Consider the following 54,861-nt stretch of genomic DNA (forward strand, 5'->3'; position numbering starts at 1 on the left):
GCGGGGACGGGGGAGCCGGTGGCGCCGGCGACGTTGACGGTCAGGGAGGCGCCGGGGGCCAGGGCGGTCTTGGTGGGGTTGGCCGTGGTGCCGGTCCTGGTGTCGAGGAGCCGCCTGGGGGTCACCGGGACGAGGTGGGCGAAGGCCCGTGGCGCCACGGGCGCTGATGCCAGCGAGGTCGGTCCGGTCCCCACGGCGTTGGTGGCTGTGACGGTGAAGGTGTAGGCCGTGTCGTTGGTCAGGCCGGTCACCGTCGCCGAGGTCGCGGACCCCGCCACCGTGGCTGTCACGCCGCCCGGCGAGGCGGTGACCGTGTAGCCGGTGACCGGGCTGCCGTTGGCGGTGGCCGCGGTCCAGCTCACGGTGGCCCGTCCGTCGTCGGGGACCGCGGTCACCGATGTGGGGGCCGAGGGCGGCGTGGCGACGGGCGTGAACCGCATGGCGTCGACCCCGACCTGCGCGGTGGTGGGACTCGCGCTGTTGTCGCTGGCGTGGACCTTCACCGGGGCGCCGGCCTGGGCACTGACGGTGCCGAGAGGTGTCCAGCCGGAGAGGAGCGACTGGTCGAGCGTCTTGGTCGTCGTGCCGCGGGCGTCGGTGACGGCATACGTCACCGTGGCCGTGGCATGCGTCTCCGGCACGTACGCCTCGACGGCGTAGAACCCGGTCGCGAGGCTCGGCGACCAGGTGGCGCCGTTCTCCTCGCCCCGGCCCGCGGTCGAGTAGGTGTAGTAGGCGCGTTTCTGCAGACCGGAGCCCTCGTTGGGCTTCCAGTAGTACATGTCGCCGGTGAAGACGAAGCTGGTGCTGCCGGGGCCGTAGGTGCCGGTTCCGTAGCTGACCGCGACCGGGTTGCCGGTCACCCGGCCGCCCACCCAGTTGGCGTCGATGTCGAGCTTGACGCCGCCCCACGTCTCGCTGCCGGTGCTGTACTGGTGCACCCGCTGGCCCTTGCTCCAGTAGGTGTCCTTGAATTCCGGGTAGTTGTCTGAGTCGGACACGGTCTGCAGGCCGTTCCAGTTCGCGAACCACACGTTGTCGGGCGCCGTGAAGCCGGTCGTGCCCATGGCCTTGGACAGGTCGACCATGAGCGAGGACGAGCTGCCGTAGGCGCCGGAGGTGTAGCCGCGGGCGTGCAGCTCCTGGCTCCACGCCGTCAGGAAGGTCATGACGGTGGCGGTGCACCCCGCGACGGTGTTGTCGTAGCCCTCCATGTCGTAGTAGACCGGCGTGCCGGCGCCGAGGGCGAAGTAGGCGGCGCGGCCGGCCGCGTCGGCGGCCGCGGCCTTGCCCTGCGCGGCGGCCTGCTTCGGGTCGATGGTGGCAAGACCCGTCTGGTTGACGCAGGGCGCCTGGACGCCGACGTAGATCGGGATCAGGCCCCAGCCCATCGAGCTGACCTGGCTCACCCAGCTCGCCGAGAGGTTCCCGTCACCGCAGGCTCGCATGGACCCGCCGATGTAGATGCCCGTCGCGCGGTAGGGGGAGCCCAGCCACTTCTGCATGGTCGTCGTGCTCGGGGCCGCGCAGGTGTCGAAGCCCATGCCGGTGAACGTCTTCGGGCCGGAGGCCGCCGTGGCGGTCGTGAGGGCGGTCGTGAGGGCGGCCGGGCTCGCGACCGCTGCGGCGCCGGTGGCGCTGTAGGTGCCGGAGGTGGTCGACGTGCCCGAGAAGGTGGCGGGAGCGACGGTGCTGGACGGGCCGGACGCGGCGGGTGCTGCCTTCGCGGTCGCGAGGACCTCGTCGACCTGCGCCTCGCTGTCGCCCCAGGCGGCGTCGACCTGCACGTCCCTGGTGGTGAAGCGGGCGGCCTTGGTGCGTTCGCTCGGGCTCCTCCCGGTGTGGGCCACGAGCGAACCCACCGTCGAGGTGCTCGGGGTCATCGGCGTCGTGTCGCGGTCTGCGGCGGGGTGCAGCCAGACGGTCGCGGCGCGCCCGACCTTGTGCGCCGGGCAGTCCTGCTGGCTGCCCGGCCTGCCGACGTAGACCGCCTTGACGTCGAGTCGCACGCAGCGGGACGGGTCCGCGTCGAGGTCCACGACCGACCAGTCCGCGGGGACGGTGAGCTGGACCCCGCGGTAGTCCACCGATCGCGGCTTCGACGGTGCCGTGGGCTTGATCGGGGCGGCCGGGCTCGGCCCGGCCGGCTGGGCGGTCGCAGTGGCGCCGGTGGTCGGCCCGGGGCCGGGCCCTGCCGTCGCTGCCCCTCCGGCGGTGACGGTCAGCGCCGCAGCGCCGACCAGGACCGTGAACCGGCGCCATGAACGGGACATCGTGAACCTCTCGAGCCGACTGCAACGGGTGGGCCGTGCCAGCCGGACCACCAGCCTCTCGACACAAAACGCGCATAACGTCGCCCGGCGTCGACGGTACCTCCAACTCCAGCCCCATGGGCCCCGACCGCCACATCGGTGTCGTCTCCTGGACCGGGCCGCGGGGGTGATCAGTCCACGAGGAGGTATGCCGGGTGCTGCGGGAGGGTGCCGGCGTCCCGGAGGTGCCGGCCGAGGTGCACGGCCCCGTCGAGCGCTCCGCCGGCGGCCGGGCTCCGCCGCTCGCCGGCCGCCTCGAGGCCCGCGTCGAGGGCGTCGGAGATCACGGGGGAGGCCAGCAGGCCGCCGGTGGCGCTGAGGACCGGCTGGTCCAGGCCGTCGGCCGCGCGGAGGAGCGAGGTGGCCAGCTGGGTGCCCGCCCGCACGCACAGCTTCCTGGCGACGGCATCCGTCTCGGCGGCCCCCGTGACGAGAGGAGCCACCGACGCGAGGCGCTCAGGGGCGTCGGGGGCGGCCATGACGAGCCGAGGCCAGGTCTCGGGCGGGCCGAGCAGCTCGGTGGCCGCGCGCAGGAGGGCCCGCGAACCGTCGGCGAGGCCGTCGTGGGCTCGCAGCGCCGACCGCAGCCCTGCCATGCCGAGCGCGGCGGCCGACCCGGCGTCGCCGAGCACGTGGCCCCACCCGTCGACGCGGCGCCACTGCGCGTCGAAGTCGGTGCCGAACGCCACGGCCCCGGTGCCTGCTGCCACGACGGCGCCCGCACCGATGCGGCCGGTCGCGCCGACGAGGTTGGCGACGGCGTCGCTGACGACGACGGTGCGTCGGGCGTCGAGTCCCGCCACCACGGCGGCGAGCACCGCGGCCCGGTCGGCGAGGAAGAGCAGGCCGCGCATCGACCACACGACGACCTCCGGGGCGGTGGTCGCACCAGAACACCCGTCAGGTGCCGGGTCGTCACGGGCCGGCCGTGCGGCGGTGTGGGCCAGCAGCGACCGGGCGTCCGCCACGAGGGCCGCCACGTCGATGCCGGCGGCCCCGACCCGCGCGCCCGGTGCCGTGACCACCGGGCCCGGCCCGGCGGCATACGTCTGCAGGCGAAGGCCGGAACCGCCGACGTCGACGGCGACGACGGTGCCCGGACGGCCCGTCATCGGGCCACCCGGGCGTGCGGGCCGGTCACTTCGCCATGCCGGCGGTCAGGCCCGCCACGATCTGCTTGGTCGCGACGAGGAACAGCACGATCAGCGGGATGGTCGTGATGACGAGCCCGGCGAAGACGGCCGAGTAGTTCGTGGCGTTCTCACCGAAGAAGTTGGTGAGGCCGACCGGCAGGGTGTACTTGTCCTCGCGGCGCAGGAGCACCAGCGGGAAGAGGAAGTCGTTCCAGATCGGCACGAAGCGGAAGACTGCCACGGTCGCGACGGCCGGACGCACCATCGGCACCATGATCCGCCAGAAGGTCTGCCAGCTGCTGGCGCCGTCGAGCGACGCAGCCTCCTCGAGCTCCTCGGGGAGCTGCCGGAAGAAGGTCGTCAGCACGAAGATCGAGAACGGGATGCCGGACGAGGCGTACATCAGCGTCAGGCCGAGGCGGGAGTCGATCAGGCCGAGGCCGTCGAAGAGGTAGAAGATCGGCAGGATCGCAAGGTGGATCGGCAGCATCAGGCCCGAGAGGAACAGTGACTCGAGCCAGCGGAAGATGCGCGACCGGCCACGGGCGAGGGCGTAGGCCGCCATCGTCGCGACCGTCGTCGAGAGGGCCACGGCACCGACGGTGACGACCAGGGAGTTGCCGAAGTACGTCGCGAAGTTGCCGGTCGTCCAGGCCTCGACGTAGCTGGCGGTCGTCGGCGGGCTCGGCAGGCCGAGCGGGTCGGAGATGAGGTCGCCGTTGGTGCGGAAGCTGTTGGTGACCATGAGCAGCAGCGGCACGAGCGCCAGGGCGGCATACGCCCAGAGCAGGATGCTGGCACCCGCGCCGCCGACGGGCCTCGTCGCCCGCGGCGGGGGTCGCCGGCCCTCGCGGGCGGGCCGCGCCGCGTCGAGGTCCTGGGGCACCTCGGTGGAGGCGACAGCCGTGGTCATGCGGTGATCCTCCGCTCGTGGCGGCGCAGCACGGCCGTGGCCGCGTACGCCCCGCCGAAGATGATGAGGAAGAGCAGCGTCGCCAGGGCCGACGAGCTGCCGATGGCGTCGGTGGCGCCGGAGTCGAACGCCGTGCGGTAGAAGAGCAGCGACACGAAGTCCGTTGCGCCCGCGGGGTTTCCGGTGGACCCGCCGAACGCGTACGGCAGGGCGAACGCCTCCATGGCGAAGATGAACGTCAGCACCGACACCGTGCCGATGGCGGGCACGAGGAGCGGCAGGGTGATCCGGAAGAACGCCTGCCGGTTGGTCGCGCCGTCGACGCGGGCGGCCTCGGTCAGCTCCTCCGGGACCCCGCCGAGCGCCGCCCCGTAGAGCAGGACCGGGAAGCCGATCCACTGCCACACGCTGACGAGGATGACGACCCAGGGGGCGGTCTTCGGGTCACCGAGCCACGGCAGCGCCCACGAGTCGAGCCCGAGCTTCGTCAACAGCGTGTTGACCGGTCCGAACGTCGGCGAGAGCAGCAGGGTCCAGAGGTAGCCGATGACGATCGGGCTCACGAGGTAGGGCATGGCGTAGAGCGTCTGGAGCACCCGCCGGCTCCGCGGCCGGCTGTAGAGCAGGTACGCGATCGCGAGACCGAACGTGTTCTGGACCAGCATCGTGCCGAGGAAGAACAGCACGTTGTGCAGCAGCGCCTGCGGCAGGTCCGTCGTGAACGGCGCCTTCGTGAAGAGGGTGACGAAGTTCGTGACCCCCGCGAACGCCCCGCGGGTCGTGCCCTGCCACGAGAAGAAGGCGTACGAGAACGCCGTCACCATCGGGTAGAGCACGAACACCGCGAAGAGCGCGAGTGCCGGGGCGACGAAGACCAGGCCGGTGCGGCGCCTCATGCCATGCCTTTCGGGTCGAGCGTCACGCGCTGGGCTTGAACCAGGTCTTGACGCCGGTGTCGAGGTCCTGGCTCACCGCGGAGGCGTCCTTGCTGCCGAGCAGCAGCTCCTGCAGGCCCTTGCCCATCAGCTCGCCACCCGAGGGGGTGCCGTAGCGGAAGTCGGTGAGCAGCAGGTAGGGCGAGCCGGAGTTCTTGTAGTTGTCGCTCATCTGCTTGAGCAGCGGGTCGCTCGGCTCGACACCGGGAACGGCGGAGATCTGCTTGATCTCCTCGCCCACCATCTGGCCGAACTCCTTGGAGGTCATCCACTTGACGAGCTCCGTGGCCTCGGCGGGGTGCTTCGACTTGGCGGAGACGCCGAAGTTGCCATCGGCCCATCCTGCCGTCGTCGCGGGCGAGCCGCTCGGCGAACCGGGGGCCGGCGGCACCTGGAAGATGCCGATCTTCATGTTCGGGTTGGCCTTCTGGAAGACCGACAGGTCGAAGCTGCCGCCGGGGATCATCGCGGCCTTCTCGGCGGAGAAGAGCGTCTGCGCATCGGTCTGCGCGACACCGGTGACGTTCTTGGGCATGTACTTCTCGAGGTCGCCGACGACCTTGACGGACGCCACCCAGTCGGGGTCGGTGAAGGTCTTCTTGCCCGAGACGACTGCGTCGCGGAAGGCCTTGCCGCCGAAGCGGGCCCCGGCCACGACCTCGTGCACGATCGGCAGCGTCCAGTCGTCCTTGGCCCCGACGGCGATCGGGGTCACGCCTGCTGCCTGGAGCTTGTCGTTCGCGGCGATGAACTCGGCCCACGTGGTGGGGGCCTTGAGGCCGTTCTCCTCGAAGAGGCCCTGGTTGTAGAACATCTGGACGGTCTGGCGCGCGAACGGCACGGAGTAGGTCTTGCCGTCCTCCTTGCCCTTGGCGCTGGCGACGATGTTCTCGTCCCAGCCGGAGAGGTCGACCTTGCCGTCGAGCGGCAGCAGCGACTTGGAGGCCACCGTGGTCTGCAGCTGGCCGTAGGAGCGGACCTGCGGCACGTCCGGGCCGTTCGAGCCGGCAAGACCGGTTGCGAGGATCTTGTTGTACTCCGTGGCCTTGAATGCCTTGAAGTCCACGTGCACGTTCGGGTGCGACTTCTCGTAGGCGGCGAAGATCTTCTTGTATGCCGCCTCGTCCTCCACGCGCCACGACCAGACCGTGAGGTCGACGTTGCCGTCACCGCCGGCACCGGTCGAGCCCGACGAACCACCGGCCGACGGGGAGCAGGCGGTCACGAGGAGCGCTCCGGAGAGCGCGGCGAGCGTGACGAGCGTGCGGCGTGCGCGCCGCGTCGAGCCGGGAAGGCGTGAGGCGAACGTCATGGTGGTGCTCCTGTCGGGTTCTGCAGGGTGCCGGGGGGTGGCACGGGGGTGGGCGGGGAAGAGGTTTCAGCGTTCGGGAGTGGGTGTGGCAGCGGCCGGTGTGACGGCGCCCATCGCGCTCAGCGCCCGGGCGACCGAGCCGCCGTTGGCGGCGATCGCGTCGCGGGCCGTCGCCACGCCGACGCCGGCGAGCATGGCGAGCAGCGCCGGCTTCAGCTCGCCGTCCGCCTCGTCGAGGGCGGCCCGGGCCTCCTCGGAGCCGGCTCCGGTGGCCTCCTGCAGGATGCGCACGACGCGGCCGCGCAGCTTCGCGTTGGTGGCCACGACGTCGACCATGAGGTTGCTCCACGTGTGGCCGAGCCGGATCATGACGGCGGTCGAGAACGAGTTGAGGACGAGCTTCTGGGCCGTGCCGGCCTTCAGGCGCGTCGAGCCGGTCAGGGCTTCGGGGCCGGTGCGCACGGCGAGGAGGATGTCGGCGTGGACGGCCGCCTCCGCGTGGGGGTTGGCGGTCACGAGGGCCGTGACGGCGCCGAGCTCACGGGCACGCGCCAGCGCGCCGGCCACGAACGGCGTACGCCCCGAGGCGGTGAGCCCGACCGCGATGTCGCCGGCACGCAGCACGTCGGCCTCTGAGCGGCCGAGGTCGGCGTCGTCCTCGACGTTCTCGACGGCGTGGACCAGGGCACGCGTCCCACCGGCGTGGTGGGCGACGAAGAGGCCCTCGGGGGCGTTGAAGGTGGGGAGCAGCTCGGCGGCGTCGAGCACCGCGAGCCGGCCCGAGGTGCCGGCGCCGAAGTAGTGGACGGCCCCGCCGGCGGTGAGCGAGTCGACGGCGCAGTCCACGAGGCGGGCGAGGTCGGGCAGCACCTCGTTGACGGCGACCGCGACCTTGGCGTCCTCGGTGTTGAGGGCCCGGAGGATGCCGAGGGAGGTGTGCGTGTCGATGGACGTCGTCCCGGGGTGGCGCTCCTCGGTGGGGGCGTCCACGGTCACCTCGCTCTTCACCCGTCGGAGGTTACTTTCCTACGGTGACACCGTCAATGCCGTAAATGAGTAACGTTCCGGTCACGGGCCCGGCCCGTGGGTTCAGTCGGTGACGTGGTGGCCGGCGACGGCCTCACGGGTGTCGACGACCGCCTTGCGGGCGCGCCGCAGGTTGCGCTGGGCCACGGCGATGTAGAGGCAGTCGACGACCGTCAGGGCCGCGATGCGGCTGGCCGTCGCCCCCGAGCGCAGGCTCGTCTCGCGGGCTGCGGTCGTGAGCAGGAAGTCGACTCCCGAGGCGAGCCGCGAGAGGGGGAAGTTGGTGATGGCGAGGGTGTGCGCGCCGGTGGAGCGCGCTGCGGCCAGCGCCTCGATCGTCTCGGTCGTCGTGCCGGAGTGGGAGATGCCGACGGCGACGTCGCCCGGGCCCAGCAGGGTGGCACTCGTCAGGGCGATGTGCGGGTCGTTCCAGGCGAAGGCGATGACGCCGATGCGGTGCAGCTTCTGCTGCAGGTCGGTGCCGACGATGGCACTCGCGCCGATGCCGTAGATGTCGACGCGGCCGGCGCGGGCGATGGCAGCAGCCGCTGCCGCCAGGGCGTCACGGTCGAGCTGCTGGGCGGTCTCCTCGACGGCGCTCGCGTCGGTGAAGGCCACCTTGGCGATGATGTCGTCGATCGTGTCCTTGGCGCTGATGTCGGTGCCGCTGCGCCGCAGCGTGCGCGGCTGTGCGGACTCCTCGGCGAGCGCGAGGCGCAGCTGCGGGTAGCCGGGCAGACCCAGCCGGCGGCAGAAGCGCAGCACCGTCGTCTCGGACGTGCGCGCAGCAGTGGCGAGCTCGCTGATGGTCAGGCCCGCTGCTCGCCGGGCGTCCGCGAGGACGATGTCGGCGACGCGGTCCTCGGCGGGTGACAGGGAGGGCCGGATCCCCCGCAGGTGGATGAGCAGCGACGCGCTCGCAGCACCTGCGGGGGAGGCAGCCCCGTCCTCGGTCCTTGGCATGGGCCTACGCTACGGCGTCGCGGCCGGCCAGCCGCCACCCTTGGGGGGTGAGGGTGTCGGGCGCCTTCTCCCCGTCGAGCAGGATCCCGCCCGGGCCTTGCACGCGGATGTCGTCGACCGCCACGCCACGGCCGAGGTAGCCGCCGTCGGTGGTGTGCCGCCAGCGCAGCTGCTGGGACCCGGCCGGCAGGTCGGCCCGGACCTGGACCCACCTGCGCGTGCCGGAGCCGGAGATGACCCCGTCGGCGGTCTCGGTCTGGCCGCGGTCCCTGAGCTCGAGGGGCAGTGCCGTCCAGGTCGCCCCACCGTCGGTGGAGCGCTCGAGGTGGAGCAGGTCGGTCTCCTCCGTGTCGAGGAAGAGGTCGAAGCCGAGTCGGGCACCACTCGTTCCGACGGCAAGGGTGGGCGTCGTCAGCGTGGTGGTCGCCGCGTTGTCGGAGCCCGTGACCCAGGCCGTGTCGCCGTGGCGGGGCCGGATGCCCATCGCCGCCGCGAGACCGTGCGCCCACTCGCGCCGTGCCCCGTTGACCGAGCCCCAGTTGCGCGACGGGTGCACGCGGTTGGTGAGCAGGATCGCGAACGAGCGCGACGTGAAGTCGATGACGATCGAGGTGCCGGTGTAGCCGGTGTGTCCGGCGGTGCGCGGTCCGGAGAGGGCGTCCATGTACCACCGCTGGTCGAGCTCGAAGCCGAGGCCGTGGTCGTCGCCCGGGAACGCCTCGTTGAAGTTGGTGATGAGGGCCTCGACGCTCTTGCGGCTGAGGATGCGCTCTCCCCGGTAGGCGCCGCCGTTGAGCAGGGCCTGCGACAGGACGGCCAGGTCGTCGACGGTGGAGAAGACGCCCGCGTGCCCGGCGACGCCGCCCAGCGACCAGGCGTTCTCGTCGTGCACCTCGCCGCGCACCATGCCGCGGGGCGGGGCGCTCTGGTACTCGGTGGCGGCCGTCCGGGCCTTGTCGGCGGGGTTGTAGCCGGTGTCCTTCATCCCCAGCGGTGCGGTGATGCGGTCGCGGACGACGACGTCGAGCGCCTGGCCGCGCAGGCGCTCGACGAGGACACCCAGGGTGATGAGGTTGAGGTCGCTGTAGAGGTATGTCGTGCCCGGCGGGTTGGTGAGCGGCTGGTCCATCACGGCCTTGATGCGCGAGGCCTTGTCGGGCCACTTGCTCCAGAGCGGCAGCCACGACGTGAAGCCGGAGGTGTGCGTCAGCAGCTGCCGCACCGTGACGGACTCCTTGCCGTTCGCCGCGAACTCGGGGAGGTATGCCGCCACCGGGCTCTCGAGGGAGACCTTGCCCTCCTCGACGAGCTGGACCACGGCGATCGAGGTGAACAGCTTGGACATCGAGGCGAGGTCGAAGACGGTGTCGGTGCGCATCGGCTCCCACTGGTCGCGCGGGAGCTCGGTGGTGGCGTCGGCGTAGCGCAGCGCCCAGCCGCTCGCGTCTCGCTCGACGATGCGTCCCTCGTGGCCCATGATCCCGACGGCGCCGGCGAAGAGCGGGTGGCCGCCGGGCGGGCTCTGCTCGTGGGCGTGGATCTGCGCGACCGACTCCGCGATGGGCGCAGGGTCGAGGCCCAGGGAGGCCGGGCCGGCGTCGGACAGGACGGTGTTGGGCGGGGCGAAGCCGCGGTCCGGCTTGCTGAAGTCGTCGGCGGCGGCCGGACCGGCGGTCACGAGGCTCCCCACCACGGCGAGGCTGCCGAGGGCGGCCGGGACGAGTCTGCGCAGGCGCATGTCACTCCTGGATTGTCGGTGGTCGAGCGCTGCGCGGTCAGTTCGCCGGGCCGCGGTAGAGGAGGTACTGCTTGCGGCGGGCGTCGAAGCCGGCGAGCTCGTCACGCCAGGCGCCGACGACCTCGTCAGCGGAGGCGCCGGCCGAGATCTGCCTGCGCAGCCGCTGTGAGCCGGTGAGCTTGTCGATCCAGTAGGGCCGCGCCGGGTCGTAGGAGTCGTAACGCCAGTCGAAGTCGGGGTAGAGCGCCTTGGCGGCGACGAGCATCTCGACGGCGGCACGCATGGGGTCGAACGTCGACGGGTCGGTGACGTGCAGCTGCACGCCACCGCAGACCTTGCCGGTGTGCTTGCTGAAGGTCGGTGAGAAGTACGCCTCGCGGAAGCCCACGCCCGGAAGGCCCAGTCCTGCAAGGCGTTCGGCCCACTTGTAGTCAACGAACGGCGCGCCGACCAGCTCGAACGGCCGCGTGGTGCCGCGCCCCTCGGAGAGGTTCGTGCCCTCGAACATGCCCGTGCCCGGGTAGACGAGCGCGGTGCCGGGAGTCGGCATGTTGGGACTCGGCATGACCCATGGGAGCCCGGTGACGGCATACGGCACGTCGCGGCGCCAGCCCCTGACCTCGATGACGGACAGCTCGTCGAGCCGGCTGCCCGCGTCGGCGGCCAGGAACTCGCCGTCGAAGTAGCGGGCGAGCTCGCCGACGGTCATGCCGTGGGCCTGGACGATCTCCTTGGCGCCGACGCCGGAGGTCCACGGTGTCGTCATCATCGGGCCGATCGCCTTGCCGCCGATGGGGTTCGGTCGGTCGAGGACGACGAAGCGGGCGCCGACGGCGACGGCCGCCTGCATGGCGGTGTACATGGTCCAGATGTAGGTGTAGAAGCGCGCGCCGACGTCCTGGATGTCGAAGACGACGGTCTCTACCCCGGCCGTGCGGAACATCGAGGTCATCCTCGCGACGTTCGCGCCGTAGGCGTCGTAGACAGTGAGGCCGGTGCGCGGGTCGGGGTGGGTGCCCTCGGAGTCGCCGGCCTGCGCGGTGCCGCGGAAGCCGTGCTCGGGCCCGAAGACGCCGACGATGTCGACGGCCCCGGACTCGTGCATGTCGTCGACGATGGTGCGCAGGTCGGTGAGGATGCCGGTCGGGTTGGTGATGACCCCGACCTTCTGGCCCTCGAGCGTCGACCAGTGCGACGCCGCCGCGCTCTGGGCGCCGGTCGTCACGGGGTTGTTCGGGTAGCTGCTGCCGTATGCCGTCGGGGTGCCCTGCGCTGCCCGTGAGCCCGCGGCGGTCGCCGGGATGGCGACGGCGCCGAGCGCTCCGGCGGTGAGCAGCTGCCTGCGGTTGAGGTTGGTCATGTGAGGAGCTCCGTTCGCGTGCCGGCCGGGCCGGCGTCAGTAGGTGAGGCCGTGGCCGAAGGGGTACAGCACGGTGTCGGGGTCGCCGGCGACGGGGATGTCGACGGGCAGTGAGGCGGTGGGGGCGACGTCGCCCACGATGACGCGCGCCGCCGCCTCGATCGCGACGGGGCTGTAGGAGTAGGTCGCGACGTAGGTGGGCGCGTCGGTGAAGTAGGCGATGTCGTAGGGGTCCCGCACGGCGACGACGACGACCGTCCTGCCGGTGGCGAGCAGCTGCTTGACGAGCTTCTGCTGGCCGCCGCGCTTGTCGGTGACGCTGGTGTCCCAGGCCTTCATCGTCGTCACGACGACGACGTCCTTGTCGGCCGCCGCCGCCACGGCGGAGGCGACCTGCGCGTCGGTGGGCGACGTGCCGGTCTGGAGGGTCTGGACGGTGGCGCCCTTGCCGGTCAGCGCCGCCGCCAGGGTGGCGGTGGTCCCGACGCCGTAGCCGGTGACCAGGACCTTCTTGCCCTTCGGGGCCAGCGGGAGCGCCTTGGCGTCGTTCTTCACGAGCGTCGTCGTGCGGTCGGTGATGGAGTTCGCAGCGGCCAGGTGGGCCGGCGTGCCGACGACCGAGGACATCGCAGCCGGGTCGGCGTACGGGCGGGCCACGATGCCGCGGCGGTACTTCAGACCGAGCACGCGGCGGACCTTCGCGTCGAGCTCGTCCTCGGTGATGCGGCCGCTGCGGACGGCGTCGAGGACGGCGGCGAAGGCATCGTCCATCGCGGGCGTCATGAGCAGCTGGTCGACACCGGCGAGGAGGGCTCGAACGGCCACCTCCGCGTCGCCGTAGAGGTCGCGGACGCCCTGCATCGCAAGGGAGTCGGTGACGATGACGCCCTTGTAGCCGAGCTGGCCGCGCAGGAGGTCCGTCATGATCGGCTTGCTCAGCGTTGCCGGGTTGCCCGAGTCGTCGAGGGCCGGGAACGACAGGTGGGCGGTCATGATCATGTCGATCTGCTCGTTGATCGCGGCCTTGAAGGGCGGCGCGTCGATGGCCTCCCACTGCTCGCGCGTGTGCGTGATGATCGGGAACGCGACGTGGCTGTCCGTCGCCGTGTCGCCGTGGCCCGGGAAGTGCTTGGCGGACGATGCGACACCCCCGTCGCGCTGGTAGCCGGCGACCTGGGCGGCCGCGAGCTGCGCGGCGAGCTCGGGCCGCGACGAGAACGACCGCGTGCCGATGACGGGGTTGAGCGGGTTGACGTTGACGTCGCAGTCGGGCGCGAAGTTCGTGTTGACGCCCATGGCCAACAGCTCCATGCCGGTGATCGCGGCGGCGGTGCGGGCGTCGGGGGCGCTGCGGCCGGCGCCGAGGGCCATCGAGCCGGGGAACTGGGTGGCCGGCGGTCCGATGCGGGTGACGACGCCCTGCTCCTGGTCGGTCGCGATCTGCAGCGGGATGCGCACCTTGCTGGCCTGCGTCAGTGCCGCCTTCTGCAGCCCGTTGGAGAGGCCCACGATCTGGTCGGGGTTCTGCACGCTGTCGGTCCAGGCGAAGTAGATGATGCCGCCGAGGTGGTACTTCTGCACGACCTCGGCGGGGCTGGCGACACCGTAGAGGGGCAGGTTGCGGGCGTCCGGCGTCGTCGCGTCGCTGCCGTAGACGTTCTGGATGAAGAGCTGGCCGACCTTCTCCTCCAGCGTCATCCGCGCCATCGTCGAGGTCACCCAGCCGTTCTCGGCGGCCGGGGGGTTGACCGGGTTGCCGGCCGCACGCGCGCTGCTGGCGGCTGCACCCGCGGCTGCGGCGGCGAGCCCGCCTGCGATGACCGAGCGCCGCGAGAGGTTGGACATGGACATGGGAGCCTCCGGAAGATGTGAAGAAGTGACGCATTCCGCCCTTCCTCCGGAACTTACCTACGCCTTCGGAGGTCGGCAACAGATAGCGCGATCCCGTCGGGCTGACAGGGCCGGCAGGACAACGGGACGGGCGTGTTCACGTCGCGCGGGTCGAGGCGGGGCGGGCTCACCAGCCGGCGAGGGACCTCACGGTCTGCACGGTGTCGATCTCGGAGACCGGCTTGTCGTCGCGGTAGCGGATGACCCGTGCGAAGCGCAGCGCCATGCCGCCCGGATAGCGGCTCGAGCGCTGCACCCCGTCGAACGCGATCTCGACCACCTGCTCGGGCCGCACAGTCACGACCCAGCCGCTCTCCTCGGCCGGGTCGACGGCGAGCTCGCGGAAGCGCTCGGTCTGCCAGGTGAGCATCTCGTCGGTCATGCCCTTGAAGGTCTTGCCGAGCATGACGAGCTCGCCCGTCTCGGCGTCGCGCGCCCCGAGGTGGATGTTGGAGAGCCATCCCTTGCGCCGCCCACTGCCCCATTCGACCGCCAGGACGACGAGGTCCAAGGTGTGCCGGGGCTTGACCTTGACCCACCCGGGACCGCGCCGGCCCGCGGCATACGGCAGGTCGGGGTCCTTGACGACGACGCCCTCGTGACCGGCGGCGACGAGGTCGGTGAAGAACTGCTGCGCGCGCTCCGGGTCGTCGGTGAGCTCGCGGGGCACCATCCACGACGGGGGCACGGTGTGGGCCAGGTGCGACCAGCGGGTGGCCGCCGGCTCGTCGAGCAGGTCCTTGCCGTCGAGGTGCAGCAGGTCGAAGAAGTAGGGCGTCAGCGGCACCTCCGCACGCAGGCGCTCGACGTCGGCGCTGCTGGCGGTGCGCGCGCCGGTCACCTGGAAGGGCTGCGGGCGCCCGTCCTCGGCGAGCGCAATCACCTCGCCGTCGAGCACGAGCGTCTCGACGTCGAGCCCGGCGAGGGCCTCGGTGATCTCGGGCATGCGCTCGGTCACCTCGTCGAGGGTGCGCGTGAAGAGCCGCACGGTGCCGGGGCTCATGCGGTTGTCGACGTGCGCCTGCAGGCGTATGCCGTCCAGCTTGGTCTCGACGACGACCTGGCCGCCCAGCGTGGCCAGGGCCGACGCGACGTCGGGCGCCGCACCGGCGAGCATGGGCCGTAGCGGTCGTCCCACCTCGAGCGTGAGGGCGTCGAGGGCCTCGGCGCCGCCGGTCAGGGCCGCGCGGGCGACCGGTCCGGCGAAGCCGGCGACCATGACGGCCCGGCGGACGGCGGCGTCGGGGACCTCGCCCGCCTTGGCGATCGCCTGGAGCACGACGCCGTCGCCGGCGCCCTGGCGCGTCTCACCGGTGATGAGGCCGCGCAGCCAGGACTGCTCGTCGGCGGTGGCCCGGGCGAACAGGTCGCGGACGGCCGCGGCGCGGGCCGCTGCCGAACCCGAGCCGCCGATGCCGGCGATCGCGGTGGCGGCCGCGTCGACCTCCTCGGCGGTCAGGCTCGACTCGTCGGCCGGCTCGGGCAGGTCCTGCAGGCCGCGCCAGCTGACGCCGATGCGCCGCTGCGGCAGCACGCCGGACAGGTGCGCCGTGACCACCTCGACGACCTCGGGGCCGTCCTGCGCCGCCCGCCGCAGGCAGGCTGCGAGGGCCTCGACCTTCGCGGTGCGCGAGGCGGTGGCGGCGACGGTCCGTGAGGTGGCGACGACGTCGGAGAGCTGCATGACCTGATCTTGCCCGGCGCCGCCGACACCCAACCCTCAGGTCGGGGTCCCGGCTACATTTCGAGCATGGGTGACACAGCCGGTCGGTCCCGCGGTCTCCTCCGGACGCTCGCCCTCGGCGTGACCGCCACGGCCGGCACCCTGGCCCTCCTCGAGCGGGTGACCCCGTGGCCGTCGGCGTTGCTGGTCCGCCCCGCGTTCGAGCGCGTTGCCGCGCGCACCAGCTCTGAGCTGCGGAAGCACGTCCCCGGCGATCTCGTCGAGACGGTCGACGAGGCATACGACATCAGCTCTCCCGACGGGCGGCTCGACGTCTTCCGTCCCGCCCGGGAGGAACCGCTCCCGACCGTCGTCTGGGTGCACGGCGGCGCGTTCCTCTCCGGAGGCAAGGGCGACGTCGCCAACTACCTGCGTGTGCTGGCCGGCCGAGGTTTCACGACCGTGGGCGTCGACTACTCCATCGCGCCGGGCTCGCGTTACCCGACTCCCGTCCGGCAGGTGGCGGCCGCTGTCGCGCACCTCGTCGACCACGCAGACCGGCTCGGCATCGACCCCGGGCGGATCGTCCTCGCCGGTGACTCCGCGGGTGCCCAGCTTGCGGCGCAGGTCGCCCTGCTCGTCACCGACCCGGCGTATGCCACTGAGGTCGGGATCGACGTCGCGCTGGAGCCCGCGTCGCTGCGGGGCCTCGTGCTCTTCTGCGGGGCCTACGACTTCAGGCTCGCCCGCGGCTCGAGTCGCCTGGGCAACTGGTTCATCGACACCGCGATCCGGTCGTATCTCGGCCCATCTCGCCACGACGAGCGGACCACGCGCCACGGCACGGTCCCGCTGCACGTCTCCCCGTCGTTCCCGGCCACGTTCCTGTCGGCCGGCAACGGGGACCCGCTGCTGCCGCACACGCTGGGTCTCGTCGAGGTTCTCGAGCAGCAGCAGGTCGACCACGAGGTCCTGCTGTTCCCCGAGGACCACGACCCCCGCCTCGGCCACGAGTACCAGTTCGACCTCGACAGCCTGGAAGGACGCGAGGCCCTGGATCGCGCGGTCGCCTTCGTCGACCGCGTCACCGGCTGAGGGTGGGCGGCCTGCGCAGACCGTGGCCTCTCGACGGTGGCGATGCGGCCGTTCGTGGCCTCTCGACGGTGGCGGGGTGAGGGTCACTTGACGGAAGGGGCCCCTTGTCGACAAGGTAAGCAAGCGCTTAGTCCATCGCGAGGAGCAGCATGCCCGACACTGCAGTCGTCACCGGGGCCGCCCGGGGCATCGGGCGCGCCATCGCGTCCCGCCTGGCGCGCGAGGGCTGGCGGCTCGTCGTCGCGGACCTCGACGCAGCCGCGCTCGCAGAGGTCGCCGAGGAGCTCGGTGCACTCGCCGTTCCCGGCGACACGTCGACCGACGCAGGCGTGCGCCACCTGCTCGAGACGGCATACGCCCAGCTGGGGCGCGTCGACGTGTTCTTCGCCAACGCGGGCATCGGCACGCTGGCGGGCCTGGACGCCTCGGACGCCGACTGGGCCCGCGCGCTCGACACGAACGTCTTGGCGCACGTGCGTGCCGCGCGACTGCTCGTGCCGCGCTGGCTCGAGGCGGGCGGTGGCCGCCTGGTCGTGACCGCCTCCGCGGCCGGGCTGCTCACGATGCTCGGCGACGCTCCCTACTCGGTCAGCAAGCACGCCGCCGTCGCCTTCGCCGAGTGGCTGAGTGCCACCTACCGCCACCGCGGCATCGTCGTCCAGGCCATCTGCCCCCAGGGCGTGCAGACCCGGATGCTCGAGGAGTCGGGCCCCCTCCAGGAGCTGCTGACGCGCGACAGGGCCGTCAGCCCGGACGAGGTCGCCGAGGCGGCCTGGCAGGCGCTCGCCGGCGACGAGTTCTACGTGCTGCCGCACCCCGAGGTCCGCGACTACTCCGCGCAGCGCGCCGCCCATCCCGACGCCTGGCTCGCCGGCATGAACCGGCTCCAGCAGAAGCTCGACCAGACCCGCACCCCCAACGAGGAGAACGCATGACCGAGCAGCCCCCCACCCAGCGCACCGCCATCGTCACCGGAGCCGCGCGCGGCATCGGCGCCGCCGTCGCCAAGCGCCTGGCCTCCGACGGGTATGCCGTCGCCGTCCTCGACCTCGACGAGTCGGCTTGCGCGGCAGTGGTCTCCGAGATCGAGGCAGCAGGTGGCAAGGGCCTGGCCGTGGGCGTCGACGTCTCCGAGGAGGGCGGCGTACAGGCGGCCGTGGAGCGCGTCGCCTCCGAGCTCGGGGCTCCGACGGTGCTCGTCAACAACGCCGGCATCATCCGCGACAACATGCTCTTCAAGATGACGACCGACGACTGGGACGCCGTCATGAACGTCCACCTCCGCGGCTCGTTCCTCATGACGCGTGCCACCCAGAAGCACATGATCGACGCGAAGTTCGGCCGCATCGTCAACCTCAGCTCCACCTCCGCCCTCGGCAACCGCGGCCAGGCCAACTACTCCGCTGCCAAGGCCGGCCTGCAGGGGTTCACGAAGACCCTGGCCATCGAGCTCGGCAAGTTCGGCGTGACGGCCAACGCCATCGCCCCGGGCTTCATCGCCACGGACATGACGCGCCAGACCGCCGAGCGCATGGGCATCACCTTCGAGCAGTTCCTGGAGGGCGCGGCTAAGGAGATCCCCGTCGCCCGCGTCGGCCAGCCCGAGGACATCGCGGCCACGGCCTCCTTCCTCGTCAGCGAGGAGGCCGGGTTCGTCTCCGGCCAGGTCATCTACGTCGCCGGCGGGCCGAAGGACTGACGTGCCGGACGCCGACCGCACCGACCCGCCGGGACTGCCGCTCGACGCGCTCCGGGGCTTCCTCGACCGTGAGGCCCACGGCCTGCTCGACGGGCCGCTGACCGGACGGGTCGTGGCGGGCGGCAAGTCCAACCTCACCTACGAGGTGGGCGACGGCGCGAGCATCGTCATCGTGCGCCGCCCGCCTCTCGGCCACGTGCTCGCCACCGCGCACGACATGGTGCGCGAGCACCGCGTCATCACCGCCCTGCGCGACACCGCCGTCCCCGTCCCGACGACGTATGCCGTGTGCGACGACCCCGACGTCATCGGCGCGCCCTTCTACGTCATGGAGCGTGTCGCCGGCACGCCCTTCCGCTTCGAGGCCCAGCTCCAGCCGCTGGGGCACGAGCGGGTGCGGTCCATCAGCGAGCGCATGGTCGACACGCTCGTCGCGCTCCACGCGGTCGACCCGGCGGAGGTGGGCCTGGCGGACTTCGGTCGTCCCGAGGGCTTCCTCGAGCGGCAGGTCCGGCGCTGGAAGCAGCAGCTCGACGCCTCGCGCAGCCGGGACCTGCCCGGCATCGACGAGCTCCACGCGCGGCTCGCGGAAACCGTTCCGGCACAGAGCGACACGACGATCGTGCACGGCGACTTCCGCCTCGACAACCTCCTCGTCACGGCCGACGACGAGGTGTCGGCGGTGCTCGACTGGGAGATGGCGACGCTCGGTGACCCGCTGACCGACGTGGCCCTGCTCGAGGCCTACCAGCGACTCCCGCTCCTCATGGACTCCGTCACCGTCTCGGACGTCTCGCGGGCCCCGGGCTTCATCAGCGGGCCGGAGCTGCGCCAGAGGTATGCCGCTGCGAGCGGACGTGACCTCGGGCACCTCGCCTTCCACCTCGGGCTCGCCTACTTCAAGCTCGCGGTGATCCTCGAGGGCATCCACTACCGCTACACCCGGGGCCAGACGGTCGGGAGCGGCTTCGCCGGCATCGGCGAGGCCACCGTCCCGCTCGTCCGAGCCGGCCTCGCCGCCGTCAAGGAGAGCTGACATGGACTTCGGATTCGACGCCCGCACCGAGGAGCTGCGCTCGTCGCTGCTCCGCTTCATGGACGAGCGGATCGTCCCTTCACTGCCCGTCTTCGACGAGCAGGTGGCCACGCTGCCGGACCGCTGGGCGTGGAGCACGGTGCCCGTGCTGCAGGAGCTGCGCCAGGAGGCGCGCGACCTCGGCCTGTGGAACGTCTTCCTCCCCGGCGAGCACGGAGCCGGCCTGACGAACCTGCAGTACGCCCCGCTCGCCGAGATCACCGGCCGGTGCATCCGTCTCGCGCCGGCGGTGCTCAACTCCGCCGCGCCCGACACCGGCAACATGGAGGTGCTGGCCCAGTTCGGCACCTCCGAGCAGCAGGAGCGGTGGCTGAAACCGTTGCTGCGTGGCGAGATCCGCTCGGCGTTCGCCATGACCGAGCCTGACGTCGCCAGCAGCGACGCCACCAACATCGAGCTGTCGATCCGGCGGGACGGCGACGACTACGTCATCAACGGGCGCAAGTGGTGGATCACCGGGGCGATGAACCCCGAGTGCGAGGTCTTCATCGTCATGGGCAAGACCGACCCCGACGCCGACCGGCACCGCCAGCAGTCGATGGTCCTCGTCCCGCGCGACACCCCCGGCGTCGAGATGGTCCGCGGCATGGAGGTCTTCGGCTACGACGACCACGACCACGGCGGCCACGCCGAGCTGCGCTTCACCGACGTCCGCGTCCCGGCGAGCAACCTCATCGGCGCGGAGGGCACCGGTTTCGCCATCGCCCAGGCACGCCTCGGCCCCGGACGGATCCACCACTGCATGCGGTCGATCGGCCTCGCCGAGGTCGCCGTCGAGGCGATGTGCCGCCGCGCGTCCGAGCGCGTCGCCTTCGGCCGTCCGATCGCCGAGCAGGGCGTCGTCCGTGACTGGATCGCCGAGTCCCGCGTGCGCATCGAGCAGCTGCGCCTGCTGGTGCTCAAGACGGCCTGGCTCATGGACACCGTCGGCAACAGGGGCGCGCACACGGAGATCCAGGCCATCAAGATCGCCACCCCCAAGACCGTCGAGTGGATCCTCGACAAGGCCATCCAGGCGCACGGCGCAGCCGGCCTCAGCCAGGACACCGAGCTCGCGGGCGCCTTCGCCGGCATCCGCACCCTGCGCTTCGCCGACGGCCCCGACGAGGTGCACAAGAACGCCCTCGCCAAGGCCGAGCTGCGCAGGTATGCCGCCCGCTGACGGCCCGCACCCCGGCACCCGCCGCGCCACCCGGCATACGCCCCCGACGACCTGACCGCCCGCCCGCACGACCGCACGAAGGGACCGACGATGGACTTCGACCTCAGCGCCGAGGAGCGCGAGATCCGCGACTGGGTGCGCACCTTCGTGCGCAAGGAGATCGTGCCGCTCGAGCCGCAGGTGCTCGAGCGCGAGCGACGGAACGAACGGGGACTGACGGGCGAGGAGCTGAAAAGCCTTCAGGACAAGGCTCGCGCGTCGGGCTTCTTCGGCATCCAGACGCCGGAGAGCCACGGCGGCATGGGTCAGGGCGCCGTCGTCGCGGCACTCATCGAGATCGAGCTCGGCCGCTCCTTCGTGCCGTTCCGCTTCGCCGGCGAGGCCGACAACATCCTCTTCTCGGCCACCGAGGAGCAGCAGGACACCTACCTCCGTCCGACCATCGAGGGCACCCGAAAGTCCTGCTTCGCCATCACCGAGCCCGGCGCCGGGTCCGACGCGCGGGCCATTCGCACGAGCGCCCGACGCGAGGGCGACGAGTGGGTCATCAACGGGGAGAAGACCTTCATCACCGGCGGCAACGAGGCCGACTTCGTCATGGTCTTCGCCGTGACGGACAAGGAGAAGGGCGCCGACGGCGGCGTCACCTGCTTCCTCGTCGACCGCGACCGGGGGTGGACGAGCACCCCGATCGACACGATGGGCGAGTGGGGACCGGCCGCCCTCGTCTTCGACGACGTACGGGTGCCGCACTCGGCCATCCTCGGCGAGGAGGGCAAGGGCTTCGAGCTGGCCATGCGCTGGATCGGCAAGGGACGCTACATGCTCCCGGCCCGCGCGCTCGGCTCGTGCGAGCGGCTCGTCGAGATGGGCATGGAGTGGGCCCGCAACCGCGTCACCTTCGGGCAGCCCATCGCCGAGCGGCAGGCGATCCAGTGGATGGTCGCCGACTCCGCGGTCGAGATCGAGGCGCTGCGCTGGCTCGTCCTGACGGCCGCCTGGCAGGTGGACCGTGGCCTCGACTCGAGGCAGTCACAGTCGATGGCCAAGCTCTACGGCGGCGTCAAGGCCAACGAGATCGTCGACCGTGTGCTCCAGATGCACGGCGGCATGGGCTACACCCGCGAGCTGCCCGTCGAGCGGTGGTACCGCGAGCTGCGCCTGCTGCGGATCTACGAGGGCACCGACGAGATCCAGCGCCGCACGATCGCCCGCAACCTGCTCAAGCGGCACGCCTCGGTGCGCGGCCACCTGGGCTGAATCGGCGAGGACGGCCGGACCGCCGAGGACACTGGAGCGATGGCAGGTGCACCTGCAGCCGCGAAGCAGTTCAACAAGCTCGCCATCCACCTGGCGGGGCGCCGGTTCCTGCCGGTGTGGGCGGTGCTGCACCACCGGGGGCGCTCGACCGGCAGGGAGTACGCGACGCCCGTCGCGGTCCTCGCCACACCGACCACGTTCGTCATCGGCCTGCCGTGGGGCCGCCGCACCGACTGGGTGCGCAACGTACGCGCCGCCGAGGGCTGCACCATCCGGTGGAAGGGTCGCGACTTCAGGTGCACCGCACCGACGTTCGTCGACAGGAGTGTCGCCCTCGCGGCGTCGACCGGCCTGGCAAGGCGGGTCATCGAGCGACGTGGCATGGCGGGTGGCTACCTCCAGCTCGCGCGAAGTCCCGCTCCAGAGGGGTAGTGGCGCCGGACCGCGGGTCCACCTCCACCGCCTCGCCTCCGGATATCGCATACTGCGCCAGGACACCCGAGCGGGCACTGCGGACATATCGTGAGCATCGGGACAGCTCCACCGACGGCAGTCCCGTCCGGGGTGGTCGCGGGATAGGGGACAGGGTGCGCAAGGGCGAGACGTGGGAGGTGCTGGCGCTACGCCGGCTCACCGAGCTGATGAACCGCGTCAGCGCCCAGGACGACCTCTCGGTCCTCTTCGACATGGTGGTCGACGGCGCCGCCGACGTCGTGGGTTTCAAGGTGGCCGCGATCAGCATCGTCGTCCCCTCGGGCGATGTGGAGGTCGTCGCCGTCGCGGGCGACGAGGACGCCCGCTCGGAGCTGCTCGGCCGGCGCACCGCCCGGGAGACCCTGGAGGCCGAGTTCGCCGTGGCCGAACGGTGGGGCAGCCTGCGCTTCGTCCCGGCCGGACAGCTGCCGGCCGGGTCGGCGGACGGGTGGGTCTCCTCCGACTGGCCGGCCCCGACGCCCGAGGACGACCCGGACGCGTGGAACCCGCAGGACACGTTGATCGCGCCGTTCTTCGACGCGGTCGGGGAGCTGCTCGGCATCCTGTCCGTGGACCTGCCGCTCAGCGGCCGGCGCCCCGACGCGACCCGACGAGCGGTGCTCGAGCTCTTCGCCAACCAGACAGGCATCGCGGTCTCGGCAGCCCGCCAGCGGCATACCCTCTCGGAACGGGTTCGTCTGGCCGAGGCGGTCCAGACGGTCGCCCGCATCGCCCAGGAGGACCTCGACCCGGCGAAGGTCGTCGACGTCGCCGCCGCGCCCATCTCGGCGGGCCTCGCGGCCGCCGGACTGTGGCTGCGGGCGTTCGGCGCAGAGGACGACGACGAGCGCGAGAGCGTCTCGGCGCGCAGCGGTGCCCCCGTGCATGCCCCCGTCTCGCTCGTCGACACCGCGCGGCGGGCAGCCATCAGTGGCTGGCGCGCCGGTGTGGTCGCCGTCGTCGGCAGCGGGCAGGCCTCGCCCGCGTCCTTCTGGTGTGCGGACGACGTCGAGCGAGCCGAGTCCTTCCTCGCGTCCGCCGGGGCGCGCTCGTTGCTCATCGCGCCGATGGGCTCGGGGTCGAGCTGCTTCGGCTACATCGCCTGCACCCGGGGTCCGTCGGACCCGGACTGGACCGATGCCGAGGCCGAGGCGGCCCTGGAGATGGGTCGTGACCTCGGCCGCGCCATCCGGAACGCACGGTTGTATGCCGTCGAGCGGCGCGTGGCTGCCGAGCTGCGCGAGGCGGACCGGGGCAAGACGCAGCTCTTCTCGACGGTGTCGCACGAGCTGAAGAACCCGCTCGCCTCGATCGTGGGCCACGTCGAGCTGCTCCGGCAGGAGCCGGACGGCAACCGTGACTGGTCGCTCGGCGTCATCGAGCGCAACACGGAGCGGCTCCAGCGCCTCGTCGACGACCTCCTGACCCTCTCCAGGGTGAGCGACCCCGACCGGGCGCTGCCCGAGGCGGACGTCGACCTCGGAGAGGTGTCGCGCGAGGTGGTCGACATGTTCCGCCCCCGCGCCGACACGCAGCAGGTCAGGCTCACCTTCGAGCGGCAGGACGAGCTCCCGCTCGTGCGCGGCAGCGCCGGGGACCTGGAGCGGGTCGTGCAGAACCTCGTGAGCAACGCGGTGAAGTTCACTTTGCCCGGCGGCAGCGTGGCCGTGTCGGTGGCCAACCGGCGCAACCGGGTGGTCCTCGAGTGCGTCGACGACGGAGTGGGCATATCGGCCGAGGACCAGGCGGGGCTGTTCACGGAGTTCTTCCGCGGCACCAACCCCGCGAGCCTCCGGGTCCCCGGCACCGGTCTGGGCCTGAGCATCGCGCAGCGTGTGGTGGTCAAGCACGGGGGCCGCATCGTCGTGGAGTCCGAGCCGGGCCGCGGCACCAGCGTCCGGCTCCTGCTCCCGGCCCGCTGACGGACCCGCCCTGCAACCGCCGGCCGTCGAACAGCGACGTCAAGGGCCTGTCAACGAAGCCCAGCGGCGGGTAAAGTCGCAATGCGAGACATCGGGGACTCGCGGACCGCACCACCGGCTCGCCGTTGGTTCGCTCCGGGAGCGTCTCGCTGAGTCCTGACCCCTCAGGCCCCCGAAAGGGGTGAGCGATGACAGACAACTCCTCCGCCGACTCCCGAGCCCTGCTGGTCGACCTCCTGCTTCGCAAGGTCGCCGCAGACACCTATCCGTCGAACACGATGATGGACTACCTCGAGGAGCTGCTGCTCCCCGACGAGGTGCCGGCGTACGTCGCCGTTCTCGCGCAGAAGGTGCGCGACGACACCTATCCCAGCATCTCCATGCTGCGCCGCCTCGTCGACCTCTCGAGACCCGCGTAGCAAGACGAACCGGTCATTCGGGGACGAAGCCGACAGGCAGTCGTCTCCGCGGTTTCGTCTGTGTCTGATACGTCGCACTTCTAGCGAAATGCCTTGTGGCACAAGGGCTTTCGTCAGGCCACTTCGTTACCTGTGCTTTCTCAGCGGGTAACCATGAAATCGAAGGAGGTGGGCCGCGACCTGCAGTCCGGACGGGCAGCATCGCGGCTTGGGTCTATGTCTGTACCGACCAGGATCGTTGTGGGTGTCGCGGGTGGGTACCTGCTCGGGCGCACCAAGAAGCTCCGCCTCGCTCTCGCGTTGGGCGGCCTGTTGGCGGGCCGGAAGCTGGCGTCCCAGGGCCAAGGCGTGCAGGGCCTGCTGGGTCAGGGCTCGAAGCTGCTCGAGAGCAACCCCCAGCTGAAGGAGCTGCAGAACCAGGTGACGGGTCACCTGCTCGAGGCCGCGCGTGAGGCGGCGCTGGTGGCGGCGGCCTCCCGCATCGAGGCGCTGACCAAGTCCCTGCAGGGGCGCCAGGAGAGTGGCGAGGACCAGGGTGGCGGGCAGCAGGGCGCTGAGGCTGCCCTCGAGTCCGCGGTCGGGGGAGTCACGGGCTCGCTCGGTCTCAAGAAGCGCTCCGGCAAGGGCAAGAAGGAGGCCCCGTCCGACGAGGAGCAGCAGGACCAGGCCGGAGGCCAGGAGTCGGACGAGGAGCCCGAGGACGAGGGCTCCGAGGAGCAACCGCAGGACCGGGTCGGTGAGGGCGACGAGGACGAGTCCGAGGAGGAGGGGGCCGACGAAGAGAGCTCCGAGGAGCAGCCGCAGGACCGTGCCGCTGAGGAAGACGAGGAGTCGGACGACGAGGGGGCCGACGAAGAGGGCTCCGAGGAGCCCCAGGACCGGGCCGGCGGCGCCGGCGATGAGCAATCGGGTGAGGACTCCGATCAAGATGGAGCAGGCGCGCAGTCGGGCCAGCGGGAACGACTCCGCGGGCGCCTGCGTCGTCGGCGTCCTGACGGAAGCAAGGGGGGCTCCAGCGGTTCCGGAGGTTCCGCCGCCTCCGAGGACGAGGCCACACCGCGCGACGTAGCCAAGAAGGTCTCCGCCAAGAAGGCCAGCAAGCGCGTGGCCGAGAAGGGCCGGTGACCACCATGAGCGAGAGCATGGGTCGATCCCGCCTCAAGGACGCCTCGAGTGGTCTCCTGCAGACCCTTGGCCAGAAGGTCGTCGGCTCGGTCGGTAACCGGGTCAGCGGGCTGACGGAGCGGCTGGAAGGGGTCGCCAGCGGCAGCCCTTCGACCAAGGCGCTTGTCGGTTCCGGGACGTCCGTCGTCAAGGGCGAGAGCCCTGTCAAGGGCGCCGTCAAGGGCATGGCCTCAGGCATCAAGGACAAGGTCACCAACGCCATTCCGGGCCTCGGCGGAGGCAAGGGTGGCGGCGGCTCGAAGTCGCCGAAGGCGACCAAGGCCACCAACTTCCAGGAGATCATCGACGTCGGTGTGCCCATCAGGGTCGCCTACAACCAGTGGACCGAGTTCGGCAGCTTCCCGAGCTTCATGAAGAAGGTCAAGAACGTCGACACCCCCGAGGACACCAAGACCGCCTGGAAGGCGCAGGTGTTCTGGTCGAGCCGGACGTGGGAGTCCACGATCCTCAAGCAGGTGCCGGACGAGCGCATCGTGTGGCGGTCGAAGGGGCAGAAGGGCCACGTCGACGGGACGGTGACCTTCCACGAGCTGAGCCCGAGCCTGACGCGCATCATCGTCGTCCTCGAGTACTACCCGCAGGGTCTCTTCGAGCGGACCGGAAACCTGTGGAGGGCCCAGGGGCGCCGGGCCCGGCTGGAGGTCAAGCACTTCCAGCGCCACGTCATGACCCGCACGATCCTCGACCCCGACAGCGTCGAGGGCTGGCGAGGAACGATCGAGGACAGCGAGGTCGTGACGACGCACGAGGACGCCCTCGAGCAGGAGGCCCAGCAGCGCGAGGCCGAGGAGCAGGAAGGTCCTGACGGCGAAGAGGGCGCCGAGGGCGCTGAGGAGCAGGGAGGTCCTGAGGGCGAAGAGGGCGAAGAGGGCGCCGAGGAGCAGGGCTCCGAGTCCGAGGAACAGGGCCCCGAGTCCCCGGAGGAGGGCTCCGAGGAGGAAGAAGGCCCTGAGGGCGAAGAGGGCGCCGAGGACGATGAGGGCGCCGAGCGCGAGGAGGGCGCGGAGGACGAGGAGGGCGCCGAGGACGAGTACGACGAGGACGAGTACGAAGACTCCGAGGAGGGCGACGAGGACGACGAAGAAGGCGAGGGCGACGAAGAGTCCGCCGAAGACGAGTACGACGAGGACGAGGGCGACGAAGAGGACGACGAGGACGAGGACGACGAAGAGGACGACGAAGAAGGCGAGGACGACGAGTACGAAGAGGACGAGCCGCCCGTCAGGCGGTCCGCGCAGCACGGATCGGCGAGGTGACCCCATGAGCTCGGCGCCCGTTCCTGACCCAGGAGGTGCAGCATGACCGTGCAGACCCATCGTCGAGGCGGCGGAGGAGGCTACCTGTCGCGTCCCGCGCCCAGCGGCCTCGCCGACGTCATCGACATCATCCTCGACAAGGGGATCGTCATCGACGCGTACGTCCGCGTCTCGTTGGTCGGCATCGAGCTGCTGACCATCGATGCCCGGATCGTCATCGCCAGCGTGGACACCTACCTGCGCTTCGCGGAGGCGACCAACCGGCTCGACCTCTACGAGAAGGGCGGGAAGGACCTCCCGGAGCTGGTCCACGACATGCAGCACAGTGGCGCCTCCGGCAAGACCTCCGGGGCAGTCGAAGGCGTGAAACGCGCACTCACCCGAGGCGGCGACGACGAGAAGAACCAGGAGCGTCGCCCCGCCAAGAAGTCCACCTCGTCCGCAGGCTGAGCAGCGAAGGTTCGCGATGACACCCACCGGCTCCGCCCGACCACCCCTCGACAGCGGCCCCGAGGACGAGCTGTTCGTCTACGGCATCCTGCCCGTGCAGGACCTCGATACCGGCGAACAGGCCCTGGTGGGGCTGCAGGGGTTGGACGCCGGACCGGTGGAGTTCGTCCGGTTCGGCGGCCTGGCCACCGCGGTGTCGCACGTCGACGTCGACCGGCGACCGGGCCGCCGGGCCGACCTGCTCGCGTACCAGTCCGTCCTCGACGGTCTGGCGCAGGTCGGACCGGTGGCTCCCGTGCGCTTCGGGTCGGTGATGCCCGACGCGGACACCGTGGTCGCCGAGCTGATGGCGCCGGATGCCGCACACTTCGTCGCCCTGCTCGAGCGGCTGCGCGGGCGGCGGCAGTTCAACCTCAGGGTCACGCCGGTCGAGGAGGCGGCCATCGGCGAGCTCGTGGCCGGCGACCCGGAGATCCGACGGCTGCGCGAGCGCACGCGCAACGTACCCGAGGACGCCTCCTACCGCGACCGGGTGCGGCTCGGCGAGCTCGTGGCGCACGGTCTGGAGCAGCACAACGCGCAGGACGCCGACATGGTCCTGGACGTGGTGGAGCCCCTGGCCGACGAGCACCTCGTGCGGACGCCACCGTCGGCCACGGAGGTCCTCGACGTCGCGCTGCTGGTCGACGACACCCGCAGCGGGGAGCTGGTGGATGCCCTCGAGGACTGCGCGGAGGCCTGGCACGAGCGGCTGCGCCTGCGGCTGGTCGGCCCACTGGCCCCCTACGACTTCGTCGGGGAGCGCTCATGGGCCTGATCGGCGGGATCTTCCTGCTGCCGCTGGCGCCGCTGCGTGGCCTCACGGCGGTGGCCGAGCAGATCCTGCAGCAGGCGGAGGACATCTACTACGACCCGGCGACCATCCGGAGCGAGCTCGAGGCCCTCGACCGCCTTCGCGAGGACGGCGAGATCGACGAGGCCACAGCCATCGCACGCGAGGACGAGCTCATCGAGCGGCTCATGGAGGCGCAGGAGAGGGGGCGCCATGGCTGACACGGGGGACACCGCCGAAAACGTCAGCGACCACGCCGGCGAGGACGCCGGCGAGGACGAGCGACAGCGAACGAGCAGGGGCGAGCGCCGTCCCCCCTCGGGCGACGGTGCACCCCGAGCAGCCAGGCGCCCGATGGACAAGCGCCCGAAGCGCCCGAAGCCCCGGATGAACGGGCGCACGGCCGCCAGGGAGGCGGCGCTCTCCCTCACCGACCTCACCGGCAAGGAGTTCGAGGGCATCGTCGGCATCCGGAAGTCCGGCGACGACTGGTCGATCGAGGTGGAGGTGCTCGAGATGCGGCGCATCCCCAGCACCACCGATGTCCTCGCCGTCTACGAGGTGACGATCGACGAGTCGGGGGAGCTCGTCGGCTACGAGCGCAAGGCGAGGTATGTCCGCGGCGACGCGCGGGAGGAGCGCGAATGACGGAGCGCTCCACGCCGCCACCTGCGGGCCCCGAAGCAGCGGTCCCGGCCACGTCCGGAGCCGGGACCGCGCCACGGCAGTACTACTCGTCCCAGCGCGGGCCGGCTGGGCCGACCGGCGGCTCCCAGCCGGCAAGCCTGGCCGACATCCTCGAGCGGGTGCTCGACAAGGGCATCATCATCGCGGGCGACATCCGGATCAACCTGCTCGACATCGAGCTGCTCACCATCAAGCTGCGCCTGCTCGTCGTCTCGGTGGACAAGGCCTACGAGATGGGCATCGACTGGTGGCGCCACGATCCCATGCTGACCGTGCGTGAGCGCGGGCTCGACGAGGAGAACCGGCTGCTGCGCGAGAGGATCGCCGAGCTCGAGGGCCACGACGGAGCCTCCCGACCGGCCGCCTCCTCGGACGGGACCCCCCCGGACGAGACCGCCGCAGACGAGACCGCCCCCGACGAGACAGCCGCCGACGATGCCGAGGCCCAGTCGGGTGGGGCCTCCTCGTCGACGCCGAGGTGAGAGCCGTGGGGACATCGCGCGACGCCTCCCAGGTGTCGACGGCCGGGGCCGGCGCCCCGCCCCCGGGCACCGCGAGGTACCTGTATGCCGTGTGCCGGGGGCTGCCCGAAGGCGCCCTCTCGCAGGTGCGCGGCATCCACGACAGCCTCGTCGAGCTCGTGCCGTACCAGGACATCGTCGCCGTGGTCAGCACCGTGCCGATGGACTCCTTCGGCGAGGAGGCGCTGCGCCGCCACCTCGAGGACCTGGCGTGGCTCGAGTCCACGGTGCGGGCCCATGACGCGGTGATCCAGGCCGTGGCAGCCCGGGCGCCCACGGCTCCGCTGCGGTTCGCCACCGTCTGCTTCGACGACGACGCGGTACGCGCCCGGCTCGAGGAGCGGTACGTCCCGCTCACCCGCGCCCTCGACCGGGTGCAGGGCTGTGGCGAGTGGAGCGTGAAGGTCCTTGCCCCGGCCCCGGCCCCGGCGCTCGGCGCCGCGGCGAGACCGGCGGGGCTGACCGGTGCGGAGTACCTGCGACTGAGGAAGGAGCAGTCCCAGCGGCGGACCGACGCGGACGAGCAGGCGGCCGCCACCGCGCTGGTGATCCACGAGGACCTGGTCGCGCGCTCCCGGGCCAGCCGTCGGCTCCCGGCGCAGGACCCGCGCCTGTCCGGCCACTCGGGCACCATGCTGCTCAACGCGGCATACCTCGTGCCCGACGACGACGCGGACGCCTTCGAGGCGGCGATCTCGGGGCTGCGCAGCGACCACGGCGACGTGGTGGTGGACGGGCGTGGCCCCTGGCCGCCCTACTCCTTCGCGATGCTGGACGAGCAGTGAACGCGACGCCTTCGCAGGCAGCACCGGTGGCGGCGGCAGACCAGCGCCGGGCGCCGGGCAAGCCGGCGCGCGACCTCGCTCCTATCGCCCTCGTGGACCTGCTCGACCGGCTCCTCGGGTCGGGCGTCGTCGTCGCCGGCGACGTGGTCGTGTCGCTGGCCGGTGTCGACCTCGTGGAGATCCGGCTGCAGCTGATGATCAGCGCGGTGCGCGCCGAGATGGCCCGGGATCGCCGAGGGGAGGCGCGATGAGCGAGTGGGCCTGGGACGACCTGGTCGGGGCGGGCACGCCGGACGAGCCTAGCCCGCGGCCGCCGGAGCTCGCACTGCCTCGGGCCCTGCTGCCTCAGCGGCTCGAGACCGACGCCGATGCCGTGGCCCGCGACCTCCTCAAGCTGGTCCTCACGATCATCGAGCTCGTCCGTCAGCTCATGGAGAAGCAGGCCCTGCGACGGGTGGAGGAGGGTGACCTCACCGACGAGCAGGTCGAGGGGCTGGGCCAGGGGCTGATGCACCTGGAGGAGGCCATGGACGAGCTCAAGGAGCGCTACGGGCTGACGGCCGACGACCTCAACCTCGACCTCGGCCCCCTCGGCACGCTGTTGTAGGCGCGCCCAGGGGCACGACCCGCGTACGCGTCTCCCTCGAACGCTCGTACGCGTCTGCTGCTCGCCGCTCGCCGGCTCGCCGGTGCCCGCCGCCTCAGTAGACCCGCGGCATGGCGCGGTTGCGGCCCGCCGTCCGCAGCTGCACGAGCCCGGTGAGGTCCTGGCGCTCCAGTGCTGCCTGCAGCTCGCCGGTGACGGTATCGGCTGCGTCGGCCACCGTGCGCAGGTCGGCGCCCCGCTCGATGGTGGCGTCGAAGTGGGCCACGATGCGACCTCGGTCGTGGTTCACGCGCCCTCGGGCCGAGCGCACCCCGGGCGTCCGGGCCAACGCGTCGGCCGCCGCATCGATGACGGGCCCGGCAGCCACCAGGAGCCTGCCCTCCGGATCCGAACCGGGAAGCGAGAGGACGCTGATGCCGCGGCGCGGCAGGTGCGCGAGGAGCCAGCGGAGCCCGAGGAGGGCCAGGATGACCCCGCCGACGCCGAGTGCCCACGGCCACCACTGCTGCCGGGGCCACCAGCGGATGCCGCTGAGGTCCACGTGGTCGGGAACGGAACCGAGCCGGCCCGCCCACCAGAGGATGCCGAGCACGCCGAGCGCGACGAGCACCAGGCCCGCGAGGGCGGTCATGACCCGGTCGAGGGCCAACGTTCCACGGCTCATCGCTGCCGCCTCTCCGTGGTGACCCGCACCGTGGGTTGGGAGGCGAGCGGCTCCAGGCGCTGGGTGACCGCGTCGCGGACCCGCTGCGGCACGTCGGCATCACCGGTCGAACGGATGGTGACCGCCACCCGACGCGGCGTCGCGGAGGCGCGCACCCCCAGCACCCCGTCGACTCCCTCGGCAGCCGTCTCCACGAGGCGGGTGACGTCCCGTGGACGCAGGAAGACGCCGGTGCCGGCGGTCACCGCCGCGACCTTCGGCCCGGACCGGAGCAGCGCCTTGACGAGGAGGGCCAGGCCGAGGAGGCCGAGGAGGGCCCCGACCACGACCGTCCAGACCTCGGGTCGCACTCCCTGCACCACCGTCGCCAGCTGGTGCAGGAGCGGCTTGCCGCTGATCAGCCGGGCGTAGAGGAGTGCATCGCGCACCGCCAGCACCCCGATGGCGGTCAGGAGGGCGGCGAGCAGGATGCCGAGTGCGCCGGTGCTGACGGTCCGCCTGGGTGTCTTGGCCGGCGGCATCGCCGGCGTCGACGCCGGCGGCATGGCCGGCGACGTGGCGGGGCTGTGGCCCTGGTCGAGATGCGTCTGGCTCACTGGACCCTCCGGTGCTCGCTCGTGGCCGGCGCCACCGTCGCGACGGTCACGTCGACGGCGTCGACGACCAGGCCCACCAAGGTCGTGAGCCGGTCCCGGACGTGGCCGCGCACCTGCGCTGCGGTGCTGGCGAGGGGGACGGGCCAGTCGACGGCGATGTCCAGCTGGACTCGCACGTGCCCACCTGCGATGTGTGCCTTCACCTTGGGATACTGCCGTCCGACGACTCCCCCGAGGCCGGAACCGACGGAGCGCACCCCACTCACCTCGCACGCCGCGATGCCGGCCACGCGTTCGACGACGCGGTCGGCGACGTCGAGCCGTCCCCGTTCGGCAGGATCGGGGAGGCCGCCGGCCGACCCACGGCTGCTCGCCGCGGGCTGGGGCGGCGAAGCGGTGACGACCTCAGTCACGGCGACGGCCACCCATCAGCCGGGAGAGGTCGAGGCTCCCGTCGAGCTGGCCGCCGACGAGGAAGCCGACGGCACCGAGGACGAGGGCGAGCAGGAAGCCGGTGAAGCCGCCGGTTGCAGCGGCCACTCCGAGCAGCAGGCCGGCGATGAGGCCGATGGATGAGCTGGGCATTGCAGTCTCCTTTGACAGAAGTGCCGTCCGGTGAAGCAGCCGAGGCGGGTTCAGCGCTGCGTGTTCAGATGTCGGTGGTGCGCCGGGCCCCGGGAAACGACCGGGGGAGCCGGCCCCGGACCCTGCTGGCGGCGTGTCGGGTGCGCCGCGCCAGGCGCATCCGAGTGCCACGCCAGGTGCGGATGACGACCACGTCCACCGCTCCGACCTCCTGAGAGGCCGCTGGAGTCGATGCGTCGGTCGGCGAGGCCGCCTGGCCCGGCACCGCGAACGCCCGATCGATCGCGGCCATGGCCGAGAGGTACGCGTCGACGTCCCCGCCCCGGTCCGGGTGGTGCACCGCGGCGGCTCGTCGCCGCAGCCGCGCCCACTCGGTGCGCGCGGCCGGGTCGACGGGTCCGCCCCTGGTCATCAGGACTCCCGTGCCTTCGCCGTCCCACCGGGGGTGGCCACGTCGGCGACCACCACGTCGACCGGTCCGTGCGTGAGGCCGGCGACCGCCTCCCTGACCTGCTCAGCGGTGGTCTGGGCCGGCGCTCCCCACTCGAGGACCACGTGCACCGTCGTGCTCCCGGTCCGAAGCTGGACCCCTCTGACCGTGCGGCCCGGCAGGTGGGTCGCGGCCTCCCCGAAGGCCCCCGGGTGCAGGCCGGCGACGCCGGGCACGAGGAGCACCACCGCCGCGACGGCGTCTGCCATCTCGGTGGACGTGCTCTCGGGCGGTGCGAGGTTGCCGCCCGCCCCCGGCTCTCCGGTCACTGGACGCGCGGCTCGGCCTGCTGGTCCTGCTGGTCCTGGTCGTCACTCTCGAGGAAGACGTCCTGGACGTCGATGTTGACCTCCGTGACCTCGAGGCTGGTCATGCGCTCGATCGAGCTGATGACGTTGCGGCGGATGCCCTGGGCCAGGTCTGCGATGGACACGCCGTACTCGGCCACCAGCTGGAGGTCGACCGCGGCCTGTCGTTCGCCGACCTCGACGGAGACCCCCAGGGACTGGTTGGTGCGCCCACCCGGGATGCGTTCCCGGATGGCGCCGACGGCCCGGGCCGCCCCTCCACCGAGGGCGTGCACGCCCGAGACCTCGCGGGCCGCGATGCCCGCGATCTTGGCGACCACGGTGTCGGCGATGGTCGTGCGCCCCTGGTCGGTGACCAGCGGGGAGAGCACGCCACCTGCGCTGCCGGCGGAGGTGGCGCTCGTGCTCGATGACCTGCTCTGGATGTCGCTCTGCGCGTCGCTCATCACGGGCTCCTTCGAAGAGAGTCGAATTCAGCCGGTGGCAGTCGGGGCCAGGCGGGGCCGGGAAGACCACCTACCTGGGTATGTACCCGTAAGCGGCAGGCTCGCATCATTCGGGGGTGCACAGGGGGTGAGCCGGACGTGACCGCGGGGGCGTGGGGCGCCCGCGGCATCGATGGACGGAGGCACGATGAAACCACTGCGCTGGCTGCTCGCGGGTCTGGTCTGGCTCGTCGCGGGACTGCTGGGACTGGTGGGGGCGCTGCTGTGCGTCACCGTCATCCTGCTGCCTCTCGGCATACCGCTGCTGATGCTCACCCGTCGGCTCTTCTCGTGGGCGGCCGCACTCGTGCTGCCCCGGGCTGCACGCCATCCCGTCCAGGAGGCGGCGGACGCGCTCGCGCGCGGGACGAAGGACGCGGGCAAGAGCATGAAGGGTGCGAGGAAGCAGATGTCACGCCGCTCGAGGCGGGCGAGGAAGACGGCGGCCCGCACCGTCGAGGCAGCGAACCCGACCTCCTGATGGCGGGGTATCGCAGGTCCGTGGGGGCCGGCAGCGATGACTGACCGAGCCGTCACGCGCGACCGTGGGGGTGGCTACCTCTCGCGCCCAGCGCCGAGCGGGCTCGCCGACGTCATCGAGATCGTCCTCGGCAAGGGCATCGTCATCGACGCCTACCTGCGTGTCTCCCTGCTCGGCATCGAGCTGCTCACCGTGGACGCACGGGTGGTCGTCGCCAGCGTCGACACCTATCTGCGCTTCGCCGAGAGCACCAACCGGCTCGACCTGGAGGCCCAGGGTCCGCCCAGCCTGGTGGACGTGGCCATCGAGGGAGCGGGCAGCGCGATCGAGTCCGTCGCGGCCGACGTGGTGGAGGGAAAGGTCGAGGACGTCGTCGAGAAGGTGGAGGACACCGTGGAGAAGGCGAAGGACGTTGCGCAGAGCGTCGCCGGCACGGTCGTGGAGAAGACCCGCGAGGTGGTCGAGAAGCTGACCCCCGACGACGATGACGAGGACACCCGCGGCTGAGGGGCGCCCGCACGGCGGCCCGACGGCCCGGCGTGCGGCCTGTCAGGTCAGCGACAGCTCCACGCGCAGGGCCTGGTGGTCGGAGACGGGCAGCCGCAACGCCTCGCCGGCGCTTGCGCTCACCCGGCCGCGCAGCAGCACGTGGTCGATCTGCTGGGCGGGGGAGTCGACGGGGAAGGTGGGCAGGGACACGCCCGCCCGCATACCGGTGAGCCTCCCCGCGGGCTCGGGCCCCATGTTGAGGTCGCCGACGAGCACGAGCGGGCCCTCCTCCTCGCAGACGCTCGCGACGAGGTGGCGCAGCTGCCGGCGGTTCCACCAGTCGATGAACGACAGGTGGGTGTTCACGACGGTCACCGGCCCCTCGGGGGAGTCGATGTCGGCGACCACGGCCACCCTCGGCTCGTCCCGCACGAGCACCGGCCAGCGCTGGCCCTTGAAACGCATGGGCACCCGCGTCGGGACTGGAGCCAAGCGGACGACCCGCCAGCCGCGCACGGGGTACCTCGACAGCAGGGCGATGCCGTATGCCGCCGCGTCGGGCTGCTCGTCCCCCGTGGCCGCCACCCACGTGGCGCCGGGGCTGCCGGACAGGGCTGCGACGAAGCGGTGGTCGGGGGCGTCCATGACCTCGGCCGCGATGGCGGTGAGGTCGGCGTTGTCCGACCGGTGCTGGTTGTGGTCGACCTCCTGCATGGCGAGGACGTCGCAGTCGAGCCGCCGGACCGCCTCCCGGAAGCCCGCGAGGTCGACGTGCTGGTCGGTCGGCACGCGACCGTTGAGGATGTTGAAGGTCGCGAGTCTCATGCGTCTCGCCTACCCGCCGGGCGCCGGCGGTCACCCGCGGTCACCGGCCGTTGCGTGCGGCATACGGGCTCGGGCGGGTAGGCGGAGGTCATGGAAGCCGAGAACACCTCCGACCTGCGGGAGGCGCTGAAGACGGTCGCCGTGGCGCTGAAGACGACGGGCCTGCCGTTCGCGCTCATGGGTGGCTATGCCGCATGGGCCCGGGGTGGGCCCGAGCCAGACCACGACGTCGACTTCCTCGTCGCCGACGAGGACGCGGTGGAGGTCGCCGCACGTCTGGCCGACCAGGACCTCGACGTCGTGCAGCCGCCCGAGGACTGGCTCTTCAAGGTCTACACGCACGGCGCCATGGTCGACGTCATCCACCGCCCGGTCGGTGGCCCGGTGCACCGCGAGGAGGTGCTGCGGGCGACGCCGATGGAGGTGCTCTCGGTGGAGATGCCGGTGCAGGACGCGACGGACCTCGTGGTGCACAAGCTCGCGTCGCTGGACGAGCACTACTGCGACCTCTCAGCCGTGCTGCCCACCCTCCGCGCGCTGCGCGAGCAGGTGGACTGGGTCCGGGTCGCGAAGGAGACGTCCGAGAACGACTTCGCCGCAGCGGTGCTCTACCTCCTCCGGCGCCTGCACATCGTGGCGGACAAGGGCGAGGAGGAGGGCGAGGAGGAGGGCGAGGAGGAGGGCGAGGAGGAGGGCGAGCTCAGCCCATGACGAGGCCCTCGATGTCGTGCTTCTGGGAGATGGGCGCCAGCTCGTCGACGACCGGGCACGACAGGTGCTCGCGCACCCGCTCGGGCAGCTGCTCCCAGTAGGCCTTGGTGACCGCCAGGTCGTGGTGGGCGTCGTTGCCGGCGCCCGGGGCGTCGACGCCGAGGACGAGCACCGGTCGCGCCACCGACGAGGCGTTCGGCGTGCCGCGGTGGATCGTCAGGGCGGAGCGGGCCGAGATGTCGCCGACCTTCGGGTACTTGCGCTCGGCGCGAGCCTCGTAGCGCGGGTACATCGACTCCGGCGGGAACATCTCGTGGTCGAAGTCGTCGCCGCGGTCCCACTGGGTGCCCGGCGCGACCTCGAACGGCCCCATCTCGTCGGTCGTGTCGACGGTCGTGAGGTTGAACGCGAGCGAGGTCAGGCGGTGCTCGTCGGTGGTCTCGGACGGGCTCGGGAAGTCCCGGTGCCACGGCTGGACCTTCGCCCCGGGGAAGGGGGTGTCGAAGCCGACCTCCACGATCGTGTAGTCGCGCCCGAGCACCGTCTCGCACACGGTGCGCACCCACGGGTGGTCCACCAGGTCGACGAACCCGCGCAGCGCCTCGGGGTGGATCTCGACGTACCAGCGGTTGGGGCCGCGGCCCACGGCGCCGCCCTCGCGGGAGCGCGCCTCCTCGAAGGCGACGTCGATGTCCTCACGCAGCTGCCGGACCCACTCGGCCGAGAAGGCGCCCTTCAGGGCGATGATGCCGTCGGTGTCGAGCCCATGCCGGATGGCGGCGACGTCGAAAGGCTGGTCGAACTGGTCTGATCCGGTCACCTCGGTCCTCATGGTCCGACGGTACGCGCCGACGGGTGCGTCGCGGCCGATCGCGGTCCAGAACGGCCACATCGCTCTTGACACGACATTCGGCGCACTCCACACTGCCGAATGGCTTGGTGGCCCTGTGGCCTAGCCAATCCTTCTGACAACGAGGTCATCGGGCGGCGGGAGCGCCGGCTGACCGACCTCACCCGGCCGCGACGCCGAGCGCGACCCCGACCCGCCCCGAGAGAAGCCCCATGTCGCACACGTCTGACCTCGTCCTCGACGAGGAGCAGAAGGTCCGCGCCGACCGTCCCGGTCCGCTGCACCGCTTCACCGACCTGTCCGTCCGCTACGTCGAGAAGTGGATGCCGGACCCCTACCTCTTCGCCGTCATCCTGACGATCGTCGTGGTGGCCCTGATCTTCGCCTTCGTGCCGGGCGCGAGCCTCGGCGGCGTCGTGGACGGCTGGTACAAGGGGGTCTGGGGCGAGGGCAACATCTTCACCTTCGCCATGCAGATGATCCTGATCCTCGTCGGTGGCTACACGCTGGCCGAGGCCCCGCTCGTCAAGCGCGGCCTGCAGTGGCTGGCGAGCAAGCCGAGGAACCAGGCCCAGGGCGGCCTGCTCTGCTTCGGCGTCGCGGCGCTGGCGTGCGTGGTCAACTGGGGTCTCGGCCTGGTCGTGGGCGCCCTGCTGGCACGTCAGGTCTTCGGGCGGCTGCGCACGGTCAACTTCGCCTACCTCGTGGCCGCCGGCTACATGGGCTACATGGTGTGGACCTCCGGCCTGTCGAGCTCGATCGCCCTGGCCAACACCGACAAGACGAGCAAGCTCAACATCATCTGGTCGCAGACCCACCAGCTCGTGCCGCTCAGCGACACGATCTTCCGGCCCTACAGCTTCGTGCCGATGCTCGTGCTCGCCGTGGCGATCGGCCTGCTCGTCCACCGCATGTCGCCGCGTCCCCAGGAGACCACCGAGCAGGCGGACGTCGACCGCGAGGCGCTGCTCGCGCTCGACCAGCAGCCCCAGGACACGCGGCCGGCCGGCCCGCGCACCCTCGCCGAGAAGCTCGAGAACCTGTGGGTCCTCAACGTGCTCGTCTTCGTCGCCGGCATCGCCTACTTCGTGCGCAGCGGCTTCGCGCTCAACATCGGCTCGATGGTGATGCTCTTCTTCATCCTCGGCGCGCTCTTCCACTGGACGCCGATGCGCTTCATCCGCGCCTTCACCGAGGCGGCCAAGACCTCTGGTCCCCTGCTGCTGCAGTACCCGCTCTACGGCGGCATCATCGGCCTGCTCGGCTACACCCCGCACGCGGGCGTCCACCCCCTCCAGACGGTCATCGCCTCGGCGATCGTCTCGCACGCGACGTACTACACGCTGCCGTTCCTCAACTACGTCGCGTCGGTCGTCATCTCGCTCTTCGTCCCGTCCGGCGGAGGCCACTGGGGCGTCCAGGGTCCCGTCGCCGTCGACGCGGCCGTGCAGCTCGGCCAGACGTCGCCCGCCTACCTCGGCAAGATCTCGATGTCGGTGGCCAACGGCGAGGCGGTTGCCAACATGATCCAGCCGTTCTGGCTGCTGCCGGTCCTGGCGATCGCCAAGCTCAACATCCGCCGGGTGATGGGCTTCACCGTGGTCGCCTTCGTCGTCGGGTTCGTCGTCCTCGGCGTCGGCAGCCTGCTGATGCCGCTCCTGCCGTGACCGCGGGCTCGGGATGGGCGACGATGGCTCCGTGGACGTGAGCGCACCGACGGCAGAGCAGGCTTCCCTCGTCGAGCACTCGGCGGTCGAGCTCTCCGGGCTGATCCACCAGCGTGAGGTCTCCTGTGTCGAGGTGATGGCTGCCCACCTCGCGCAGATCGAGCGCCACAACCCCGAGCTCAACGCCATCGTGGCCCTGCGCGACCCCGAGGTGCTGCTCGCCGAGGCGCGGGAGCGTGACGAGGAGCTGGCCGCCGGTCGCAGCCGCGGCTGGATGCACGGCTTCCCGCACGCCGTGAAGGACCTCGCGGCCGCGAAGGGCCTGCCGCACACGTCCGGCTCGCGGATCTTCGCGGGCCGGGTCGCCGAGGCCGACGACGTGCCGGTCGCCCGCATCCGCGCCGCCGGGGCGATTGTCATCGGCAAGACCAACACCCCGGAGTTCGGGCTCGGCTCGCAGAGCTACAACGAGGTGTGGGGCACGACCGCGAACCCCTGGGACACCTCCCGCACGGCCGGGGGCAGCAGCGGCGGCGGCGCCGCGGCGCTGGCCGCCCGGATGGTCCCCGTCGCGGACGGCTCGGACAACATGGGCTCGCTGCGCAACCCGCCTGCCTTCAACCACGTCGTCGGCCTGCGACCGTCGTGGGGTCGGGTGCCCGAACCGGGCTTCGTGCCGTACGGCAGCGTCAACGGGCCGATGGGTCGCACCACGGCCGACGTCGCGCGCCTGCTTGCGACGATGGCGGGCCCGGACGCCGGCGCGCCGCTGTCGCTGGACGACGACCCGGCGGTCTTCGCCGCCATCCTCGAGCGCGACTTCAGCGGTGCACGGATCGCCTGGGTGGGGGACTGGGACGGTTACCTCGCGACCGAGCCCGGTGTGCTCGACCTGTGCGAGTCGGCCCTCACCACGTTCGAGAGCCTCGGCTGCGTCGTGGAACCCGCCCTGCCGGCATACGCCCCCGAGGAGATCTGGCGCTCCTACCTGGCGTGGCGCGCGTGGGGCAACCTGCGCTACGCCGACCTCTACGACGACCCGGCGACGCGCGAGCTGATGAAGCCGGAGCTGGTCTGGGAGATCGAGTACGGCCTGCGCCTGAGCGCCCGCGACCTCACGCAGGCCGCCGCCGCCAGGGACGGGTGGTATGCCGCGCTGGCCGACCTGCTCCAGCGCTACGACTACGTCGTGGCGCCCAGCGCTCAGGTCTTCCCCTTCGACAAGACGGTGCACTGGCCGGAGGAGATCGCCGGCCGGCCGATGGACACCTACCACCGCTGGATGGAGACCGTCGTCCCGTGGACGATGTCGACGCACCCGGTCGCGGCGGTGCCCGCCGGCTTCGACGCGCGCGGGCTGCCGACCGGCGTCCAGCTCGTCGGGAGGCGCCACGACGACCGCGGCGTCCTGCAGCTGGCCCACGCGTACGAGGCGGTGAGCCCCGTCATGGACGGCTCACTCCCGCCGCTGCTGACCCGCGCCACCCCCGCGTGACGCGTCCCGGCCCGCGGGCCTCTCGGCTCCGCGGACCGGGGGGTCGGCGCACCGGTCAGCGCACGTGCTCGTGCTCCTGGCCCGGCGCCTCCGCGGCTGTGTCGGCTGGGTCGTCCCGGTGGGCTCGATCTGCCCGGTGGGCTCGGTGGGCCTCTCGGCCGTGGTCGGACGCCCGCGCCTCGAGCGCCTCGAAGAGGGCGTGGCTGTAGGTCTGGAAGCCGAGCATCGCCTCGACCCACTCGCGATCGCGCTCCACCGACCCGTTGCGCGCGTCGCCCAGCTCGTTCACCACGGCGAGGCGCCGGTGCAGCTCGTCCGTCAGCACCGCCCCGAGGAACGTCGTCAGGTCCTCGGGTGAACCCGTCTCTATGGCCTCCTCGGCCAGGGGGATCACGGGGCCGACGTCGATGCCGGCGGGCCCCAGGCCGGTGAACGGTGCGCCCTCGGCCTCGCGGTGCAGCCGGACGACCGTCTCGAAGAAGAGGCGCTCGGCCACGACCCGGGCGCCGTGGCCCAGGGCGCGCACGGGCAGCACGGAGTCGAAGCTCGCCCTCACCTCGTCCTCGGCGCTCGTGGGGACGTAGGGCAGGACGAGCGTCACCTCGCCCGCTTCGAGGGCGTTTCGGGCCGCCCGGACGACGGGACCGTCGAGGGAGTCGCAGTGCGAGGGCATGGTGTCCTCCTCGTGGAGAGACGTGGCGAGACCCTCCTGTCCCTCGACGGTAGACAGCGGGGTGGCGGTGCGGCAGGGTCCAAGGTCCCGGCGCCGCGATGTCCCCGCACGGAGCAGCGCCCGGCCACGGTGCGAAGGGGGAGCACACCGCCGTCGGGTATGCCGCCCAGCGACTCCCGCACGACGCCCACACCCGGGACACCTGGCTCACCCGCATCCGCCCCTGGGAGCGCGGCGGGCGCACCTGGGAGGCCGTCGGCATCCGCCGCTGGAAGGACCGGCTGCCGGACTTCGGCGCCGCGCTGGGCGGCTCGTCCAAGCGCCACCTTCCGGGGCCGGGCGCCGCCGGCCGTGTTCAACCTTCGTGGACAGACCACCCCACCGTGGCTAGTTTGGGCAGATCGTCGGGGCGGCATCACCCGCCTCGGACCGATCGAGAGGGATGTTCCCATGTCTCGTCACCTCCACCTGTGCCCTCCCTCCACCGCAGACCGGGAGGCATGACCGTGTCCGGTTCCGGCCCTGAGCTCAAGAGGGCGCTCAACCAGCGACAGCTGACGATGATCGCCATGGGCGGCGTCATCGGCGCGGGCCTGTTCGTCGGATCGGGAACCGTCATCAAGGCCACCGGACCGGCCGCGTTCCTGACGTACGCCATCTGCGGGGTCCTCATCATCATGGTGATGCGGATGCTGGCCGAGATGGCCGTGGCCAACCCTTCCACCGGCTCGTTCGCCGACTACTCCCGCAAGGCGCTCGGCAACTGGGCGGGCTTCTCCGTCGGCTGGCTCTACTGGTACTTCTGGGTCATCGTCGTGGGCTTCGAGGCCGTGGCCGGCGCCAAGGTCATCAACTTCTGGCTCCCCGGCGTGCCCACCTGGGCGCTGAGCCTGCTCCTCATGCTCCTCATGACGGGCACCAACCTCATCTCGGTCTCCTCGTTCGGGGAGTTCGAGTTCTGGTTCGCGGGCATCAAGGTCGGCGCGATCATCGTCTTCATCGTGTGCGGTTCGCTGTTCGTCCTCGGCATCTGGCCGAACGCCGATCTGAACTTCAGCAACCTGACCGCCTACGGGGGCTTCTTCCCCAACGGGGGACTGGCAGTCACCGCGGGAGTCGTGACGGTGATCTTCTCGATGGTGGGCGCCGAGATCGCCACCATCGCGGCGGCCGAGTCGGACAACCCGGAGCGGGCCGTCTCCAAGGCCGCCAACTCGGTGATCACCCGCATCGCGATCTTCTTCGTCGGCTCGATCTTCCTGCTCGCGGTCATCCTGCCCTGGAACTCCTCCACGCTCGAGGCCTCGCCGTACGTCGCGGCGTTCCAGAAGATGGGGATTCCCTATGCCGACCACGTGATGAACGCCGTCGTGCTGACCGCCGTGCTGTCGTGTCTCAACTCCGGCCTCTACACGGCGTCGCGGATGCTCTTCGTCCTCGCGGCGCGCCGAGAGGCTCCCGCGTCGATGGTGTCGGTCAACTCGCGAGGCGTGCCGGTGGTCGCCATCCTGGCCTCGTCGGTCGTGGGCTTCCTCGCCGTCATCATGGCGGCCGTCTCGCCCGACACCGTCTTCTCCTTCCTGCTCAACTCCTCCGGCGCCGTCATCCTCTTCGTCTACCTGCTCATCGCCGTCTCGCAGATCATCCTTCGCTACCGGGCCGACCCCGCCACGCTGAAAGTGAAGATGTGGTGGTTCCCGGCCCTGTCGGTGATCACCGCGCTGGGCATCGTCGTGGTGCTGGTGCAGATGGGGCTGACCGAGGACGTGCGGATCCAGCTCGTGCTGAGCCTCGCGTCGTTCGGCGTGGTCCTCATCCTCTTCTTCATCAACCGGGCCCGCATCGCGCGACTGCCCGAACGCGTCGTGCCCGAGCACACCGGTGCCGCCCGACGCGTGCTGGTCCTGGCCAACCAGACCCTCGAGGCCGACGAGCTGATGACCGAGCTGCAGCGCATCGACGCCCAGGGGGAGGCGACCTACCACGTCTGTGTCCCGGCCAGCGCGGTCGAGACGGGCACCGCCTCCACGCACGGCGCGGTGTCGGTGCGCGACGCGACGATGGAGGCCGCCGAGGGTCGGTTGCAACGCACGCTCGAGGCGCTCGCGGCACACCGGCTCGAGGCCACCGGCGGTCTCGGCGACTACCGGCCGCTGCGGGCCCTCCGGACGGCGGTCCGGCAGTTCCAGCCCGACCAGATCGTCATCGTGACACTGCCCGCCTCGGAGTCCGTGTGGCAACGGTTCGAAGTCGTGGACCGGGCAGCCGAGCTGGCCATACCTGTGACCCACGTCGAGGCCGCCTCGCTGGTTGCCAAGGTCTGATGCATGACGATCGTCGTCGCATACACCGCGCAGGACAGCGGCACCTCGGCCCTCGAGCTGGCGAGCGTGCTGTCACGATCCACGGGTGAGCCCCTCGCCGTCACGGTGGTGGTGACGACGCCACACGCGGCGGGAGCACCCGAGTTCATAGACGGCGACTACCTCGGGCCCCTCGCCGCCTGGGGCGAGTCCGTCCTCGAGAAGGCGCAGACGAGTCTGCCGAGCGACGTCGCGGCGACCTTCGCGGTGCGTGAGGCATCCTCGATCCCCGGCGGGCTGCTCGGGCTCGCCGCGGACGTCCACGCCTCCGCCATCGTGCTCGGCTCGTCCACCAAGGGTCCCCTGGGACGGATCTCGCTCGGCAGCGTCACCGACCGGCTCCTCCACTCGGCCCCGCTGCCGGTGCTCCTGGCCCCACGCGGCTACCGTCCCGGGCCCGCTGCGCACCTCCGCCGGGTCAACCTCGGCTACGGGGGATCGGCCGACGGGGCGCACGTGGCCGTCGTGGGCGCGCGCCTCGCCCAGAGGGTCGATGCCGACCTGCGGGTCGTGACGTTCGCCGTCCGGCCGCCGAAGCGGTTCTACGGGAGTGTCGAGGAGTCGGCGGACGAGCTGGTCGTCGACAGGTGGGTGGCCCGGACCAAGGAGTCTCTGCGTACCAAGGTGGGCCGGACGGATCCGGCTCTCGGCGAGCGGCTCGCGCGGTCGCTCGTGCTCGGTGAGGGCGTCTCCTGGGGCAAGGCCATCTCCGACGTCCACTGGAGCGACGGCGACCTGCTGGTCGTCGGCCCGTCCTCGTCAGCCCCTGCCGCGCGCCTCTTCCTCGGCTCCCGGGCCTCCAAGATCGTGCGCTCGTCGCCCGTCCCGGTCTTCATGGTGCCGGCGCCGCGCGACGGCTGACTCTCCCGGGCCAGGACGTGCCGGGAGAGTCGGATCCCGCCCAGACCGGCGCCGCAGCATCCCACTCATCCGCGCTCGTTGCGCCGGGTCTCGAACTCTGAGTGCCCGTTCGGACACTTCGGGATGCGGTCACCTTGGGTGACATGGACCTTCTCGTCACAGGAGGCGCAGTAGAAGTCACCGGTCTTCTCGGCCTTCTCGCCCGCGTGTGCAGCCATGGGTCTCCTCCTTGGAACAGGTACTGGTATCGCATGCCTACCCGCCGCGCCTGCAGGTCATTCCTGTCATCGGGTGGAGGGGTGGCCCAGCCGGCGTCGGCCATTCGCAGGAACGACGAAACCGCAGGCCACGACGAGGTGACCTGCGGTTCCGGAGGTTGTGGCCAGGGGCGGGGTCGAACCGCCGACCTCCCGATTTCAGGGAGACGCATAGGTGCATGTCAGCGGCCCGCCTGGCCGCGTCGTGCGATCCGGCGTGCGATACGCCGTCAGATCGTGCAGGCCACGTACCCGCGTCGACGGTCACCCTGGTGGGGCGCCTCGGGGTGCTGGGGCGTTCAGGTCGTAGCGGATGCCGATGAGGCGGATGGCGAAGCAGACGCTCGCGCCGACGAGGGCGCCCGGCAGTGTGGCAACGCCGAGCTCGTGGGCGGTGACGATGATGGCTGCGCCGACCAGGGCTGGGATCGCGTAGAGGCCGCTGCTGAGCACGCTGGGCACGCGACCGATGATGGCGTCCCTCAGGGTGCCGCCGCCGACGCCGGTGATGGTTCCCAGCAGCACCGCCGGCAGTGGGCTCATGCCGCGGTCGAGGGCCTTGAGGGCGCCGGTGACGGCGAAGAGGCTCAGTCCCATGGCGTCGAGGACGTTGATGGAGAAGGACCGGTGGTCGAGTCTGGTGCCGAAGAGGAAGGCCAGGAGCGCGCCGCCGGCGGCAACAAGAAGGTAGCGCCAGTCGCTGAAGGTGGCAGGTGGGAGGGAGCCGAGCAGGACGTCGCGGACGATCCCGCCGCCCATGGCGGTGAACATGCCGAGGACGAGGACTCCGACGATGTCGAGGCGCTCGGCTCGGATGGCGGTCAGGGCGCCGTTGAGGGCGAAGACGAACGTGCCGGCGAGGTCGAGGACGAGCAGGGCAATGTGCGGGGTGGGCACCGGGCGGCCTCAGTGGCCCAACCACGCCAGGGCTGCGACCACGAGGGCGGAGGTGCCGGTGTCGAGGGTGGGCTGGATGACGGGAGCGAAGTAGGGGGAGTGGTTGACGGGGATGTCCGTGTCGATGCTCCCCACTGCGACGGCGGCGCGATACGTGTCCGGGTCCGTCCCACCGATCCCCCAGTAGGTGTAGGGCACGCCGAGGGCGGTGGGCACGTCGGAGAAGTCCTCGCTGGCGCTCTGCAGCGGCAGCTCGGTCAGGTTCTCGCCGAAGTGCTCGGCGAAGGCGGCGTGGACCCGGGCGGTGGCCTCGCCGTCGTTGACGGTCGGCGGGAAGCGGTCATAGAGCTCGAACTCGGGGTCTGACGGCGACCTGGACGCCTGGCACTCCGCGACGGCGACGCGGCGGATCGCGTCCAGGACGGTGGAGCGGGTCTGCTCGTCGTAGGTCCGCACATTGAGCTCGAGCACCGCGTGGTCGCCGATCACGTTGCTCTTGGTCCCGGCGTGGATGCTGCCGACGGTCAACACCGCCGGTGTGGTCGGGGCGACCTCGCGGGAGATGACCGTCTGCAGGCGGATGACGATCATCGCGGCCAGGACCACAGGGTCCACCGCCGCCTGGGGCATGGAGCCGTGTGCGCCGCGGCCGTGGACGGTGACGCGCATGCTGTCGGCCGCGGACAGGACCGCCCCGGCACGTGTTCCGACCGTGCCGGCGACTCCAGGTAGGACGTGCTGGGCCATCGCGACGTCGACCGCGCCCACCACGTCCGCGAGGCCGTCGCCGACCATCCGGCGCGCGCCGTCGCCGAGCTCCTCTGCGGGTTGGAAGAGGGTGACCAGGGTCCCGCTCCACGCGTCTCGGTGCCGGGTGAGCAGGTGTGCCGCGCCGAGCAGGCAGGTGACGTGCACGTCGTGACCGCAGGCGTGCATGACGGGAACCTGCTCCCCGGCGGAGGCGCCGGTGGGGGCGGTGGCGGTGCTCGCGTACGGCAGGCCGGTGGCCTCCTTGACCGGTAGCGCGTCCATGTCGGCCCGCAGCAGGACGCACGGGCCGTCGCCGTTGCGCAGCCGACCGACGACGCCGGTGCCCCCGATGCCCTCGGTGACGTCGAACCCGTTGTCGCGCAGCCTGCTCGCCACGTCGGAGGCCGTCTGGTGCTCCTGGTGGGACAGCTCCGGGTGCTGGTGCAGGTGCCGGTAGAAGTCCTCCTGCCAGGGGCGGCAGTCTGACAGGTCGTCCAGGATGGTGCTCACGTCCAGCTGCGGGCTGATCATCGGTCCTCCTGCGCTTCGTGGGTGTCGTTTCGGTAGATGCGTCCGCGGGCCATGACGAAGTCCACGCTCGCGGTCGCGGTGATGTCGGTGGTGGGGTCGCCGGGCATGGCCACGAGGTCGGCGCACGCGCCGGCTGAGATGACTCCGAGGTCCGTCCGCCGCAGGAGCTCTGCAGCGACACTGGTCGCGGCCTTGAGGGCGCGAACGGGCGTGATGCCGGCGGTGACCATCGCCTGGAACTCGCGGACCCCGTGGCTGAACGGGAACATGCCGCAGTCGGTGCCGAAGGCGATCTTGACGGTGCTGGCGGCGATCCGGTGCTGTGCCTGGAGGATCTGGGTGTGGTCGCGGGTGAACTTGCCCACCGCCTGTGGGGGCAGCGTGCCGTGCTCGAGCTCGGCGAGGTCCTCCTGCGTCATCTGCATCGTCGGGACGATGAAGGTGCCGGCCTCTTCGGCGAGAGCGATGCCGTCGTCGTCGATGAGGTAGGCGTGCTCGAGGCTGCGCACGCCGGCCCGGATGGCCTGCTGGCAGGCCTGCGCTGCGCCGGTGTGCACAGCGACCGGAAGGCCGAGCTGGGTCGCGGTCTGCACCAGGGCCGTGAGCTCGTCGACGAACCAGGTGGTGCGGGCCGGGTCGTCACCGGAGCTGAAGTAACCGCCGGCGTTGGCGGTCTTGATCCAGTCGCTGCCGTACTTGTGCTCGGTGCGCACCCGGGCGCGCACCTGCATCGGGCCGTCGGCCGGGTCCGCGACGGGCAGGTGCCAGCGTGGGGCGTACATGCCGCCGATGTCGGCGTGGCTGCCGGTGGCCCCGATCAGGTGACCGGCGACCACGAGGCGCGGACCCGGGACGGTTCCCGCGGCGATGGCGTTGCGCAGGTCCACGGTCGGCCACTCGGGGTCCATGGTCCCGAGGTCCCGCAGGGTGGTGAACCCGTAGCTGAGGTACCGCTGGGCCAGCCCGAGACCGGTGAGGGCCTTGCTGGCTGAGGTGGACAGCGTCTGGGCGGCGATCCTGGAGCCGGCCATCGTCAGGTGGACGTGGCAGTCGATGAACCCCGGGGTGACCGTCCGGCCGGAGAGGTCCACGACGTGGGTGCCGGTCGGCCGGGAGACGGAGCCGCCGACCTCGACGATGCGGTCACCGTCCACCAGGATCTCGGCCGGACCGGTCAGAGTGTCAGCGCGCCCGTCGAAGAGGGCGCCGCACACGATGACGGTAGGCAAGGCGGTGGCCCCTCTCCCTACTCGGCACCAGGTGGGAGGCTGTCGATGACCTCGACATGCGCGGCGTCCCAGGGAGCGGCGGTGCTTCCGTGGTTCATAGGTCGGGCTCCTTGCGGTCCCGGGGAGTGCTCGTGTCCATCGACGTGGGCCGGTCTGGTGCAGGGATTCACGCGTGTTACTCCCTCTCCGGCGATGGTCTCCGAGCCGGCTGAGCGCAGGCTGGGATCGCGCGCCACGGCCCGCGGGTGAGCGGCCGTGGACGGGGTCACCAGAGGTGCGAGGTGCCGTGAGCGATGTTGAAGTACATGCCGATGTGCGTGTAGTAGTTCAGCGCACCGAACAGCAGGAGCACGAGACCCCCGACGAGCCACGCGCGGGCCGCCCAGACCAGCAGGGCTGCCCGGTCGGTCAGCTGCGCGAATGCGAAGAGGATGGCGCCGAGTGCGACGATGCCCCACAGACCCCCGAGGAACAGGGCCTCCAGCAGCGGCAGGTGGCCGAAGCGTCCGCTGATGGGCTCCTCCGGTGGCGCGGCGCCGAGCTGGAAGCGGACGAACGTGATGGCCAGGACGCCCATTGCCACGCCGAGGGCGCCAACGAAGTAGGAAACCGGCTTGAGGGCCCGGAGGGCCGTCGCGTTGGCGGTGTCGGGGTCGGCGGTGAAGAGGGTCCTCTGGCGCCACAGGTACACCGCAGCGAAGAGCAGGAGTGCGCCGAACCCCGCCGCGGGCTGGCCGAAGGCGATGTTGGCGTACTCGAAGCCGTTCCCGCCGAAGGGCCACGTCACGGTGGTGTGGATCCCGAGTGCGAACAGTAGTAGGCCCGTGACGCCGAAGAACCCGGCCCATCCTTCGCTCTCGATCCTCTTGCCGCGGACCAGGCGGGTCAGGAAACTGGCGAAGCCGATGAGTCCCGCTCCGGCGGTGATGGCTACTAGCTCGTTGTAGACGACCATGTCGTCTGTCCTCCTTGTCCGACCTGCTTTCTCAGGCCTGTCGGGGTGTGTCCTGCGTGTTTCGCGGCTGTTCCTGTGTGGGAATGCCGTGTGTTTGCTCTCCTTGGGTGTCTGGTCTGGTCGCCCTCCGCACACTCACGGCAGGCGGTGTCGTCAGCGGGAGCGTTCCTGGTGGTGTGTTGCTGCCCGTGCCGGGTGCACCGCGCGAGACGTGGGCTGGGCGCTGCGATCTCCGCATGTCGCGTCTATCAGGCCGGCGATGAACCAGGCGACGACGAAGAGGATGGCGATGGCGCCGGGGATCAGGGCTTCGGTGGGGGCCATGAGAGCTCCTTCCTAGCGGGGGCGTTGCCCGCAAATAACGCTACAGTTGGTGTAGCGTTTTAGTTCATCGCTTTGTTCCAGGGGGAGCCGTGACACCTGCACGAGGCCGGCCTCGCGACGCGCAGGCCGATGTCCGGATCGCCGGCGCCGCCCTCCAGCTGCTCAGAGACGAGGGCCCGGCAGCGGTGCACATCGAGGCGGTGGCTGCCCGCGCGGGGGTGGCTCGAACGACGGTCTACCGGCGCTACCGCAATCGGGCGGCGCTGTTGGCGGCGACGTTGGATCAGCTGGAGGACGCGCCGTTCCCGGCGCCGGAACTGCCGCTGGAGGAGAAACTTCGCTGGCTCCTCGAAGAGGCGCTGCGCCTGGTCGAGGTCCAGCTGGGCCGTGGCGCGGTCGCCGCGGCGCTCGCCGATTCCGATCCCGCCTTCACGGCGGCCTTCCGGGCGCACTTGGTGCGGCAGCTGACAGCCTTGCAGGCACGGATCGATGCCGACGTCGCGGCAGGCCGGATTCGCGCCGAGGTGAACGCCGATGCGGTGGCCGGGCTGGCCTTCGGCGCCTACCTGGGCGAGGTGCTGCGGTACGGCCAGGCCCGGCAGGGCTGGGCGGACGGGGTCGTCCGAATCCTGTTGCACGGGACAGAGCCGCGACGGGCTGATCCGGCGACGTAGGCGAGCGGTGGTCCATGGCGCAGAGGGTTGTCGGGGCGGCCACCTGTCTCGAGCGCGACGATCGAGAGCTGGGATCCATCCGTCGCTGACACTGCGGACCGGCCATCCGCGATCGAGTTCGACCCGCGGCTACTCAGAGACTCGTGCGACAAGTCGTGCGACCACTCCCGGCGAACCTCGGCGTGTTGCGGTGAGTCACAATCGCTCGCCGACATCGCGGCTTCCCGGTGACCCATCCCGGGGATGCCGAAACCGCAGGTCACGACGACGTGACCTGCGGTTCCGGGTTGTGGCCAGGGGCGGGTCGAACCGCCTCCCTTCCGGTATTCAGGGAGACGCATCGATGCAGGGCAGCGGCCGCTTGGCCGCGTCGTGCGATCCGGCGTGCGATACGCATCAGAACGTCCTCGTGCCGCCCACTGTGGGGCGCGATCCGAACCCGGAGCCGTTGGCCGACTGCCAAGATTCCAGAGGCCGAAGTGATGAAAGGGTCCCAGCTTCGGGACGAAGCCGTGTCCGTGAGCTGCTCCCAGACCACCGATGGGATGGCGGGAAGGTCGACCCGGGTTTGGATACGTTTCATGGTCGTGCTGGAGCGTGGCTGGCTCAGATCGTGGTGGGGCCGGAGACTGTGGGCTGCGGCTGTCTTACGCCTCTGATCAAGAGGTAACCGAGCAGTGCCACCTCGCCGATGATCTCCGGTAGGAGGAAGACCGCTGCCGACGTGTCAGCGAAAGACGGGGCGAGGAACCGAGTCAGCGCATCGATGACGTAGCAGACCGTGGCGAACATGAGCAGGAATGAGAGCCAGTTGGGGAACATGCCGGAGCGGTAGCCGAGGAGGCCGAGGGCGAAAAGCCAGAGCCAGGACAACTGGGCGATCAGGTAGCCGTAGTGCTGCAAGTCCATGAAGAGCAAGACCAGTGCGTGGGATCCATTGACGCCGAACGCGGTGACGTACGAGTCGTTGGTGGCGACTAGCAGGGCGCCGAGCTGGTTGAGCATGTTCAGGGAGGCGATAGCGACCGAGACCGACACGAAGACCACCAAGGCCCGCGCAATGCTTCGTCCCGCGTGAGCGAACAGCCGGTGGAGTACCACGGCCAACACGAGCCATACCAGGGCCTGAACCAGGTCCGCCACGAAGCTGGTCCGCACCAAGGGCGCATTCGCCACGATGTTCGTTGACGTCGTTGCGGCGTTCCCCGGCACGTACACCTTCACGCGTACGAACTGGGCGAAGGCGCCGAAGACCGCTATCACGAGATAGAGCAGGCCAGCCACCTTGGCGAGCCGTACAGGCGAAGCCGTTGGAGTGTCGAGCAGCACGTGGGGTTGGTGGTCCGGTACTGCTACGGCATCCGGTCGGCGATCCGCAGGCTCATTCGTTGATGCGGCCCGGTCCAGGGCGCTGGTGCCTTCGGCCGTGGTGGTCGCGGCTGTGTCGGGCAGCTCGACCCGCGCCCCGCGCCGCGGGCTCATCAGCCGCCGCTGACGGGGAGGTCAGCGGCTATGTCGATCCCGTACTTGCTCGGCTTGAACCCTTTGACGATGAGCCAGATGCCGAGGGTGAGCTCGAAGACGGCGACGGGCAGCCCTGCGAAGAGGGCGATCGGCGAAAGGTTGGTATAGACGCCGAAGAAGATCGCGAGGTCGGAGATGAGCAGCAGCGGGGCGCCGACGAAGGCGATGATCGGCAGGAAGCGCGGGACCAGCCGGGACCGGTACAGCACGTAGCCCAGGAGCAGGTCGCAGAAGACGGGCATGAGGCTCTGGGAGAGCAGGAACGTCCAGGTGTAGGAGGCGAGCAGGCTGTGGCCGGTCGTGACGAGAGATGCGGGGTTCGCACCCGCGGTTCCCGCGACGTCGGTGCGTAGGGTGAAGATCGTCAGCATGCTGACGACGCCGGTGAAGATGAGGCTGGTCTCCACGACTCGCGCGGTGACGAAGCCGAGGGCGGCGGTCTGGCTGACCCGTCTGGCGACCGGGTAGAGCACCACGGCGGTGCCGATCCCGGCGAGGCCGACGACGACCTCGGAGAGGGCGCCCCACAGGACGCCGGCGTCGCTGCCCGCGCCGAGGACGAAGGTGCCGACGTTGTCCTTCACCGGTTTGTAGAGCGCGAGCGTCGGGATCGACACGAACGTGACCAGGTACAGCACCCCGGCGGTCAGGGAGATCCTTCTCATCGGGTCCATCCGTCGGTGCGCAGTGGTGGGTCCCGGGGCCATGGTGGAGCCGGGGCTGTGCGTGGCAGCGGTCATGGCGTGCTCCTTGTGGGTCGGGTGGTCGGGGGTGCCGGGCGTGGTTGCCTCGCCGGGCAGAGCGCTCATGAGACGACCGGCGCTGGCGTCCGCGGGGTCGTGTCGGAGGCGGTGGCGGGTTCGGTGCCGCCCAGGTCGAGCCGGAACGGCGGGTAGACGTCGGTCATGAGGCTGGTGTAGGCGGCGACGCGGAAGACCCAGCGGTTCATTCCGAGCACGAAGTCGAACAGGCCGCGCGGGTAGCGGTCGGCGAACAGCAGGACGAGCCCGGCGATCAGGACGAGCAGACCGATCAGGCCGGAGCCGTACAGCCACGCGTTGCCGTGGTTGTCGCCCTGGCTGACCTGGTTGTAGCCGCCGAACGCGGCACCGGTGAAGACTCCGATGATCAGGTACTGCGGCAGCGCGAGCAGCCACCACTTCACGAGCACGAGCCCCCGCGAGAGCGAGGCCGGGTAGTCCACCTCGAGCCGTGCCGGGTAGTCCGGGACGTCCTTGAGGGTGAACGGAGGGTACTGGTCGGTGCCCAGGGCGCCGTAGGAGTAGAAGCCCACGCGCCAGGACCAGCGCAGGACGCCGACATTGAAGGTGAACAACCCCGCCGGGTAGCGGCCGGTGAACAGGATCGCGAAGAACGCGATCACGCTCACCACCGCGAACGCCAGCCACAGGAACACCAGCACGACGAAGTGCGGTATCGCGAGCAGCCACTTGACCAGCCAGAGGCCGCGGCTCAGCGTCGGGGCCAGCTCACCGGTGAGGCGAAGAGGGTAGGGGCTTGGTTCGGTGTCCATGGTGGTCCTCTCTGTCGCGCGGTCGCGACGGTGGCTGGAGGGGGCGCCTCGAGGGTCGGCATGGCTCCTGGATCTGACGGCTTCTCGCTCCAGCGTCGTCAGTCGGCTCCTTTGGCTGCCCCAGTGCTGGTGCTCTCGACGGTACGCACGCACATCGAAACGTGCATTCGATTACTAGAATCCGTTTGCTATACTGCGCGTATGGGTGCAGAGTGGAGCTTCCTGACGAACCATGCCCGGGTTCTGGTCTGCATCGCTCACGACCCGGGTTTGCGGCTACGGGACATCGGCGAGGTGCTCAGGCTCACCGAGCGAACGGTGTTCGGCATCGTCACCGATCTGACGGCCGCGGGGTATGTCGTCAAGGACAGGGATGGCCGGCGTAACCGCTACCGGATCCAGCATCATCTGCCGCTGCGGCAACCCCTAGGCCGTGAGGCGACGATTGGCGAGCTACTCGCCCTGCTCGTGGCCTCGAACTGACGCGATACCGGCGCGTTCTACGCCGAGTGGTGCCGGGTCCGGGAAGTGGCTCGATGCCCTTCGCTGCTTTGTCCGCGGATGCTGCCATGTCCCGTTCAGCGCGACGTGCGGCGACGTACCGTCGAAGATGACGGAACGTGCTCCTGCCGCAAACAGAGCGGTGCTCGCGCTGCGCCACATGCGGTAGGAGGCGCCATGGCCACCACACCCACCCTGCCCGGGCAGGTCCGTCCGGACGACGGTTCGCAGCCGGAACCGCGAGGCCACATCGGCCGGGTCGTGGCCGGGTCACTGGCGACAGGGCTCATCGCCGCCGTCCTGCTGGCCCTCGCTCCGTTCGTCCCGCCCGACGAGGACCACGTGACGGGGGCAGCCCTCTGTGGGTTCGCGGTGGGATGGGCGACATTGGCGGTCCTCTCCACGCGGTACACCGAACAACCGCAGCGATGGGCGGTAGTGCCTGCCCTGGTCATGGGCGTGAGCGGTCTTCTCGTGATCGCGTTCGGCGACTCCTCACGCACGCTGCTGAACTGGATCTGGCCCCCGATGCTGCTGGCACTGGTGATCTGGATCTTCATCCAGGCGCGTCGACAGCTGCACAGCAGCACCCGGTTCTGGCTGCTCTACCCGGTGTTGGCGGTGTTGGCTCTGGCCGCCGTCGGCGGCGGCTACGAGACCGTTCGGGAGCAGGCAGACACCACGGCATACCCGATGGCGGGTCAAATGGTCGACGTGGGCGGACACAGCCTGCACCTGCGCTGCTCCGGCTCCGGTAGCCCGACCGTCGTGCTGCAACCCGGCGGAGGCGACTTCTCGTCGGTGTGGGCGCGGATAGCGCCCGCGGTGGCCGCCCACACCCGGGTCTGCGTCTACGACCGTCCGGGTCGCGGCTGGAGCGAGCCGGCAGACAGCCCCCAGGACGCCACCCAGGTCACCACCGACCTTCACGCCCTGCTGCAACGCGCCCACGTCCCAGGACCGTACGTCCTGGCCGGTCACTCCTTCGGCGGCCTCTACGTCCTGACCCACGCCGCCCGGTATCCCGACGACGTCGCCGGCATGGTGCTGATCGACTCCACCAACCCCGCCACCCAGGCGGTGCCGGCCAACGCCAAGGCGTACGACACCAGCTCCTACGACGCCGCCACGTCCCGTGTCGCAGCCCTCACGGCCGCGGCCGCGCGAGTCGGCGTAGTGCGCCTGATCGGAAGCTTCGGCTACGGCGATCTACCCCCGCAGCCGCGTGACGAGATCCGCGCCAAGACCGCAACCGCCGACTACGCCGCCGGCTGGATCGACGAGTTCGTCCAGGCCAACGCCTCAGGAGCAGAAGCGGTCATGCTGACCGGCCTCGGCGCCAAACCGCTCGTCGTGCTCACCGCCGGCGCCGAGACCGACGCCACCCACAACGCCGCTCAGAAGAAGCTGGCCACCTTGTCGAGCGACAGTTCTCACCGCGTGGTCC

Annotated in this window: 59 protein-coding genes (1 of these 59 only partly in view); 29 read left to right on the forward strand and 30 right to left on the reverse strand. The window is 71.1% G+C overall.

Annotated features, from left to right (window positions below; translation table 11 throughout):
* The 11 genes from ABD194_RS10045 to ABD194_RS10095 form a co-directional block, all read right to left on the reverse strand.
* On the reverse strand, positions 1-2,273 hold a 2,273-nt coding region (locus ABD194_RS10045; protein WP_343990838.1), incomplete at its 3' end, for a glycoside hydrolase domain-containing protein.
* Between the two features lie 170 nt (positions 2,274-2,443).
* The gene (locus ABD194_RS10050) at positions 2,444-3,424 is read right to left on the reverse strand and encodes an N-acetylglucosamine kinase (RefSeq protein ID WP_343990841.1); all 981 of its coding nucleotides are present in this window, start codon (positions 3,422-3,424) and stop codon (positions 2,444-2,446) included.
* A 25-nt stretch (positions 3,425-3,449) separates the two neighbouring features.
* Positions 3,450-4,358, reverse strand: coding sequence for a carbohydrate ABC transporter permease (locus tag ABD194_RS10055; protein ID WP_343990843.1), 909 nt, complete (start codon positions 4,356-4,358; stop codon positions 3,450-3,452).
* A complete protein-coding gene (locus tag ABD194_RS10060; RefSeq protein ID WP_343990845.1) occupies positions 4,355-5,254 on the reverse strand; it encodes a carbohydrate ABC transporter permease in 900 nt (299 codons plus the stop codon). Before ABD194_RS10060 ends, ABD194_RS10055 begins: the two co-directional genes overlap by 4 nt.
* Before the next feature lie 22 nt (positions 5,255-5,276).
* Complete coding sequence (locus tag ABD194_RS10065) at positions 5,277-6,605, reverse strand: ABC transporter substrate-binding protein (protein ID WP_343990848.1); 1,329 nt, start codon at positions 6,603-6,605, stop codon at positions 5,277-5,279.
* Positions 6,606-6,671: 66 nt separating this feature from the next.
* Positions 6,672-7,613: an N-acetylmuramic acid 6-phosphate etherase gene (locus ABD194_RS10070; protein ID WP_343990850.1), complete on the reverse strand. Its 942-nt coding sequence runs from the start codon at positions 7,611-7,613 to the stop codon at positions 6,672-6,674.
* A gap of 81 nt (positions 7,614-7,694) precedes the next feature.
* Complete coding sequence (locus ABD194_RS10075; RefSeq protein ID WP_343990852.1) at positions 7,695-8,594, reverse strand: MurR/RpiR family transcriptional regulator; 900 nt, start codon at positions 8,592-8,594, stop codon at positions 7,695-7,697.
* 4 nt (positions 8,595-8,598) lie between these two features.
* Positions 8,599-10,332 carry a serine hydrolase domain-containing protein gene (locus tag ABD194_RS10080; protein WP_343990854.1) on the reverse strand — a complete coding sequence of 578 codons (1,734 nt, stop codon included), beginning with the start codon at positions 10,330-10,332 and terminating at the stop codon, positions 8,599-8,601.
* Between the two features lie 37 nt (positions 10,333-10,369).
* A complete protein-coding gene (locus ABD194_RS10085; RefSeq protein WP_343990856.1) occupies positions 10,370-11,692 on the reverse strand; it encodes an exo-beta-N-acetylmuramidase NamZ family protein in 1,323 nt (440 codons plus the stop codon).
* 36 nt (positions 11,693-11,728) lie between these two features.
* Positions 11,729-13,543 (reverse strand): glycoside hydrolase family 3 protein, encoded by a 1,815-nt coding sequence (locus ABD194_RS10090; RefSeq protein WP_343990858.1) that lies wholly within the window; start codon positions 13,541-13,543, stop codon positions 11,729-11,731.
* A 166-nt stretch (positions 13,544-13,709) separates the two neighbouring features.
* Positions 13,710-15,266 (reverse strand): ATP-dependent DNA ligase, encoded by a 1,557-nt coding sequence (locus tag ABD194_RS10095; RefSeq protein WP_343990860.1) that lies wholly within the window; start codon positions 15,264-15,266, stop codon positions 13,710-13,712.
* Positions 15,267-15,332: 66 nt separating this feature from the next.
* Here ABD194_RS10095 and ABD194_RS10100 point away from each other — a divergent pair, with 66 nt between their 5' ends.
* From ABD194_RS10100 to ABD194_RS10190, 19 genes are all read left to right on the forward strand, one after another.
* On the forward strand, positions 15,333-16,340 hold the full coding sequence (locus ABD194_RS10100) for an alpha/beta hydrolase (RefSeq protein ID WP_343990862.1): 1,008 nt from the start codon (positions 15,333-15,335) through the stop codon (positions 16,338-16,340).
* A 149-nt stretch (positions 16,341-16,489) separates the two neighbouring features.
* Positions 16,490-17,275 carry an SDR family NAD(P)-dependent oxidoreductase gene (locus tag ABD194_RS10105; protein WP_343990864.1) on the forward strand — a complete coding sequence of 262 codons (786 nt, stop codon included), beginning with the start codon at positions 16,490-16,492 and terminating at the stop codon, positions 17,273-17,275.
* Positions 17,272-18,039, forward strand: a complete 768-nt coding sequence (gene fabG, locus ABD194_RS10110; RefSeq protein WP_343990866.1) for a 3-oxoacyl-ACP reductase FabG — start codon at positions 17,272-17,274, stop codon at positions 18,037-18,039. The genes ABD194_RS10105 and fabG overlap by 4 nt, the downstream gene beginning before the upstream one ends.
* Position 18,040: 1 nt before the next feature.
* Complete coding sequence (locus tag ABD194_RS10115; protein WP_343990868.1) at positions 18,041-19,075, forward strand: phosphotransferase family protein; 1,035 nt, start codon at positions 18,041-18,043, stop codon at positions 19,073-19,075.
* Position 19,076: 1 nt separating this feature from the next.
* Positions 19,077-20,297 (forward strand): acyl-CoA dehydrogenase family protein, encoded by a 1,221-nt coding sequence (locus ABD194_RS10120; RefSeq protein ID WP_343990870.1) that lies wholly within the window; start codon positions 19,077-19,079, stop codon positions 20,295-20,297.
* Between the two features lie 90 nt (positions 20,298-20,387).
* Positions 20,388-21,557, forward strand: coding sequence for an acyl-CoA dehydrogenase family protein (locus ABD194_RS10125; RefSeq protein WP_343990872.1), 1,170 nt, complete (start codon positions 20,388-20,390; stop codon positions 21,555-21,557).
* Between the two features lie 39 nt (positions 21,558-21,596).
* Entirely contained in the window at positions 21,597-21,989 is a 393-nt protein-coding gene (locus tag ABD194_RS10130) for a nitroreductase family deazaflavin-dependent oxidoreductase (RefSeq protein WP_343990874.1), read from the forward strand.
* Between the two features lie 155 nt (positions 21,990-22,144).
* Positions 22,145-23,953, forward strand: a complete 1,809-nt coding sequence (locus tag ABD194_RS10135; protein ID WP_343990876.1) for an ATP-binding protein — start codon at positions 22,145-22,147, stop codon at positions 23,951-23,953.
* A gap of 188 nt (positions 23,954-24,141) precedes the next feature.
* Positions 24,142-24,372: a hypothetical protein gene (locus ABD194_RS10140; RefSeq protein WP_343990878.1), complete on the forward strand. Its 231-nt coding sequence runs from the start codon at positions 24,142-24,144 to the stop codon at positions 24,370-24,372.
* A 240-nt stretch (positions 24,373-24,612) separates the two neighbouring features.
* Positions 24,613-25,497 carry a hypothetical protein gene (locus ABD194_RS10145; protein WP_343990880.1) on the forward strand — a complete coding sequence of 295 codons (885 nt, stop codon included), beginning with the start codon at positions 24,613-24,615 and terminating at the stop codon, positions 25,495-25,497.
* A 5-nt stretch (positions 25,498-25,502) separates the two neighbouring features.
* Positions 25,503-26,813 carry an SRPBCC family protein gene (locus ABD194_RS10150; protein ID WP_343994101.1) on the forward strand — a complete coding sequence of 437 codons (1,311 nt, stop codon included), beginning with the start codon at positions 25,503-25,505 and terminating at the stop codon, positions 26,811-26,813.
* 42 nt (positions 26,814-26,855) lie between these two features.
* Positions 26,856-27,263: a gas vesicle protein GvpJ gene (gene gvpJ, locus ABD194_RS10155; protein WP_343990882.1), complete on the forward strand. Its 408-nt coding sequence runs from the start codon at positions 26,856-26,858 to the stop codon at positions 27,261-27,263.
* A 16-nt stretch (positions 27,264-27,279) separates the two neighbouring features.
* Complete coding sequence (locus ABD194_RS10160; protein WP_343990884.1) at positions 27,280-28,080, forward strand: GvpL/GvpF family gas vesicle protein; 801 nt, start codon at positions 27,280-27,282, stop codon at positions 28,078-28,080.
* Complete coding sequence (locus ABD194_RS10165) at positions 28,071-28,316, forward strand: gas vesicle protein GvpG (RefSeq protein ID WP_343990886.1); 246 nt, start codon at positions 28,071-28,073, stop codon at positions 28,314-28,316. Before ABD194_RS10160 ends, ABD194_RS10165 begins: the two co-directional genes overlap by 10 nt.
* Positions 28,309-28,743, forward strand: coding sequence for a gas vesicle protein GvpO (locus ABD194_RS10170; RefSeq protein ID WP_343990888.1), 435 nt, complete (start codon positions 28,309-28,311; stop codon positions 28,741-28,743). Before ABD194_RS10165 ends, ABD194_RS10170 begins: the two co-directional genes overlap by 8 nt.
* Positions 28,740-29,264 (forward strand): gas vesicle protein, encoded by a 525-nt coding sequence (locus tag ABD194_RS10175; protein ID WP_343990890.1) that lies wholly within the window; start codon positions 28,740-28,742, stop codon positions 29,262-29,264. The genes ABD194_RS10170 and ABD194_RS10175 overlap by 4 nt, the downstream gene beginning before the upstream one ends.
* Before the next feature lie 5 nt (positions 29,265-29,269).
* A complete protein-coding gene (locus ABD194_RS10180; RefSeq protein WP_343990892.1) occupies positions 29,270-30,088 on the forward strand; it encodes a GvpL/GvpF family gas vesicle protein in 819 nt (272 codons plus the stop codon).
* Positions 30,085-30,339 (forward strand): gas vesicle protein GvpJ, encoded by a 255-nt coding sequence (gene gvpJ, locus ABD194_RS10185; protein WP_343990894.1) that lies wholly within the window; start codon positions 30,085-30,087, stop codon positions 30,337-30,339. The genes ABD194_RS10180 and gvpJ (ABD194_RS10185) overlap by 4 nt, the downstream gene beginning before the upstream one ends.
* On the forward strand, positions 30,336-30,695 hold the full coding sequence (locus tag ABD194_RS10190; RefSeq protein ID WP_343990896.1) for a gas vesicle protein K: 360 nt from the start codon (positions 30,336-30,338) through the stop codon (positions 30,693-30,695). Before gvpJ (ABD194_RS10185) ends, ABD194_RS10190 begins: the two co-directional genes overlap by 4 nt.
* A gap of 94 nt (positions 30,696-30,789) precedes the next feature.
* On the opposite strand, the gene ABD194_RS10195 is transcribed toward ABD194_RS10190, so the two are convergent.
* The 7 genes from ABD194_RS10195 to ABD194_RS10225 all read right to left on the reverse strand — a co-directional run bounded on the left by ABD194_RS10195 (position 30,790) and on the right by ABD194_RS10225 (position 33,784).
* Positions 30,790-31,359 carry a hypothetical protein gene (locus ABD194_RS10195; protein ID WP_343990898.1) on the reverse strand — a complete coding sequence of 190 codons (570 nt, stop codon included), beginning with the start codon at positions 31,357-31,359 and terminating at the stop codon, positions 30,790-30,792.
* Positions 31,356-31,955, reverse strand: a complete 600-nt coding sequence (locus ABD194_RS10200) for a DUF6286 domain-containing protein (RefSeq protein ID WP_343990900.1) — start codon at positions 31,953-31,955, stop codon at positions 31,356-31,358. The genes ABD194_RS10195 and ABD194_RS10200 overlap by 4 nt, the downstream gene beginning before the upstream one ends.
* Positions 31,952-32,368 carry an Asp23/Gls24 family envelope stress response protein gene (locus ABD194_RS10205; protein WP_343990902.1) on the reverse strand — a complete coding sequence of 139 codons (417 nt, stop codon included), beginning with the start codon at positions 32,366-32,368 and terminating at the stop codon, positions 31,952-31,954. The genes ABD194_RS10200 and ABD194_RS10205 overlap by 4 nt, the downstream gene beginning before the upstream one ends.
* Positions 32,361-32,540: a DUF2273 domain-containing protein gene (locus tag ABD194_RS10210; protein ID WP_343990904.1), complete on the reverse strand. Its 180-nt coding sequence runs from the start codon at positions 32,538-32,540 to the stop codon at positions 32,361-32,363. Before ABD194_RS10210 ends, ABD194_RS10205 begins: the two co-directional genes overlap by 8 nt.
* A 64-nt stretch (positions 32,541-32,604) precedes the next feature.
* The gene (locus ABD194_RS10215) at positions 32,605-32,952 is read right to left on the reverse strand and encodes a hypothetical protein (protein WP_343990906.1); all 348 of its coding nucleotides are present in this window, start codon (positions 32,950-32,952) and stop codon (positions 32,605-32,607) included.
* A complete protein-coding gene (locus ABD194_RS10220; RefSeq protein WP_343990908.1) occupies positions 32,952-33,299 on the reverse strand; it encodes an Asp23/Gls24 family envelope stress response protein in 348 nt (115 codons plus the stop codon). The genes ABD194_RS10215 and ABD194_RS10220 overlap by 1 nt, the downstream gene beginning before the upstream one ends.
* Positions 33,296-33,784, reverse strand: coding sequence for an Asp23/Gls24 family envelope stress response protein (locus ABD194_RS10225; protein WP_343990910.1), 489 nt, complete (start codon positions 33,782-33,784; stop codon positions 33,296-33,298). Before ABD194_RS10225 ends, ABD194_RS10220 begins: the two co-directional genes overlap by 4 nt.
* 187 nt (positions 33,785-33,971) lie before the next feature.
* Here ABD194_RS10225 and ABD194_RS10230 point away from each other — a divergent pair, with 187 nt between their 5' ends.
* Positions 33,972-34,304 carry a hypothetical protein gene (locus ABD194_RS10230; protein ID WP_343990912.1) on the forward strand — a complete coding sequence of 111 codons (333 nt, stop codon included), beginning with the start codon at positions 33,972-33,974 and terminating at the stop codon, positions 34,302-34,304.
* Between the two features lie 36 nt (positions 34,305-34,340).
* Complete coding sequence (gene gvpJ / locus ABD194_RS21625) at positions 34,341-34,811, forward strand: gas vesicle protein GvpJ (RefSeq protein WP_425579972.1); 471 nt, start codon at positions 34,341-34,343, stop codon at positions 34,809-34,811.
* A gap of 42 nt (positions 34,812-34,853) precedes the next feature.
* On the opposite strand, the gene ABD194_RS10240 is transcribed toward gvpJ (ABD194_RS21625), so the two are convergent.
* Positions 34,854-35,618, reverse strand: coding sequence for an endonuclease/exonuclease/phosphatase family protein (locus ABD194_RS10240; protein ID WP_343990914.1), 765 nt, complete (start codon positions 35,616-35,618; stop codon positions 34,854-34,856).
* A gap of 90 nt (positions 35,619-35,708) precedes the next feature.
* On the opposite strand from ABD194_RS10240, the gene ABD194_RS10245 reads away from it, so the two are divergent.
* Positions 35,709-36,329, forward strand: a complete 621-nt coding sequence (locus ABD194_RS10245; protein ID WP_343990916.1) for a nucleotidyltransferase family protein — start codon at positions 35,709-35,711, stop codon at positions 36,327-36,329.
* Here the strand turns inward: ABD194_RS10245 and ABD194_RS10250 are convergent.
* Positions 36,319-37,161: a phytanoyl-CoA dioxygenase family protein gene (locus ABD194_RS10250; protein WP_343990918.1), complete on the reverse strand. Its 843-nt coding sequence runs from the start codon at positions 37,159-37,161 to the stop codon at positions 36,319-36,321. The two genes, ABD194_RS10245 and ABD194_RS10250, sit on opposite strands and share 11 nt — an antisense overlap.
* Positions 37,162-37,391: 230 nt before the next feature.
* Between ABD194_RS10250 and ABD194_RS10255 the strand changes: the two genes are divergently transcribed.
* Positions 37,392-38,846 (forward strand): TIGR00366 family protein, encoded by a 1,455-nt coding sequence (locus ABD194_RS10255; protein ID WP_343990920.1) that lies wholly within the window; start codon positions 37,392-37,394, stop codon positions 38,844-38,846.
* A gap of 31 nt (positions 38,847-38,877) precedes the next feature.
* Entirely contained in the window at positions 38,878-40,341 is a 1,464-nt protein-coding gene (locus ABD194_RS10260) for an amidase (protein ID WP_343990922.1), read from the forward strand.
* Between the two features lie 55 nt (positions 40,342-40,396).
* Here ABD194_RS10260 and ABD194_RS10265 read toward each other — a convergent pair whose 3' ends face one another.
* Positions 40,397-41,014, reverse strand: a complete 618-nt coding sequence (locus ABD194_RS10265) for a DUF6448 family protein (RefSeq protein WP_343990924.1) — start codon at positions 41,012-41,014, stop codon at positions 40,397-40,399.
* A 500-nt stretch (positions 41,015-41,514) separates the two neighbouring features.
* On the opposite strand from ABD194_RS10265, the gene ABD194_RS10270 reads away from it, so the two are divergent.
* Together ABD194_RS10270 and ABD194_RS10275 are read left to right on the forward strand one after the other, a co-directional pair.
* Positions 41,515-43,338, forward strand: coding sequence for an amino acid permease (locus tag ABD194_RS10270; protein ID WP_343990926.1), 1,824 nt, complete (start codon positions 41,515-41,517; stop codon positions 43,336-43,338).
* Positions 43,339-43,341: 3 nt separating this feature from the next.
* Complete coding sequence (locus tag ABD194_RS10275; RefSeq protein ID WP_343990928.1) at positions 43,342-44,238, forward strand: universal stress protein; 897 nt, start codon at positions 43,342-43,344, stop codon at positions 44,236-44,238.
* A 65-nt stretch (positions 44,239-44,303) separates the two neighbouring features.
* Here the strand turns inward: ABD194_RS10275 and ABD194_RS10280 are convergent, their stop codons facing one another.
* The 6 genes from ABD194_RS10280 to ABD194_RS10305 all read right to left on the reverse strand — a co-directional run bounded on the left by ABD194_RS10280 (position 44,304) and on the right by ABD194_RS10305 (position 49,181).
* Positions 44,304-44,456 carry a zinc ribbon-containing protein gene (locus ABD194_RS10280; RefSeq protein ID WP_343990930.1) on the reverse strand — a complete coding sequence of 51 codons (153 nt, stop codon included), beginning with the start codon at positions 44,454-44,456 and terminating at the stop codon, positions 44,304-44,306.
* Positions 44,457-44,759: 303 nt separating this feature from the next.
* The gene (locus tag ABD194_RS10285; RefSeq protein ID WP_343990932.1) at positions 44,760-45,392 is read right to left on the reverse strand and encodes a trimeric intracellular cation channel family protein; all 633 of its coding nucleotides are present in this window, start codon (positions 45,390-45,392) and stop codon (positions 44,760-44,762) included.
* 9 nt (positions 45,393-45,401) lie between these two features.
* The gene (locus ABD194_RS10290; RefSeq protein WP_343990934.1) at positions 45,402-46,673 is read right to left on the reverse strand and encodes an amidohydrolase; all 1,272 of its coding nucleotides are present in this window, start codon (positions 46,671-46,673) and stop codon (positions 45,402-45,404) included.
* Positions 46,670-47,902, reverse strand: a complete 1,233-nt coding sequence (locus ABD194_RS10295; protein WP_343990936.1) for a metal-dependent hydrolase family protein — start codon at positions 47,900-47,902, stop codon at positions 46,670-46,672. Before ABD194_RS10295 ends, ABD194_RS10290 begins: the two co-directional genes overlap by 4 nt.
* Positions 47,903-48,167: 265 nt before the next feature.
* Positions 48,168-48,857 (reverse strand): DUF981 family protein, encoded by a 690-nt coding sequence (locus ABD194_RS10300; RefSeq protein ID WP_343990938.1) that lies wholly within the window; start codon positions 48,855-48,857, stop codon positions 48,168-48,170.
* Between the two features lie 153 nt (positions 48,858-49,010).
* A complete protein-coding gene (locus ABD194_RS10305; RefSeq protein ID WP_343990940.1) occupies positions 49,011-49,181 on the reverse strand; it encodes a hypothetical protein in 171 nt (56 codons plus the stop codon).
* A gap of 89 nt (positions 49,182-49,270) precedes the next feature.
* On the opposite strand from ABD194_RS10305, the gene ABD194_RS10310 reads away from it, so the two are divergent.
* Positions 49,271-49,855, forward strand: a complete 585-nt coding sequence (locus tag ABD194_RS10310) for a TetR/AcrR family transcriptional regulator (protein WP_343990942.1) — start codon at positions 49,271-49,273, stop codon at positions 49,853-49,855.
* A 606-nt stretch (positions 49,856-50,461) separates the two neighbouring features.
* On the opposite strand, the gene ABD194_RS10315 is transcribed toward ABD194_RS10310, so the two are convergent.
* The 3 genes from ABD194_RS10315 to ABD194_RS10325 form a co-directional block, all read right to left on the reverse strand.
* Positions 50,462-51,337: a DUF4386 domain-containing protein gene (locus ABD194_RS10315; RefSeq protein WP_343990944.1), complete on the reverse strand. Its 876-nt coding sequence runs from the start codon at positions 51,335-51,337 to the stop codon at positions 50,462-50,464.
* A complete protein-coding gene (locus ABD194_RS10320) occupies positions 51,337-52,119 on the reverse strand; it encodes a DUF4386 domain-containing protein (RefSeq protein ID WP_343990946.1) in 783 nt (260 codons plus the stop codon). The genes ABD194_RS10315 and ABD194_RS10320 overlap by 1 nt, the downstream gene beginning before the upstream one ends.
* A 65-nt stretch (positions 52,120-52,184) precedes the next feature.
* Positions 52,185-52,913 (reverse strand): DUF4389 domain-containing protein, encoded by a 729-nt coding sequence (locus tag ABD194_RS10325; protein ID WP_343990948.1) that lies wholly within the window; start codon positions 52,911-52,913, stop codon positions 52,185-52,187.
* Positions 52,914-53,114: 201 nt separating this feature from the next.
* Here ABD194_RS10325 and ABD194_RS10330 point away from each other — a divergent pair, with 201 nt between their 5' ends.
* Together ABD194_RS10330 and ABD194_RS10335 are read left to right on the forward strand one after the other, a co-directional pair.
* A complete protein-coding gene (locus tag ABD194_RS10330; protein WP_343990950.1) occupies positions 53,115-53,396 on the forward strand; it encodes a helix-turn-helix transcriptional regulator in 282 nt (93 codons plus the stop codon).
* A gap of 195 nt (positions 53,397-53,591) precedes the next feature.
* Positions 53,592-54,861, forward strand: the 5' portion of a protein-coding gene (locus ABD194_RS10335; protein ID WP_343990952.1) for an alpha/beta hydrolase. It continues 113 nt past the right edge of the window; the window shows 1,270 of its 1,383 coding nt (coding positions 1-1,270); its start codon is at positions 53,592-53,594; its stop codon lies beyond the right edge, outside the window.

It is taken from the genome of Terrabacter terrae (assembly GCF_039529575.1).
GTDB classification, from domain to species: Bacteria; Actinomycetota; Actinomycetes; order Actinomycetales; family Dermatophilaceae; genus Terrabacter; species Terrabacter terrae.

Excerpts from the sequence above, each read along its gene's own strand:
- ABD194_RS10050 (WP_343990841.1), bottom strand. The coding sequence starts at position 3,424 with ATGACGGGCCGTCCGGGCACCGTCGTCGCCGTCGACGTCGGCGGTTCC.
- ABD194_RS10055 (WP_343990843.1), bottom strand. The coding sequence starts at position 4,358 with ATGACCACGGCTGTCGCCTCCACCGAGGTGCCCCAGGACCTCGACGCG.
- ABD194_RS10060 (WP_343990845.1), bottom strand. The coding sequence starts at position 5,254 with ATGAGGCGCCGCACCGGCCTGGTCTTCGTCGCCCCGGCACTCGCGCTC.
- ABD194_RS10065 (WP_343990848.1), bottom strand. The coding sequence starts at position 6,605 with ATGACGTTCGCCTCACGCCTTCCCGGCTCGACGCGGCGCGCACGCCGC.
- ABD194_RS10075 (WP_343990852.1), bottom strand. The coding sequence starts at position 8,594 with ATGCCAAGGACCGAGGACGGGGCTGCCTCCCCCGCAGGTGCTGCGAGC.
- ABD194_RS10080 (WP_343990854.1), bottom strand. The coding sequence starts at position 10,332 with ATGCGCCTGCGCAGACTCGTCCCGGCCGCCCTCGGCAGCCTCGCCGTG.
- ABD194_RS10085 (WP_343990856.1), bottom strand. The coding sequence starts at position 11,692 with ATGACCAACCTCAACCGCAGGCAGCTGCTCACCGCCGGAGCGCTCGGC.
- ABD194_RS10090 (WP_343990858.1), bottom strand. The coding sequence starts at position 13,543 with ATGTCCATGTCCAACCTCTCGCGGCGCTCGGTCATCGCAGGCGGGCTC.
- ABD194_RS10095 (WP_343990860.1), bottom strand. The coding sequence starts at position 15,266 with ATGCAGCTCTCCGACGTCGTCGCCACCTCACGGACCGTCGCCGCCACC.
- ABD194_RS10100 (WP_343990862.1), top strand. The coding sequence starts at position 15,333 with ATGGGTGACACAGCCGGTCGGTCCCGCGGTCTCCTCCGGACGCTCGCC.
- ABD194_RS10105 (WP_343990864.1), top strand. The coding sequence starts at position 16,490 with ATGCCCGACACTGCAGTCGTCACCGGGGCCGCCCGGGGCATCGGGCGC.
- fabG (WP_343990866.1), top strand. The coding sequence starts at position 17,272 with ATGACCGAGCAGCCCCCCACCCAGCGCACCGCCATCGTCACCGGAGCC.
- ABD194_RS10120 (WP_343990870.1), top strand. The coding sequence starts at position 19,077 with ATGGACTTCGGATTCGACGCCCGCACCGAGGAGCTGCGCTCGTCGCTG.
- ABD194_RS10125 (WP_343990872.1), top strand. The coding sequence starts at position 20,388 with ATGGACTTCGACCTCAGCGCCGAGGAGCGCGAGATCCGCGACTGGGTG.
- ABD194_RS10130 (WP_343990874.1), top strand. The coding sequence starts at position 21,597 with ATGGCAGGTGCACCTGCAGCCGCGAAGCAGTTCAACAAGCTCGCCATC.
- ABD194_RS10140 (WP_343990878.1), top strand. The coding sequence starts at position 24,142 with ATGACAGACAACTCCTCCGCCGACTCCCGAGCCCTGCTGGTCGACCTC.
- ABD194_RS10150 (WP_343994101.1), top strand. The coding sequence starts at position 25,503 with ATGAGCGAGAGCATGGGTCGATCCCGCCTCAAGGACGCCTCGAGTGGT.
- gvpJ (WP_343990882.1), top strand. The coding sequence starts at position 26,856 with ATGACCGTGCAGACCCATCGTCGAGGCGGCGGAGGAGGCTACCTGTCG.
- ABD194_RS10160 (WP_343990884.1), top strand. The coding sequence starts at position 27,280 with ATGACACCCACCGGCTCCGCCCGACCACCCCTCGACAGCGGCCCCGAG.
- ABD194_RS10165 (WP_343990886.1), top strand. The coding sequence starts at position 28,071 with ATGGGCCTGATCGGCGGGATCTTCCTGCTGCCGCTGGCGCCGCTGCGT.
- ABD194_RS10170 (WP_343990888.1), top strand. The coding sequence starts at position 28,309 with ATGGCTGACACGGGGGACACCGCCGAAAACGTCAGCGACCACGCCGGC.
- ABD194_RS10175 (WP_343990890.1), top strand. The coding sequence starts at position 28,740 with ATGACGGAGCGCTCCACGCCGCCACCTGCGGGCCCCGAAGCAGCGGTC.
- ABD194_RS10190 (WP_343990896.1), top strand. The coding sequence starts at position 30,336 with ATGAGCGAGTGGGCCTGGGACGACCTGGTCGGGGCGGGCACGCCGGAC.
- ABD194_RS10195 (WP_343990898.1), bottom strand. The coding sequence starts at position 31,359 with ATGAGCCGTGGAACGTTGGCCCTCGACCGGGTCATGACCGCCCTCGCG.
- ABD194_RS10210 (WP_343990904.1), bottom strand. The coding sequence starts at position 32,540 with ATGCCCAGCTCATCCATCGGCCTCATCGCCGGCCTGCTGCTCGGAGTG.
- ABD194_RS10215 (WP_343990906.1), bottom strand. The coding sequence starts at position 32,952 with ATGACCAGGGGCGGACCCGTCGACCCGGCCGCGCGCACCGAGTGGGCG.
- ABD194_RS10225 (WP_343990910.1), bottom strand. The coding sequence starts at position 33,784 with ATGAGCGACGCGCAGAGCGACATCCAGAGCAGGTCATCGAGCACGAGC.
- ABD194_RS10230 (WP_343990912.1), top strand. The coding sequence starts at position 33,972 with ATGAAACCACTGCGCTGGCTGCTCGCGGGTCTGGTCTGGCTCGTCGCG.
- gvpJ (WP_425579972.1), top strand. The coding sequence starts at position 34,341 with ATGACTGACCGAGCCGTCACGCGCGACCGTGGGGGTGGCTACCTCTCG.
- ABD194_RS10240 (WP_343990914.1), bottom strand. The coding sequence starts at position 35,618 with ATGAGACTCGCGACCTTCAACATCCTCAACGGTCGCGTGCCGACCGAC.
- ABD194_RS10245 (WP_343990916.1), top strand. The coding sequence starts at position 35,709 with ATGGAAGCCGAGAACACCTCCGACCTGCGGGAGGCGCTGAAGACGGTC.
- ABD194_RS10250 (WP_343990918.1), bottom strand. The coding sequence starts at position 37,161 with ATGAGGACCGAGGTGACCGGATCAGACCAGTTCGACCAGCCTTTCGAC.
- ABD194_RS10255 (WP_343990920.1), top strand. The coding sequence starts at position 37,392 with ATGTCGCACACGTCTGACCTCGTCCTCGACGAGGAGCAGAAGGTCCGC.
- ABD194_RS10265 (WP_343990924.1), bottom strand. The coding sequence starts at position 41,014 with ATGCCCTCGCACTGCGACTCCCTCGACGGTCCCGTCGTCCGGGCGGCC.
- ABD194_RS10270 (WP_343990926.1), top strand. The coding sequence starts at position 41,515 with ATGACCGTGTCCGGTTCCGGCCCTGAGCTCAAGAGGGCGCTCAACCAG.
- ABD194_RS10275 (WP_343990928.1), top strand. The coding sequence starts at position 43,342 with ATGACGATCGTCGTCGCATACACCGCGCAGGACAGCGGCACCTCGGCC.
- ABD194_RS10280 (WP_343990930.1), bottom strand. The coding sequence starts at position 44,456 with ATGGCTGCACACGCGGGCGAGAAGGCCGAGAAGACCGGTGACTTCTAC.
- ABD194_RS10290 (WP_343990934.1), bottom strand. The coding sequence starts at position 46,673 with ATGATCAGCCCGCAGCTGGACGTGAGCACCATCCTGGACGACCTGTCA.
- ABD194_RS10300 (WP_343990938.1), bottom strand. The coding sequence starts at position 48,857 with ATGGTCGTCTACAACGAGCTAGTAGCCATCACCGCCGGAGCGGGACTC.
- ABD194_RS10305 (WP_343990940.1), bottom strand. The coding sequence starts at position 49,181 with ATGGCCCCCACCGAAGCCCTGATCCCCGGCGCCATCGCCATCCTCTTC.
- ABD194_RS10315 (WP_343990944.1), bottom strand. The coding sequence starts at position 51,337 with ATGAGCCCGCGGCGCGGGGCGCGGGTCGAGCTGCCCGACACAGCCGCG.
- ABD194_RS10320 (WP_343990946.1), bottom strand. The coding sequence starts at position 52,119 with ATGACCGCTGCCACGCACAGCCCCGGCTCCACCATGGCCCCGGGACCC.
- ABD194_RS10325 (WP_343990948.1), bottom strand. The coding sequence starts at position 52,913 with ATGGACACCGAACCAAGCCCCTACCCTCTTCGCCTCACCGGTGAGCTG.
- ABD194_RS10330 (WP_343990950.1), top strand. The coding sequence starts at position 53,115 with ATGGGTGCAGAGTGGAGCTTCCTGACGAACCATGCCCGGGTTCTGGTC.